General features: G+C 71.4%; 40 protein-coding genes and 1 pseudogene. 18 read left to right on the top strand and 23 right to left on the bottom strand.

Going from position 1 to position 46,623, the window contains the following annotated elements:
• Window positions 1-389 (bottom strand): YbaK/EbsC family protein (locus AB0F81_RS28210; RefSeq protein ID WP_360201995.1); only part of this gene is annotated, 389 nt, incomplete at its 3' end.
• Window positions 390-436: 47 nt separating this feature from the next.
• Here AB0F81_RS28210 and AB0F81_RS28215 point away from each other — a divergent pair.
• Complete coding sequence (locus tag AB0F81_RS28215; protein ID WP_360201997.1) at window positions 437-811, top strand: DUF427 domain-containing protein; 375 nt, start codon at window positions 437-439, stop codon at window positions 809-811.
• Here the strand turns inward: AB0F81_RS28215 and AB0F81_RS28220 are convergent.
• Window positions 808-1,824, bottom strand: a complete 1,017-nt coding sequence (locus tag AB0F81_RS28220) for a TIGR03617 family F420-dependent LLM class oxidoreductase (RefSeq protein ID WP_360201999.1) — start codon at window positions 1,822-1,824, stop codon at window positions 808-810. The genes AB0F81_RS28215 and AB0F81_RS28220 overlap by 4 nt on opposite strands.
• Window positions 1,825-1,848: 24 nt before the next feature.
• Window positions 1,849-2,700, bottom strand: a complete 852-nt coding sequence (locus AB0F81_RS28225) for a P1 family peptidase (protein ID WP_360202000.1) — start codon at window positions 2,698-2,700, stop codon at window positions 1,849-1,851.
• Window positions 2,701-2,793: 93 nt separating this feature from the next.
• On the opposite strand from AB0F81_RS28225, the gene AB0F81_RS28230 reads away from it, so the two are divergent.
• Window positions 2,794-4,914, top strand: a complete 2,121-nt coding sequence (locus AB0F81_RS28230; protein ID WP_360202001.1) for a catalase — start codon at window positions 2,794-2,796, stop codon at window positions 4,912-4,914.
• 57 nt (window positions 4,915-4,971) lie between these two features.
• On the opposite strand, the gene AB0F81_RS28235 is transcribed toward AB0F81_RS28230, so the two are convergent.
• The 3 genes from AB0F81_RS28235 to AB0F81_RS28245 form a co-directional block, all read right to left on the bottom strand.
• Complete coding sequence (locus AB0F81_RS28235; protein WP_360202003.1) at window positions 4,972-5,502, bottom strand: MCP four helix bundle domain-containing protein; 531 nt, start codon at window positions 5,500-5,502, stop codon at window positions 4,972-4,974.
• 146 nt (window positions 5,503-5,648) lie between these two features.
• A complete protein-coding gene (locus AB0F81_RS28240) occupies window positions 5,649-6,110 on the bottom strand; it encodes an Hsp20/alpha crystallin family protein (protein ID WP_360202005.1) in 462 nt (153 codons plus the stop codon).
• Window positions 6,111-6,259: 149 nt separating this feature from the next.
• On the bottom strand, window positions 6,260-7,177 hold the full coding sequence (locus tag AB0F81_RS28245) for a formylglycine-generating enzyme family protein (RefSeq protein ID WP_360202007.1): 918 nt from the start codon (window positions 7,175-7,177) through the stop codon (window positions 6,260-6,262).
• A 428-nt stretch (window positions 7,178-7,605) separates the two neighbouring features.
• Here AB0F81_RS28245 and AB0F81_RS28250 point away from each other — a divergent pair, with 428 nt between their 5' ends.
• Both AB0F81_RS28250 and AB0F81_RS28255 read left to right on the top strand, forming a co-directional pair.
• Entirely contained in the window at window positions 7,606-8,487 is an 882-nt protein-coding gene (locus AB0F81_RS28250) for an LLM class F420-dependent oxidoreductase (RefSeq protein WP_360202009.1), read from the top strand.
• Between the two features lie 79 nt (window positions 8,488-8,566).
• On the top strand, window positions 8,567-9,598 hold the full coding sequence (locus AB0F81_RS28255; protein ID WP_360202011.1) for a LacI family DNA-binding transcriptional regulator: 1,032 nt from the start codon (window positions 8,567-8,569) through the stop codon (window positions 9,596-9,598).
• A gap of 77 nt (window positions 9,599-9,675) precedes the next feature.
• Here the strand turns inward: AB0F81_RS28255 and AB0F81_RS28260 are convergent, their stop codons facing one another.
• The 3 genes from AB0F81_RS28260 to AB0F81_RS28270 all read right to left on the bottom strand — a co-directional run bounded on the left by AB0F81_RS28260 (window position 9,676) and on the right by AB0F81_RS28270 (window position 12,825).
• A complete protein-coding gene (locus AB0F81_RS28260; protein WP_360202060.1) occupies window positions 9,676-10,572 on the bottom strand; it encodes a carbohydrate ABC transporter permease in 897 nt (298 codons plus the stop codon).
• Window positions 10,573-10,582: 10 nt separating this feature from the next.
• Window positions 10,583-11,428 carry a sugar ABC transporter permease gene (locus AB0F81_RS28265; RefSeq protein ID WP_360202013.1) on the bottom strand — a complete coding sequence of 282 codons (846 nt, stop codon included), beginning with the start codon at window positions 11,426-11,428 and terminating at the stop codon, window positions 10,583-10,585.
• Between the two features lie 77 nt (window positions 11,429-11,505).
• On the bottom strand, window positions 11,506-12,825 hold the full coding sequence (locus AB0F81_RS28270; RefSeq protein ID WP_360202015.1) for an extracellular solute-binding protein: 1,320 nt from the start codon (window positions 12,823-12,825) through the stop codon (window positions 11,506-11,508).
• Window positions 12,826-13,109: 284 nt separating this feature from the next.
• On the opposite strand from AB0F81_RS28270, the gene AB0F81_RS28275 reads away from it, so the two are divergent.
• The 6 genes from AB0F81_RS28275 to AB0F81_RS28300 all read left to right on the top strand — a co-directional run bounded on the left by AB0F81_RS28275 (window position 13,110) and on the right by AB0F81_RS28300 (window position 21,291).
• A complete protein-coding gene (locus AB0F81_RS28275) occupies window positions 13,110-15,476 on the top strand; it encodes a glycoside hydrolase family 3 N-terminal domain-containing protein (RefSeq protein WP_360202016.1) in 2,367 nt (788 codons plus the stop codon).
• 45 nt (window positions 15,477-15,521) lie between these two features.
• Window positions 15,522-16,727 carry a GAF domain-containing SpoIIE family protein phosphatase gene (locus AB0F81_RS28280; RefSeq protein WP_360202018.1) on the top strand — a complete coding sequence of 402 codons (1,206 nt, stop codon included), beginning with the start codon at window positions 15,522-15,524 and terminating at the stop codon, window positions 16,725-16,727.
• A gap of 91 nt (window positions 16,728-16,818) precedes the next feature.
• Window positions 16,819-18,255: a gamma-aminobutyraldehyde dehydrogenase gene (locus AB0F81_RS28285; protein WP_360202019.1), complete on the top strand. Its 1,437-nt coding sequence runs from the start codon at window positions 16,819-16,821 to the stop codon at window positions 18,253-18,255.
• Window positions 18,255-19,541, top strand: coding sequence for a 4-aminobutyrate--2-oxoglutarate transaminase (gene gabT, locus AB0F81_RS28290; RefSeq protein ID WP_360202021.1), 1,287 nt, complete (start codon window positions 18,255-18,257; stop codon window positions 19,539-19,541). Before AB0F81_RS28285 ends, gabT begins: the two co-directional genes overlap by 1 nt.
• 22 nt (window positions 19,542-19,563) lie before the next feature.
• Complete coding sequence (locus AB0F81_RS28295) at window positions 19,564-20,019, top strand: Lrp/AsnC family transcriptional regulator (RefSeq protein ID WP_360202023.1); 456 nt, start codon at window positions 19,564-19,566, stop codon at window positions 20,017-20,019.
• Window positions 20,020-21,291, top strand: a complete 1,272-nt coding sequence (locus AB0F81_RS28300) for an FAD-binding oxidoreductase (protein WP_360202025.1) — start codon at window positions 20,020-20,022, stop codon at window positions 21,289-21,291. It begins immediately after the preceding gene.
• A 4-nt stretch (window positions 21,292-21,295) separates the two neighbouring features.
• Here the strand turns inward: AB0F81_RS28300 and AB0F81_RS28305 are convergent, their stop codons facing one another.
• Window positions 21,296-21,670 carry a VOC family protein gene (locus tag AB0F81_RS28305; protein ID WP_360202027.1) on the bottom strand — a complete coding sequence of 125 codons (375 nt, stop codon included), beginning with the start codon at window positions 21,668-21,670 and terminating at the stop codon, window positions 21,296-21,298.
• Between the two features lie 27 nt (window positions 21,671-21,697).
• On the bottom strand, window positions 21,698-22,120 hold the full coding sequence (locus AB0F81_RS28310) for a response regulator (protein ID WP_360202029.1): 423 nt from the start codon (window positions 22,118-22,120) through the stop codon (window positions 21,698-21,700).
• A 60-nt stretch (window positions 22,121-22,180) separates the two neighbouring features.
• Here AB0F81_RS28310 and AB0F81_RS28315 point away from each other — a divergent pair, with 60 nt between their 5' ends.
• Window positions 22,181-24,262 (top strand): glycoside hydrolase family 3 protein, encoded by a 2,082-nt coding sequence (locus tag AB0F81_RS28315; protein WP_360202031.1) that lies wholly within the window; start codon window positions 22,181-22,183, stop codon window positions 24,260-24,262.
• Between the two features lie 50 nt (window positions 24,263-24,312).
• On the opposite strand, the gene AB0F81_RS28320 is transcribed toward AB0F81_RS28315, so the two are convergent.
• The 9 genes from AB0F81_RS28320 to AB0F81_RS28360 all read right to left on the bottom strand — a co-directional run bounded on the left by AB0F81_RS28320 (window position 24,313) and on the right by AB0F81_RS28360 (window position 35,897).
• Entirely contained in the window at window positions 24,313-25,695 is a 1,383-nt protein-coding gene (locus tag AB0F81_RS28320) for an aspartate aminotransferase family protein (protein ID WP_360202032.1), read from the bottom strand.
• A gap of 186 nt (window positions 25,696-25,881) precedes the next feature.
• Complete coding sequence (locus AB0F81_RS28325) at window positions 25,882-27,267, bottom strand: FAD-dependent oxidoreductase (RefSeq protein ID WP_360202034.1); 1,386 nt, start codon at window positions 27,265-27,267, stop codon at window positions 25,882-25,884.
• Between the two features lie 33 nt (window positions 27,268-27,300).
• Window positions 27,301-28,143 carry an ABC transporter permease gene (locus AB0F81_RS28330; RefSeq protein WP_360202036.1) on the bottom strand — a complete coding sequence of 281 codons (843 nt, stop codon included), beginning with the start codon at window positions 28,141-28,143 and terminating at the stop codon, window positions 27,301-27,303.
• Window positions 28,140-29,003 (bottom strand): ABC transporter permease, encoded by an 864-nt coding sequence (locus AB0F81_RS28335; protein WP_360202038.1) that lies wholly within the window; start codon window positions 29,001-29,003, stop codon window positions 28,140-28,142. Before AB0F81_RS28335 ends, AB0F81_RS28330 begins: the two co-directional genes overlap by 4 nt.
• 5 nt (window positions 29,004-29,008) lie before the next feature.
• Complete coding sequence (locus AB0F81_RS28340; RefSeq protein ID WP_360202040.1) at window positions 29,009-30,217, bottom strand: spermidine/putrescine ABC transporter substrate-binding protein; 1,209 nt, start codon at window positions 30,215-30,217, stop codon at window positions 29,009-29,011.
• Window positions 30,218-30,261: 44 nt separating this feature from the next.
• Window positions 30,262-31,419: an ABC transporter ATP-binding protein gene (locus AB0F81_RS28345; protein ID WP_360202041.1), complete on the bottom strand. Its 1,158-nt coding sequence runs from the start codon at window positions 31,417-31,419 to the stop codon at window positions 30,262-30,264.
• 51 nt (window positions 31,420-31,470) lie between these two features.
• Window positions 31,471-32,907 carry an aminobutyraldehyde dehydrogenase gene (locus AB0F81_RS28350; protein ID WP_360202042.1) on the bottom strand — a complete coding sequence of 479 codons (1,437 nt, stop codon included), beginning with the start codon at window positions 32,905-32,907 and terminating at the stop codon, window positions 31,471-31,473.
• 156 nt (window positions 32,908-33,063) lie between these two features.
• Window positions 33,064-34,401 (bottom strand): aspartate aminotransferase family protein, encoded by a 1,338-nt coding sequence (locus AB0F81_RS28355; protein WP_360202044.1) that lies wholly within the window; start codon window positions 34,399-34,401, stop codon window positions 33,064-33,066.
• Between the two features lie 11 nt (window positions 34,402-34,412).
• Complete coding sequence (locus AB0F81_RS28360) at window positions 34,413-35,897, bottom strand: CoA-acylating methylmalonate-semialdehyde dehydrogenase (protein WP_360202046.1); 1,485 nt, start codon at window positions 35,895-35,897, stop codon at window positions 34,413-34,415.
• Between the two features lie 59 nt (window positions 35,898-35,956).
• On the opposite strand from AB0F81_RS28360, the gene AB0F81_RS28365 reads away from it, so the two are divergent.
• A complete protein-coding gene (locus AB0F81_RS28365) occupies window positions 35,957-37,288 on the top strand; it encodes an aminotransferase class I/II-fold pyridoxal phosphate-dependent enzyme (RefSeq protein ID WP_360202047.1) in 1,332 nt (443 codons plus the stop codon).
• A gap of 208 nt (window positions 37,289-37,496) precedes the next feature.
• Window positions 37,497-37,742, top strand: coding sequence for a Uma2 family endonuclease (locus AB0F81_RS28370; protein ID WP_360202063.1), 246 nt, complete (start codon window positions 37,497-37,499; stop codon window positions 37,740-37,742).
• A 1-nt stretch (window position 37,743) separates the two neighbouring features.
• Here AB0F81_RS28370 and AB0F81_RS28375 read toward each other — a convergent pair whose 3' ends face one another.
• The 3 genes from AB0F81_RS28375 to AB0F81_RS28385 form a co-directional block, all read right to left on the bottom strand.
• A complete protein-coding gene (locus tag AB0F81_RS28375; RefSeq protein WP_360202049.1) occupies window positions 37,744-39,648 on the bottom strand; it encodes a protein kinase in 1,905 nt (634 codons plus the stop codon).
• Window positions 39,649-40,047: 399 nt separating this feature from the next.
• Window positions 40,048-42,378 (bottom strand): ABC transporter permease, encoded by a 2,331-nt coding sequence (locus tag AB0F81_RS28380; protein ID WP_360202051.1) that lies wholly within the window; start codon window positions 42,376-42,378, stop codon window positions 40,048-40,050.
• Complete coding sequence (locus AB0F81_RS28385; protein WP_360202053.1) at window positions 42,372-43,025, bottom strand: ABC transporter ATP-binding protein; 654 nt, start codon at window positions 43,023-43,025, stop codon at window positions 42,372-42,374. Before AB0F81_RS28385 ends, AB0F81_RS28380 begins: the two co-directional genes overlap by 7 nt.
• 204 nt (window positions 43,026-43,229) lie before the next feature.
• On the opposite strand from AB0F81_RS28385, the gene AB0F81_RS28390 reads away from it, so the two are divergent.
• The 5 genes and pseudogenes from AB0F81_RS28390 to AB0F81_RS28410 all read left to right on the top strand — a co-directional run.
• Window positions 43,230-44,363, top strand: a complete 1,134-nt coding sequence (locus AB0F81_RS28390) for a sensor histidine kinase (RefSeq protein ID WP_360202054.1) — start codon at window positions 43,230-43,232, stop codon at window positions 44,361-44,363.
• Window positions 44,360-45,022 (top strand): response regulator transcription factor, encoded by a 663-nt coding sequence (locus tag AB0F81_RS28395; RefSeq protein ID WP_360202056.1) that lies wholly within the window; start codon window positions 44,360-44,362, stop codon window positions 45,020-45,022. Before AB0F81_RS28390 ends, AB0F81_RS28395 begins: the two co-directional genes overlap by 4 nt.
• A gap of 67 nt (window positions 45,023-45,089) precedes the next feature.
• A complete protein-coding gene (locus AB0F81_RS28400; RefSeq protein WP_360202057.1) occupies window positions 45,090-45,857 on the top strand; it encodes an inositol monophosphatase family protein in 768 nt (255 codons plus the stop codon).
• Window positions 45,858-45,950: 93 nt separating this feature from the next.
• Entirely contained in the window at window positions 45,951-46,370 is a 420-nt protein-coding gene (locus AB0F81_RS28405) for a phage holin family protein (RefSeq protein WP_360202059.1), read from the top strand.
• A pseudogene (locus AB0F81_RS28410) lies at window positions 46,367-46,623 on the top strand (hypothetical protein); the annotation flags it as partial. The gene AB0F81_RS28405 and the pseudogene AB0F81_RS28410, both read left to right, overlap by 4 nt.

Here is a 46,623-nt window from a genome sequence, read left to right on the forward strand (position 1 = left end):
GCGACGCCGCGCTCGCCGGCGCCCAGGCTGATGGTCCGGCCGCGGGCGCGCTCGTCGGCGATCACCGGCCACGGGCGCGCCGAGCCGAACGGTGTGATGGTGCCCCGCTCGTAGCCGGTGGCCTCCTTCGCGGCGGCCGCGTCCGGCATGGACAGCCGGTTCACCCCGAGCAGGGCGCGCAGCTTCGGCCAGGAGATCACCCGGTCGCCGGGCACCAGCACGAACAGGAACTCGCCCTCGGCGCGGCGCACGACCAGCGTCTTGACCAGGTCGCGCACCTCCACCCGCTGGGCGGCGGCCGCTTCGGCGACGCTGTTCACCGGACCGTGGCGGACCACGTCGTGCTCGATCCCGGAAGCCGTCACGGCGTCGATGGCAGAGGTCGTCACGCGCTCACCCTAGTAGTGTCGAAGCAGCGATCAAGGAGGGAAACCCGATGGCTATGAAGCCGCGGCTGCACCCCGGGCCGGACCATCCGATCACCGTCACCCCGACCGGCAAACACGTCGTCGTCACCGTCGGCGGCCGGGTGGTGGCCGACACCCACGACGCACTGACGCTGCAGGAGGCGAGTTACCCGCCGGTGCAGTACGTTCCGCTCGCCGACGTCGACCGCAGCTTGCTGGAGCCCACCGAGTCGGCGTCCTACTGTCCGTACAAGGGGGACGCCAGCTACTACTCGGTCACGGCCGGCGGCGAGCGGTCGGTCGACGCCATCTGGGAGTACCGCGAGCCCTACGACGCGGTCGCCGCGATCAAGGACCACGTCGCCTTCTACCCGAACCGGGTCGACGCCATCGAGATCAGCTAGTCGCTGACCGGCTCGGAGCGCAGTGCGGTGCGGACCGCTGCCAGCTGGTAGCGGTCCGCCTCGTACGGCGTGTAGAGCGAGATCCGGTCGATCACCCGGCCGAACCGGGCACGCAGCCCGGCCGCCACGGTCGCCGGGTCGCCCGTGACGGCGAACGCGTTCAGCACGTCGTCGGTGATCTCGGCGGCCATCTCGGTCCAGGCCTGCCGCCGCGACAGCAGGTTCAGCCGGTCCGCCAGCTCGCCCCACCCGTGCAGCTCCAGCACCGGGCGGTAGGCGGGGGTGGAAGCGTAGAAGGCGATCTGCCCGCGCACCGCCTCCTCGGCCCGGGCCCGCTGCTGCGCGTCGGCGCCTAGCACCACCATCGCGCTCATCTCCAGCCGGAACCCGGCCAGGTTGCCGCGGGCCGACTTGAGCACCGGCAGGATCCGCTCCCCCAGGTACTCCGCGCTGGTCAGCGGGTGCACCAGCATCCCGTCCGCGACCCGGCCGGCCGCGGTGATCATCCGTTCGCCGACGGCGGCCAGGGCGACGGGCGGATTACCGTACGGATTGGGGCCGGGGTTGAAGAAGTCGGTCATCAGCGTGTGCCGGTAGAACTCGCCGCGGAAGGCGAGCCGCTCCCCCGTCGCCCACGCCGCCCAGATCGCCCGCAGCGCCGCCACGAACTCCTCCATGCGCGCGGCCGGCCGGCTCCACGGCATCGCGAACCGCCGCTCGATGTGCGGGCGCACCTGCGAGCCGAGCCCGAGCCGGAACCGCCCCTCGGAGATCAGCTGCAGGTCGTTGGCGAGCACCGCGACGTTCATCGGGTTGCGGGCGAACGCCACCGCGATCGCCGACTGCAGCGCTATCCGCGAGGTCGCGCGGGCCACCAGGGCCAGGGTGGTGAAGACGTCGTGCCTGGTCTCGGCCGCTGCGAAGCCGTCGTAACCGACCTGCTCCGCCGACACGGCCGCGGCTTCCGCCTCAGCCGGTGAGGCCGCGACCGGCGCGGCGTAGTCAACCAACATCCCACAGTGATACACCAAAGATCGTCACGAGGTGACGGCGGAGCGGATCGCGTCGGCGGTCACCTCCGTCACGACGGCCCGCAGCAGCTCCAGATCCGCCTCACCGGCCTCCCCGGAGGCGAGCGCGACCACCGCGTCCCCGTCGAACCGGGAATGCGCCGGGTGCAGCGCCCGCGCGAACCCGGTGTGGCCGCTCTGCGCCAGCAGATAGCAGTCGGTCTTACTGAGCCGGGCGTCGGTGAGCACCACCGCGACCGTGGTGTTCTGCATCCCGAACGGCGTGTCGACGCTGGTCACCGGGACCCCGCCGAACAGCGGCCGGCCGTCGCCGGTGAGCACGTCACCCCACGCGTTGACCACGGCGACCACCACGACCCGGGCGGCTCCCGCGTACCCCTCGGCCTGGCCGATCCCACCCGGGGCGATGGTGCCGCGCCACTTGCCGGTGGTCGCGCCGGTGCCCGCGCCGACCGTACCCCGGCCGAAGTGATCTCCGCGCAGGGCCGCGAGTGCCGCCGCGCGCCCGGCGGCGGCGCCCGGCGGCGCCGTGGCGACCGAGCCGTCGAAGACCGACATGCCGACGACGATCGGCACCGGGCCGGCCGGGGTCGGGAAACCCTGCTCGCGTTCCCGCAGCAGGCCCATCACCCCGTCGCCGGCGGCGAGGCCGAAGGCGGAGCCGCCGGAGAGCACCACCGCGTCCACCCGGGCGACCAGCCGGACCGGGTCGAGCAGGGCGAACTCGCGGGTGGCCGGGGCGCCGCCGCGGACCTCACCGGAGCCGACCGTGCCGGGCGGAGGGAGGATCACGGTCACCCCGGTGCCGTCCCCGGTCCAATGCCCGGCGTACGCGGAGAGCAGCTGCGGCGAACTCATGCGCGGAACGGTACCGCCGCCGACGTTCTGACGCGCGATGTCGGGGTATGCAGCCAGACGTTCCCGTCGTCCAGTAGATCGGAAGTTACAGAGATGGCATCGTCGCGCAAGCCGGAGCCCACCGTTCCCACCCCGGCGGCGCTGGATCCGGCGGAGTCCACGCCGTTGACCTCCTCGCTCGCGCCGGAGCGGGGGGCGCAGACCGGTGACTACCTGACCACCGCGCACGGGGTGCGGCTGCCGGACACCGATCACTCGCTGAAGGCCGGGCCGCGGGGCCCGGCGCTGATGGAGGACTTCCACCTCCGCGAGAAGATCACCCACTTCGACCACGAGCGCATCCCGGAGCGGGTGGTGCACGCGCGGGGCACGGGCGCGCACGGCGTGTTCCGGTCCTACGGCACCGCGGCCTCGGTGACCCGCGCCGGGTTCCTCGCCGAGAAGGGCAAGGAGACGCCGGTCTTCGTCCGCTTCTCCACCGTGCTGGGTTCGCGCGGCTCCGCGGACACCGTCCGTGACACCCGCGGTTTCGCCACGAAGTTCTACACCGACGAGGGCAACTTCGACCTGGTGGGCAACAACATGCCGGTCTTCTTCATCCAGGACGGCATCAAGTTCCCGGACATCATCCACGCCGCGAAGTGGCACCCGGACCGGGAGATCCCGCAGGCGCAGACCGCACACGACACGTTCTGGGATTTCGTCTCGCTGCACACCGAGGCCACCCACCACGTGTTCTGGGCCATGTCGGACCGGGCGATCCCGCGCTCGTTCCGCACCATGGAGGGCTTCGGGGTACACACCTTCCGGCTGGTCGACGCCGAGGGCAAGTCGGTGCTGGTGAAGTTCCACTGGAAGCCGGTGGCCGGCGTGCACTCGCAGGTCTGGGAGGAGACCCAGATCACCGCGGGCGTGGACCCCGACTTCCACCGGCGGGACCTGACCGACAGCATCGACGCGGGGCTCTTCCCCGAGTGGGAGCTCGGCATCCAGGTCATGCCGGACACCCCGGACGAGTCGTTCGAGGGGATCGACCTGCTCGACCCGACGAAGATCGTGCCGGAGGAGCTGGCGCCGGTCCAGCCGATCGGCAAGCTGACGCTGACCCGCAACACCGACAACTTCCACGCCGAGACCGAGCAGATCGCCTTCCACATGGGCAACGTGGTCCCCGGCATCGAGGTCACCAACGACCCGCTGTTGCAGGCGCGGCTCTTCTCCTACCTGGACACCCAGCTGTCCCGGCTGGGCGGGCCGAACTTCTACCAGCTGCCGATCAACCGGGCGCACGCGCCGGTCAACGACAACCTCCGCGACGGCATGCACCAGTCGGTGGTGCACCGCGGCATCGCGCCGTACCTGCCGAACAGCCTCAGCCAGGACGGGCCGGTGCCGGCCGGTCCGGAGGTCGGCGGCTATGTGCACCTGCCCAAGCCGGTGCAGGGCGACAAGGTCCGGGCCAACCCGATCTCGTTCGCCGACCACTACTCGCAGGCCGCTCTGTTCTACGCCAGCCTCAGCCCGATCGAGCAGGGCCACATGGTGGAGGCGTTCACCTTCGAGCTGAGCAAGTGCTACGAGCAGAAGATCCGCGAGCGGCAGCTGCAGGTGCTGGCGAACGTGAACACCGAGCTGTGCGAGCGGGTCGCGGCCGGGCTCGGCCTGCCCGCGCCGGAGGGCAAGCCGCCGGTCGAGGTCGTGCCGTCGCCGGCGCTGGCCCAGGTCACCGACCGGGTCTGGCCGATCACCGGCCGGGTGGTCGGCGTGGTCGCCGGGCCGGGCGCCGACCTGTCCGGGATCGCCAAGCTGCGGGAGGTGCTCGAGCCGCAGGGCGTGGTGCTGCGGGTGATCGCCCCGATCGGCGGGCAGCTCGCCGGTGACGGCAACGTGGAGATCGCCGAGCGCACCTTCCAGACCGCCCGGTCGGTGGAGTTCGACGCGGTGGTCATCGCGGACGGCGCCGGCGAACTGCTCGACCTGCAGCTGACCCTGCTGCTGCAGGAGGCGTTCCGGCACGCCAAGCCGATCGGCGCGGTCGGCGACGGCGAGCGCCTGCTGCTCACCGCGGGCATCGACCCGGCTGCGCCGGGCGTGCTGCGGGCCAAGAGCGTGGACGACGGGTACGTCGCCCAGCTCGCCGCCGCCCTCGGCAAGCACCGGGTGTGGGAGCGGATGCCCCTGCTGCGCCCGGTGGTCTCCTCGCCGGGTTCCTGAGATCCGTCACCAGCTTCCGCTACTGACCGTGCAGTCTTCCGCTTCTGACCGCGCAGTTCAGTAGCGGAAGCTGCTGACCAGCGCGGTCAGGTCGGAGGACATCCGGCTCAAGTCGGTGGTGGTGCGCTGCGCGCGCACCACCCCTTCGCTGGTGGACCGGGCCGCCTCGGCCACGCCGGTGATGGTGCGGGCGACGTCCCCGCGTCCAGCGCACGGCCCATCTGTCTTGCGCAGCCCGTTCGGGATCTGGCTGTCCCGGACGATGCCGGCGTAGGCCCGCCAGTTGTCCTCCAACCCGGGGATGACCGACTGCTCGGCCGCCGGACCGGCGGCCCGGTAGGTGGCCAGCTCCTCGTCGAAGGCGGTCAGATTGTCCTCGACGGCTTTCTGATGTTCGGCGTCGTCCGCGGCGGTCCGCGAGATCAGCAGGTTGGCCAGGTCGACGCGGACCTGGACGCTGACCCGCTGCAGCTCGGCGAGGGCCTTCTCGCTCAGCAGATTCTCGTGGTAGAGGTGCTGGGCGGCGGCCGCGGTCCGGCTGAGCGCGCGGCTGGCGAGGACGCCGGAGACGATCACGCCGATCACCACCACGGCGCCCTCAGAGCCGGCACCGCGCGCTGAACCAGCGCGCGGTGGCCGGACCGGAATCGGCGTCCCGCGCTGAACCAGCGCGGGGCCGTGCGCCGGCGCGGCAGCAGTGGCCACCGCCGCGCCGGCCGCGGGTGGGAGGAGTGTCAGCTGGTGAGGGCCTTGTCCTTGGAGGTTCCCTCGATGACCTGGTGGTTGCCGGTGTTGATCTCGATGCGGCGCGGCTTCGCGGCCTCCGCCACCGGAATGGTCACGGTGAGCACGCCGTCCTGCCAGGTGGCAGCGATCTTGTCGAGGTCGAGCCCGTCACCGATGGTGAGACGCCGCTCGAAGGTGCCGGTCACCCGCTCGCGCCGCACCCACTGCACGTCGGCGTCGGTCCGCGAGGAACGCTCCGCCCGGATGATCAGGACCCGGCCGTCGACGTCCACCTGCACCGAACCCGGGTCGATGCCCGCGAGGTCGCAGTGCAGCACGAAGTGGTCACCTGATCGGTACAGGTCCATCGGCATCGCCGCGACGGCGGGGCCGCCCGCGACGGCGGGGGTGCCCAGCATCTGCCCGGCCAGGCGGTCGAACTCGCGGAAAGGATCGAAAGTCAGCACCACGGATCCACCTCCTCGAACCAGCCACCGGCCTCTCCGGCGGCTCGTGGCGCTCGGCTCACAATCATCGCCGAGGTCGGCTCCCAGATCTCTCTGACCTGCGCCGACAAGACATTTTTTAGCACTGTCGACGAGCGAGTGCCAGTCTCTTTTCAAGATTTTTTGGCAACCGTACGGAAGCCCGTGTTGCCGGTCGACGAGTCCGGCGTGTTCGACGAGCGGGCGGCGTTGCGGTAGCGGTTGCAGTACGAGTCGTGGCACAGGTACGACCCGCCGCGGATCACCTTCGCCTCACCCTCGGCCGGCCCGCGCGGGTCGTCCACCGGCGAGCTCGCGTAGTACGTGGGCGAGAACCAGTCCGCGCACCACTCCCACACGTTGCCGACCGGCTGCCACAGCCCGTACGCGTTGGGCTGGAACGACCGCACCGGCGCGGTGGTGACGAAGCCGTCCTCGGCGGTGTTGCGGCCCGGGAACTCGCCCTGCCAGATGTTGACCGCGTGCCCCGCGGCCGGCAGGTCGTCGCCCCACGGGTAGCGCAGCGACGGCAGGCCACCGCGGGCCGCGCACTCCCACTGCGCCTCCGACGGCAGGGCGCGCCCGGCCCAGGCGCAGTAGGCCTGCGCGTCGTTCCAGCTCACGTGCACCACCGGGTGGTCGTCGGCGGCGGTGTCGGACGGCCCGCCCGGGTGCGCCCAGTCGGCGCCCTCCACGCCCAGCCACCACGGTGTGCCGTGCATCCGGCCGGCGACGTGGTCCGGGTCGGTGAGGGCCAGGTGGAAGACGGCCGACCAGCCGTAGCGCTCGGCGTCGGTGCGATATCCGGTCGCGATCGCGAAGGCCCGGAAGTCGGCCACGGTCACCGAGGTCGCGTCGATGCCGAAGGCCGGCAACCGTACGTCGTGCACGGGCTGCTCGCCGTCCGCGCGTACGCCGTCGTCGTGGGCGTCTCCCATCGCGAAGGTCTGGAAAGGCACCCGGATCTGCTCGATCCGGTGGTTTCCGGCGCCGCTCTGCGGCGCCGCAACCGCGGTGGCCGGCCGTCCGCCCGACGGCGTGCAACAACTCATGATCGATAGGATAGATAGGATTAGTGGCCGGGCAAGCTCCGGGTCGGACGTTGACCGATCGACGCGCTGCACCAGGCGCGCGGGAGGATCCCCGATGAAGATCCCTTCGTCGCCGCGACACCTGGCGCTGCCCGGCTGTCGAAACCATCGCCGCTCGACCGGCGCCACCCTTCGCGATCGCAGCCATGAACGCGATGAACAGCCCGGCGCCGCACGCGCCGCAACGCAACGCCTCCGCTAGTGACGGAACGAGCAGCCCTCAGACAGCGAGCTGAGGGCTGCTCGTGTTCGCGAAGACCTGCTCGTGAGCATCGAGCACCTCACGCCTGGCAGGGTTTCTTCGAGGATGTCGCGTCGCGCCGGAATTGACCGGCTGGAATGCGGCCCGGCGGCCCGGGCGGGCGCGCCGGGTCGGTAGGTTGAGGGCCATGAGCATGCGTTTCGGGGTTTTCGTGCCCCAGGGCTGGCGGATGGACCTGACCGAGATCGCCGACCCGGTCGAGCAGTACGAGGCGATGACCGCGGTGGCGAAGCTGGCCGACGCCGGCCCCTGGGACAGCGTGTGGGTGTACGACCATTTCCACACCACGCCGGAGCCGACCGTCAACACCGTCTTCGAGGCCTGGACCGTCACGTCCACGCTGGCGCGGGACACCAGCCGGGTCAACATCGGGCAGATGGTGGGCTGCAACGGCTATCGCCACCCGGCCCTCTACGCCAAGATCGCGTCGACGGTGGACGTCGCGAGTCACGGGCGGCTTTTCGCGGGGCTCGGCGCCGGGTGGTACGAGCACGAGTGGAAGGCGTACGGCTACGAGTGGGCCGAGGTGCCCGAGCGGATGGCCGCGTTCCGCGAGGGCGTCCAGATCGTGCACAAGATGTGGACCGAGGAGCGCCCGGTCTTCACCGGCAAGCACTACCACATCGACCAGCCGATCAACGAGCCGAAGGGTGTCCGCAAGCCGCACCCGTCGTTCTGGATCGGCGGCGGCGGGGAGAAGGTGACCCTGAAGCTGGTCGCGCAGTACGCGAACGGCGCCAACTTCGCCAACGGCGACCCGCAGATGTTCCGGGAGAAGGCGGCCGTCCTGCGACGGCACTGCGAGCAGCTGGGCCGCGACTACGACAAGATCATCAAGTCCACGAGTTACAACGTCGACCTGGCCGACTCCAGCGCGGACAACGTCGCCAAGCTGGAGCGGCTCGTCGAGGCGGGCGCCGACTACGCGATCGTCTACCTGCCGCGGGTGGCCTACGACCACGAGCCGCTGCTGCGCTTCCAGGAAGAGGTGATTCCCCACTTTTCCTGATGGCGAAGGGACGTGGCATGATTTCGATGCCGGGTCCGAAAGTTCCAGCCGAGGCGGTCCGGCGGTAAGGAGCGCTCCCATGGCCATGGCCCGGCAACGCGTGACGATCGCGGCCATCGCGCAAGCCGCCGGCGTCTCGGTTCCGACGGTGTCCCGCGTGCTCAACGGACGCTCCGACGTCTCGCCGCAGACCCGCGAGCTGATCGAGCGCCTTCTTCGCGAGCACGATTACCGGCCCCGCAACTCTCGGCATTCGGGGCGGGCCCGCCTGGTGGACCTGGTCTTCAACGATCTGGACAGCCCGTGGGCGCTCGAGCTGATCCGCGGCGTCGAGGACGTCGCGCACGCCGGCGGGGTCGGCACCGTGGTCTCCCAGGTGCATCACCGCACCACGGCGACCCGGCAGTGGCTGCAGAATCTGCGGGCCCGGGCCTCCGACGGCGTCATCTTCGTGACGTCGGACGTGGCCGAGCCGGTGCACAACGAGCTGCACCGGCTCAAGGTCCCGGTGGTGATCATCGACCCGGCCGGCGGGGCCGCCTCCGACGTGCCGACGATCGGCGCCACGAACTGGTCGGGCGGCCGCACCGCCACCGACCATCTGCTGTCGCTGGGTCACCGGCGGATCGGTTTCGTCGCCGGGCCCAAGGATCTGCTGTGCAGCCGGGCCCGGCTGGACGGTTACCGGGCGGCGCTGGAGGCGGCCGGCCTGCACGCCGACGACGCGCTGATCGAGGAGGGCGACTTCCGCAACGAGTCCGGGTTCGTCGCCGGCTGCCGGCTGCTCGACCTGCCCGACCCGCCGACGGCGATCTTCGCCTCCAGCGACCTGATGGCGCTGGGGGTGTGCGAGGCGGCCCGCCGGCGTGGGATGCGGGTGCCGGAGCAGCTGAGCGTGATCGGTTTCGACGATCTGCCGGAGTCGCGCTGGGCGTCGCCGCCGCTGACCACGGTGCGTCAGCCGCTGGCCGAGATGGGGGCGCTCGCCGCGCGTACCGTGTTGCGGTTGTCACGCGGCGAGACCATCGAGACCCCTCGGGTGGAGCTGGTCACGAAGCTGATGGTCCGGGAGAGCACCGCTCCCCCGGCCGCCAACGCTGACGCGAGCTGATGGCCCGGGGAGCAGCGCTCCCCGGGCTCACTGAGGCAAGCTGATGCCCGGGGAAGCACCGCTCCCCCGGGCTGAGCTCACTTACCGAAGCCGGCGGTCAGACCGCTGACCAGCTGGCGCCGCCCGATCGCGTAGAGCAGCACGATCGGGATCGTGGTGAGCGTGACCGACGCGGCGACCGCCGGGACGTTCACGCCGAACTGGGTCTGGAACGTGGCTAGCGCGAGCGGGATGGTGGCCTGCTCGGGGCTCTGGGTGAGGATCAGGGGCAGCAGGAAGCCGTTCCAGATCCCCACCGCGTTGTAGATCATCACGGTGACCAGCGCGGGCCGGGTGAGCGGGAAGGCCAGCCGCCACATGGTTCCCCACTCGGTGGCGCCGTCCATCCGCATCGACTCGAAGAGCTCCTTCGGGACGTCGCGGATGAAGTTGGCGAGCACCAGCACCGACAGCGGGATGGCGAACGCGATCGACGGCAGGATGATCGCCTGGAGCGTGTCGTACAGCTCCATCCTGATGATGATCAGGTAGACCGGGATGACCACGGCCTGGAGCGGGATGGCCAGGCCCATCAGGAAGATCCCGTTGACCGTCTTGAGGAAGCGGTTGCCCGCGCCCCGGACGATCGCGTACGCCGCCATGAACGAGATCAGCGTGGCCGGCAGGATCGCCCCGGCCGTGACGATGACGCTGTTCGTGAAGTAGCGGACGAAGTCGCTCTCGATCACCAACTGGTAGTTCTCGAAGGTGAACTCGCTCGGCGGCTTCAGCGGGTTGGTGAAGAAGTAGTTCCCCTGGGTCTTGAAGCTCGTGATGACCAGCCAGTAGAGCGGCAGCATCACGATGAGCAGCCAGATCCAGCCGAAACCGCCGCCGATCCAGTTGTACTCCCGCAGCCGGCGCCGGTTCGACTTACGCGGGGCGTGAGCTCCCGGCGACTTGGTGGCCCGGGTACCGACCGGGGTGGGGGTCATGGTCGCCACCTCAGGCTCCTTCCAGCTGGCTCTCGTCGGCCCGGCCGCCCAGCCGCCGCAGCAGCAGCGAGAGGCCGAGGCCGGTCAGGACCAGGATGACGGCGATCGCGCTGGCCGGACCCATCAGGCTGGCCTGGAAGCCTTGCTGGTACATCTGCACCGCGAGGGCGCGGGTGGCGTCGCCGGGGCCGCCGGCGGTGAGCACCCAGATCAGGTCGAAGAAGGTCAGCGAGCCCACCACCATCAGCGTCGACGACGTGATGATCGTGTACTTCAGCTGCGGCAGCGTGATGCCGAAGAACTGGCGGATCCGCCCGGCGCCGTCGATCTGCGCCGCCTCGTACATCGAGTGTGGAATCTGCCGGACCGCGCCCTGGTAGATCAGCGAGTGGAACGGGATGAACTGCCAGGAGACGACGAAGATCAGCGTGCCGATCGCCAGCTTGGCCTCGCCGAGCCAGTTCTGGTTGAGCCACTCGATCCCGAGGCCGGCGCCGAGCCCGAAGCTGGGGTCCAGCAGCGACTTGTAGGTGATCGCGATGGCCGCCGAGCTGAGCAGCAGCGGGATGAAGTAGAGCACCGAGAGGAAACCGCGGTACCGGCTCCTGGTCGCCATGAAGACGCCGAGCAGGATCGAGATCGGGGTCTGCACCAGCCAGGACAGCGCCATGATCAGGAAGGTGACCCAGATGGCGTTCGGCAGGCTCGGGTTGCTGAGGGCCGCGCGCCAGCTGGTCAGGCCGGTCAGCTCGATGGTCGGCGAGATGCCGTTCCACGTCGCGAAGCTGAGCACGATCACGCCGAGCAGCGGGATGATCCCGAAGAACACGAACATCACGAACGCGGGCAGGGCCATCCACACGACGGAGCCGCTCCGCCCGCCGCTGGATCTGGTGGGCTCCTGACCTCGTACGACGGGCGGAGCGAGCGTGGTCACTTTCCGATGACCCCGTTCATGTTGTCGACCCACTGCTGCGGGCTGACCTGCAGCTGGAACAGCTTGGCGATGTTGTCCAGCAGCACCTCGGCGGCGGTCGGGCTCAGCGCCTGGTCCCACGACTGCGCGAAGGTCTTGGCGTTGGAGGCGATCGTCGACATGTCCTTGAGGAACTGCGCGTCGTCGCCGGTGAACAGGCTGTCAGCGCCCTTGAGCACCGGCACACCACCGGACTTGACCCAGCCGGCCTTCTCCTCCTCGTCGACCAGCGTGGTGGAGAAGAACTTCTTGGCGGTCTCCTTGGCCTCGGCGGTCGCCTTGGAGGAGATCGACAGGTACTGGCCGGGGTTGCCGACGGTGTTGCTCGGGTCGCCCTTGCCGCCGTCGATCGGCGGGAAGTTCATCCAGCCCAGGCCGCCGTCGGCGACGAACTTGCCGCCGTTGGCCTTCTGGATGCCGTAGGACCAGGAGCCGTGCACCATCATCGCGGCCTTGCCGGTGTAGAGCAGGGCCTGGTCGGCGTTGGTGTCGGCGACGGTCGAGGCGAAGCCCTTCTGGAACGCGTTCTGCTTCACCAGGTCCTGGACCTTGGTCAGCATGTCCAGCACGGCCGGGTCGGACCAGGCGCCCTGCTTGCCGGCGAAGACGTTGTCGAACACCTCGGAGCCGGCCTGGCGGTCGAGCATGAACTCGAGCCACATCATGTTCGTCCACCGGGACTGGCCGGCGAGCGAGAACGGCGCGATGCCCTTGGCGTTGAACTTCGGGATCAGGGCGAGGATGTCGCCGTAGGTCTGCGGGGGCTGCACGCCGACCTGCTCGAAGACCTTCTTGTTGTAGTAGAGGACGATCGGCTGGACCGTCTCGACCGGCAGGGCGTAGATCTTGCCGTTGACGGTGGCCGCGCCGAACGAGGACGGCAGGATCTTGTCCTTGACGGCGGCGTTCTGGCTCAGCCAGTCGGTCAGGTCCTCGACCTGGCCGGCGTCGACGTAGCTCTTCAGGCCGCCGCCGCCCCAGCCCCAGATCATGGTGGGAGCCTGGTTCGCGCCGAGCGCCGTCTTGATCTTCTGCTTGTAGGCGTCGTTCTGGAAGAACGTGGGGGTGATCTTGGCGTCCGGGTTGGCCTTGTTCCACCGGTCGGCAGCCGCCTGACGGTACGGCTGGCCCGGCTCACCGCTGAGCGACCAGTAGGTCGCCTCGCCACCGCCGCCGCCGTCGCTGGTGCCGCCCCCGGGGCCTTCGTTGCCACAGGCGGCGAGCGCTGCGCCCGCGGCGGCACCGGCGGAGAGGGTCAAGAAATTCCTGCGTTTCACGCTGATCTCCGAACTCGAAGCCGCGGGGGTGCGGCTGGTGATATGGCGATGGCCGGCGCTTGATCTCCGAACCGGTTAAGTTTCGGAAGTTTCGAGCGACAGCCGCAAATTAACGCGAGGTTTCGTAAACGTAGGGTTTCCCTGTGACGAGTGTCAAGGCCCTTGCCGTAACAGTGCTCAGAGCGCGAGAGTAGGCGACACCGAGACTCCCTGTCGCGCCTGGCGCGGCCCCGCCGCCGAGGTCCGGCGGCACCCGAAAGTTTCGGAAACTATCGGAGGTACCGTTGACGACAGAACAAGCGCCGCCCGCCTGGCGCGACCCGAAGCTTCCGGTTGCTGAACGGGTTGAGGCGCTGCTCGCCGAGATGACTCTCGAGGAGAAGGTGGCCCAGCTCGGCAGCCGCTGGCTCGGTAAGGACAAGGGTGCCACTGGAGCAGCCGGTCCGGAGCCCGAAGAGGGTCACAACGTGGCACCGATGGAGGACGAGTTCGGCGCCGGCGCCGCGCTGGAGGACGCCAGCAGGCACGGCCTGGGCCATCTGACCCGGGTGTACGGCAGCTACCCCATCTCTGTCGCCGAGGGCACCGCCGAGCTGGTCCGTCAGCAGCGGATCGTGATGGGCTCCTCCCGGCTGGGCATCCCGGCCCTGGTGCACGAGGAGTGCCTGACCGGTTTCACCGCGCACGGCGCCACCGTCTATCCGGCCGCGATCGCCTGGGGCGCGACGTTCGACCCGGAGCTGATCGAGCGGATGGCCGGCGCGATCGGGCGCGACATGGCGGCGCTCGGCGTGCACCAGGGGCTCTCCCCGGTGCTGGACGTGGTCCGCGACTACCGGTGGGGCCGGGTCGAGGAGGCGATCGGCGAGGACCCGTACCTGGTGTCACGGATCGCCGCGGCCTATGTGCGCGGCCTGCAGAGCGCCGGGGTGATCGCCACGCTGAAGCACTTCGCTGGTTACTCGGCGTCGCGCGGCGCCCGTAACCACGGCCCGGTCCCGATGGGCCGCCGCGAGCTGCTCGACGTGATCCTGCCGCCGTTCGAGACCGCGATCGTCGAGGCCGGCGCCGGTTCGGTGATGAACTCCTACGCCGACGTGGACGGGGTGCCGGCCGGGGCGGACCCGTGGCTGCTCACCGATCTGCTGCGCGACGAGTGGGGCTTCACCGGCACGGTGGTCTCCGACTACTGGTCGGTGCCTTTCCTGGCGAGCATGCACGGCATGGCCGCCGACGCGGGCGGCGCCGGGGCCAAGGCCCTCGAGGCCGGCATCGACGTGGAGCTGCCGGACACCATCGGGTACGGCGAGAACCTGGTCGCCCGGGTCCGCACCGGCGAGGTCACCGAGGAGCTGGTCGACCGGGCGGCCCGCCGGGCGCTGGTCCAGAAGGCCGAGCTCGGGCTGCTCGACGCGGACTGGAGGCCGGAGCAGTCGGTGGCCGGCTCGGACGGCGTCGACCTCGACTCGGCGGCCAACCGGCAGCTCGCCCGCGAGCTGGCCGAGCGCTCGATCGTGCTGCTCGACCCCGGTTCGGCGCTGCCGCTGGCCGCCCCGGGCCGGATCGCCGTGGTCGGCCCGTGCGCCGACGACGCGCGGACGTTCCTCGGCTGTTACGCCTTCCCCAACCACGTGCTGCCGCGCTACCCCGGCGTGGACGCCGGGATCGCGCTGCCCAGTGCCCTGGAGGCGCTGCGGGCGGAGTTCGGCGGCAGCGAGATCGCGTACGCGGCCGGCTGCGCCGTCGACGGCGACGACCGTTCCGGGTTCGCCGAGGCGGTCGCCGCCGCGGAGGCCGCCGACGTGGCGCTGGCCTTCGTCGGCGACCTGGCCGGGCTGTTCGGCGCGGGCACCTCCGGCGAGGGCTGCGACGCCGAGGACCTGCGGCTGCCCGGCGTGCAGGCCGACCTGCTCGACGCGCTGGTGGCCACCGGCACCCCGGTCGTCGTGGTGGTCGTCTCCGGCCGGCCGTACGCGCTGGGTGGCCTGGAAGGCCGGGCCGCCGGCCTGGTGCAGGCCTTCATGCCGGGCGAGGAGGGCGGCGCCGCGATCGCCGGTGTGCTCTCCGGCCGGGTGCAGCCGAGCGGCAAGCTGCCGGTGCAGATCCCCCGGCACCCGGGCGGACAGCCCGGCACCTATCTGCAGCCGCGGCTGGGCGCCGTGCACACCGGCGTCAGCAACCTCGACCCCACCCCGCTGTACGCGTTCGGGCACGGCCGCTCCTACACCACCTTCACGGTGGACGATCTGCGGATCAGCGAGACCCGGGTGCCCACCGACGGGGAATTCTCGGTCACCGTCCGGGTGCGCAACACCGGCGAGCGCGACGGCGCGGAAGTGGTGCAGCTCTATCTCGCCGACCCGGTCGCGGAGGTCACCCGTCCGGTGCACCAACTGACCGGGTTCCAGCGCGTGGAGCTGGCCGCCGGCGGTGCCGCCGAGGTGACGTTCCGTGTGCACACCGACCGCGCCGCTTTCACCGGTCTGCGGATGCGGCGCATCGTCGAGCCGGGTGAGCTGCGGATTCAGGTCGGCACCTCGGCCTCCGACCTGCCCTGCTGCGGCTCCGTCCAGCTGACCGGCGCGGTGCGCACGGTGGGCACGCCGCGCCGGCTGACCACCCCGGTGGAGGTGCGGTCCGCCGATTCGTGACACGGGGTGACTACCGCGCCCGGCACCGAACACTAGGCTGCATCTGTGACCCGGAGCATCAATGACGACGAGCGGCTGCGCCGGCTCGAAGCGGTCACGGATGCGACGTTGTCCCGGCTCGACGTCTCCGATCTGCTGGACGAGCTGCTGGACCGGGTGCGGGACCTCCTCGGGGTCGACACCGCGGCGATCCTGCTGTTGGACGGGCACGCCCGGCAGCTGGTGGCGACCGCCGCGAAAGGCCTCGAGGAGGAGGTGCGGGCCGGGTTCCGGGTGCCGGTCGGGCACGGTTTCGCCGGCCGGGTGGCCGCCACCCGCCGCCCGGTGCGGCTGCCCGATGTCACCGCCACCGACGTGGTCAACCCGATCCTGCTGGAGAAGGGCGTCCGGTCGCTGCTGGGCGTCCCGATCGTCGCCGGCCCCGACCTGATCGGGGTGCTGCACGTCGGCACGCTGACCCGGCGCAACTTCGGTGACGACGACGTGCGCCTGCTCGAGCTGGTCGCCGACCGGGCCGGGGTCGCCGGCCGGATCCGCGCCGACAAGCTGGACCTGGCCGCCGCCCTGGCCCTGCAGCGCAGCCTGCTGCCAACGCAGCTGCCCGAGGTGCCCGGTGTCGAGATGGCCGCCCGCTACGTGCCCGGTCACTCGTCCGGCATCGGCGGCGACTGGTACGACGTCTTCACCCTGCCCTCCGGCTGGCTGGGGGTGGTGATCGGGGACGTCTCCGGCCACGGGCTCGCCTCGGCGGTGGTGATGGGCCGGATCCGCAGCGCGCTGCGGGCGTACGCGCTGATCTGCGACACCCCGGCGGAGGCGCTCAGCCTGCTGGACCGCAAGGTCCAGCACTTCGAGGCGGGCAACCTCACCACCGCGCTGTACGCGATGATCAGCCCGGACCGCGGCCGGGTGGTGGTCTCCTCGGCCGGCCACCTGTGCCCGGTGATCGCCGAGCCCGGCCGTCCGGCGGAGCTGACCGAGATCCCGGTCGACCCGCCGCTCGGTGTGGGCCCCCGGATCCGGCCCCGGCGCAACGGCACCATCCTCCTGCCGCCCGGCGGGGTGCTGCTCTGCTACACCGACGGGCTGGTCGAGCGCCGGGACCAGATCATCGACACCGGCCTGAACCGCCTGCTCCAGTTGGTGCGCGCCGCCCCCGCGGAGACCGTTTGCGCTACCGTCATGGCGGACGCGGGCGTGACCCGGCCGACCGACGACGTGGCCGTTCTGGCCGTCCGCCGCCACCGCTGAATCCTGCGGAAAATTCGCTAGAACCTCTTGTTCGCAACTGATTCAGCGGAAAGGATGATCCCAGCGCACTGATACCACAGCTGGAGGCCGGATGTCCGCCAAGTCGACACTGCACAACCTCATCGGTGGCGAGGCCGTCGCGCCCGTCGAGGGGCGGTACGAGGACCTGATCGATCCGTCGACCGGCGAGGTGTTCGCCTCCGCGCCGGTCTCGGGCGCCGAGGACGTCGACCGCGCCATGACGGCCGCGGCGTCCGCGTTCGAGCAGTGGCGGGACACCACCCCCGGCGACCGGCAGCGGGCGCTGCTGAGGTTCGCCGACGCCATCGAGTCCCGCGCCGACGAGCTCGTCGCCGCCGAGTCGAAGAACACCGGCAAGCCGCTCGGCCTGACCGCCAGCGAGGAGCTGCCGCCCGCCGTCGACCACCTGCGGTTCTTCGCCGGCGCCGCGCGCCTGCTGGAGGGCCGCTCCGCGGGTCAGTACATGAACGGCTACGAGAGCTACGTGCGGCGCGAGCCGATCGGCGTCTGCGCCCAGGTCACCCCCTGGAACTACCCGCTGCTGATGGCGATGTGGAAGATCGCGCCGGCACTCGCCGCGGGCAACGCGGTGGTGCTCAAGCCCTCCGACACCACCCCGGTCACCAGCGTGATGCTCGCCGAGATCGCCGCCGAGTTCCTGCCGGCCGGCCTGTTCAACGTGGTCCTCGGCGACCGCGACACCGGCCGCGCCCTGATCACCCACCGGACCCCGCAGATGGTGTCGATCACCGGCTCGGTGCGCGCCGGCATGGAGGTGGCCGGCAGCGCCGCCGCCGACCTCAAGCGCACCCACCTGGAGCTGGGCGGCAAGGCCCCGGTCGTGGTCTTCGACGACGCCGACGTGCAGGCGGCCGCCGCCGCGATCGCCGAGGCCGGCTACTTCAACGCCGGGCAGGACTGCACCGCCGCCACCCGGGTGCTCTGCGCCCCGGGCATCTACGACGACTTCGTCGCGGCGCTGGCCGAGCAGGCCCGCAACACCAAGACCGGTGCGCCGGACGACGAGGACGTGGCCTACGGCCCGGTGAACAACGCCGGCCAGCTGGCCCGGGTCAGCGGCTTCATCGACCGGCTCCCGGACCACGCCCGGCTCGACGCCGGCGGCTCCCGGGTCGGCGAGCGCGGCTACTTCTACTCCCCCACGGTCGTCTCCGGCCTGCGCCAGGACGACGAGATCATCCAGAACGAGGTCTTCGGCCCGGTCATCACCGTGCAGAAGTTCACCGACGAGGACGAGGCCGTCCGCTACGCCAACGGCGTGGAGTACGCGCTGGCCTCCAGCGTCTGGACGAAGGACCACGGCACCGCGATGCGGATGACCCAGCGGCTCGACTTCGGCTGCGTCTGGGTCAACTGCCACATCCCGCTGGTCGCCGAGATGCCGCACGGCGGCTTCAAGCACTCCGGGCACGGCAAGGACCTGTCGGTGTACGGCCTGGAGGACTACACCCGGATCAAGCACGTCATGCACCACGTGGGCGCCTGATGAGCACGTCGGCGGAACTCCACAAGCGTCGCATCGCCGCGGTCGCCCGGGGCGTCGGCTCCACCATCTCGGCCTATGTCGATCACGCGCAGTCCGGCACCCTCACCGACGTCGACGGCCGGGAGTGGATCGACTTCGCCTCCGGCATCGCGGTCACCAACGTCGGCAACGCGGCGCCGCGGGTGGTCGCGGCGGTCCGTGAGCAGGTGGAGAAGTTCACCCACACCTGCTTCATGGTCGCGCCCTACGAGTCCTACGTGTCGGTCTGCGAGCAGCTCATCGACCTCACCCCGGGCACGTTCGAGAAGCGGGCGGCACTGTTCAACTCCGGCGCCGAGGCGGTGGAGAACGCGGTGAAGATCGCCCGGCACGCCACCGGGCGGCAGGCGGTCGTGGTGTTCGACCACGCGTACCACGGCCGGACCAACCTGACCATGGCGCTGACCGCGAAGAACATGCCCTACAAGCACCGGTTCGGGCCGTTCGCGCCGGAGGTCTACCGGGCGCCGATGTCCTATCCGCTGCGCGACGGCAGCCTCGGAGGTAGCGGGCTCAGTGGCGCCGAGGCGGCTCGCCGGGCGATCGACGTGATCGAGAAGCAGGTCGGCGCCGGCAACGTGGCGGCCGTGCTGATCGAGCCGATCCAGGGCGAGGGCGGCTTCGTCGTCCCGGCGCCCGGGTTCCTGCCGGCGATCGCGGCCTGGACCGCCGAGGCCGGGGCGGTCTTCATCGCCGACGAGATCCAGACCGGGTTCTGCCGGACCGGGCAGTGGTTCGCCTCCGAGCACGAGCGGCTGGAACCGGACCTGATCACCACGGCCAAGGGCATGGGCGGCGGGCTGCCGATCGCCGGTGTCGTCGGCCGGGCCGAGCTGATGGACGCGGTGCACGCCGGCGGGCTCGGCGGCACCTACGGCGGGAACCCGGTCGCGTGCGCGGCCGCGCTCGCCGCCATCGAGACCATGCGTGAGCTGGACCTCGCCGCCTCGGCACGGCACATCGAGTCGGTGCTGGTCCCGGCGCTGCGAGAGATCGCGGAGAACGATGCCGGAATCGCCGAGGTGCGCGGCCGGGGCGCGATGATCGCGGTCGAGCTGGTCCGGCCGGGCACCATCGAGCCCGACCCGGTCCGCACGGCCGCGGTGTCGAAGGCCTGCCACGAGGCGGGACTGCTCACGCTGACCTGCGGGACGTACGGCAACGTGCTCCGCTTCCTGCCGCCGCTGGTGATCTCCGACGCGGACCTCGATCGAGGCGTTGCGATCCTCCGTGCTGCCTTCCAGTGAACGTTTAGGGAAGAATCGCGGCGTGACGGACAGCGCTCTGGACGAGATCAACAAGCAGATCATCGAGCACCTGCAACGGGACGGCCGGATGTCGTACGCGACCTTGGCCAAGACCATCGGACTGTCCGAAGCGGCCGTTCGCCAGCGGGTGCAGCGGCTGCTCGACAACGGCCTGATGCAGATCGTCGCGGTGACCGACCCGCTGACCCTGGGGTTCGCCCGGCAGGCCATGGTCGGCCTGCGGGTCAACGGCGACCTGCGGGCGATCGCCGACGAGATCGCGACGATCCCCGAGGTCGACTACGTGGTGATCTGCGCCGGCCGCTACGACCTGCTCGTCGAGCTGGTCTGCACCGACGACGAGCACCTGCTGGACCTGCTCAACGAGAAGGTCCGGGCGGTCCCGGGCGTCACCGCCACCGACACCTTCATGTACCTGAAGCTCGCCAAACAGACCTACGCCTGGGGAACCCGATAGATGCGCAGTCCCTCGTTCTGGCTCGACTCCCTCGGCCCGGTCGGCCGGCGCCCGCCGCTGCCCGGTGACACCATCGCCGACGTGGCGATCGCCGGCGGCGGCTACACCGGGCTGTGGACCGCCTACTACCTGGCGCAGGCCGCGCCGGAGTTGCGCATCGTCGTGCTGGAGGCGGAGTTCTGCGGGTACGGCGCCTCCGGCCGCAACGGCGGCTGGGCCTCCGGGCTGTTCCCGGTCTCCGAGGCGAGACTGGCCCGGCGTCACGGCCCGCAGCGGGCGGCCGCCATGCACCGGGCCCTGGAGGCGTCGGTCGACGAGGTGGGCCGGGCCGCGGCCGCCGAGGGCATCGACTGCGACTACGCCAAGGGCGGCACCATCTCCCTGGTCCGCAGCCCGGCCCAGCTGCGCCGGGCCCACGGCGCACCGGGTTTCCTGGACGCCGCCGAGGCGAGCCGGATCTGCGCGGCCACCGGCGTGCTCGGCGGTGTCTACAGCGAGCACTGCGCGGCGCTGCACCCGGCCAAGCTGGTCCGCGGCCTGGCCGCGGCGGTCGAACGGCTCGGGGTCACCGTGCACGAGGGCACCCGGGTGCGCAGCCTGGAACGCGGCAAGGTGGTCACCGACCACGGCACGGTCCGGGCCACCACGGTGGTCCGGGCGCTGGAGGGCTACACCGCCGACCTGGCCGGGCACCGGCGCAACCTGGCCCCGGTCTACTCGCTGATGGTCGCCACCGAGCCGCTACCCGGTGAGTTCTGGGACCGGGTGGGCCTGGCGAGGCGGGAGACCTTCACCGACGAACGCCGCATGATCATCTACGGGCAGCGGACCGCCGACGACCGGCTCGCCTTCGGCGGGCGGGGCGCGCCGTACCACTTCGGCTCGCGCGTCCGGCCGGAGTACGACCTGGTGCCCGGGGTCTTCGACGCGCTGCGGCGCACGATCACCGAGCTGTTCGGCATCGACGCGCCGATCGCGTACCGCTGGGGTGGCCCGCTCGGCATCCCGCGCGACTGGATGCCGAGCGTCGGCCTGCGCGACGGCGTCGCCTGGGCCGGCGGTTACGTCGGCGACGGCGTCGCCGCGGCCAACCTGGCCGGGCGCACCCTGGCCGACCTGATCCTCGCCGAGCAGACCGAGCTGACCGGCCTGCCCTGGGTCGGCCACCGCTCGCGCCGGTGGGAACCGGAACCGGCCCGCTGGCTCGGCATCAACACCGCCCTGCGGGCCACCGCGCTGCTCGACGCCTGGGACCGCCGCCGGGCCGCGTGAGGTCTCAGCCCGCCGCGGCCAGCAGCGGGAACCGGTTGCCCTCGGTGTCGGTGAGCAGCGCCCACCGGCCGAACGGCATGTCGATCGGCTCCTGGACGAACTCGACGCCGCGGCCGGTCAGCTCCCGCCAGGTCGCGTCCACGTCGTCGCAGGCCAGGAAGACCGCGGTGTTCGGCTGCCCGGGTGCGGCCGTCGGGTCCGGCCCGTCGGACTGCTCCAGGACGAGCACCACACCGTCCGGCAGCCGGACCTCGAGCCAGCGCTCGTCACCGTACGTCTGGTCCTGCACGACGTCGCACCCGAGGGTCTCGCTCCAGAACCGCTTGGCACGCTCCTGGTCGCGGACCCCGATCCGAACCTTGCTGATCCCACGAAGCATCCGGTGATGCTATCGGGAGTCACGGCGTCACGCGGTGACCGGCAGATCGCCGGGACAGCGGGGCGCGGCCGCGTCGTGCTGGTGCGGGCCGGCAGCCAGCAGGTTCTCCACGGTCGCCAGCAGGCGGTCGTTCGGGCAGGGTTTGAGCAGGATCGCGCAGACCTCGGCCGAGCCGGCCCGGGGATCGCCCGGCTGCAGGTGCCCGCTCAGGATGGCGATCGGGGTGTCGCGCACGTCCGGGTGGGCGCGCACCGCCTCGATCAGCTGCCAGCCGTCCATCCGTGGCATGCCCAGGTCGGTCAGCACCATGTCCGGCCGCTCCTCGACGATCAGATCGAGGGCGGCCCGCCCGTCGGGCGCCCGTAACACCGTCATCCCCGCTCGCTTGAACACTCTGACCAGTACCCGGGCGATGTCCTCGTCGTCCTCGGCGATAACCAAAACGGCCATCCTCTCAGCATGGCCCGGTGCGGGACGCGGCGCGCGGTTTTCGTCGGGCAGACTCCAGGGATGCGGCGATACATGATCGGGTTCGGGGCGGCCGCGGCGGTCGCCGTGGTCGCTGCGGCGCTGCTCCCCCTCGTGCGGGACGACGAGCCGGAGCGGCCACCCGCGGACGCGGCGTACCGCGACGCCGCCCTGCCGGTCGAGCAGCGGGTGGACGACCTGCTGGCCCGGATGTCGCTGGCCGACAAGATCGGGCAGATGACCCAGGCGGAGCGCAACGTGGTCGCCGAGGACCCGGAGCTGGTGACGCGCTGGCGGCTCGGTTCGGTGCTCTCCGGCGGCGGGTCGGTGCCCACCCCGAACACGCCCGAGGCCTGGGTGAGCACGGTGAACACGCTGCAGCGGGCGGCCCTGGCGACGCCGCTGGGCATCCCGCTGATCTACGGCATCGACGCGGTGCACGGACACGGCAACGTGCACGGCGCGACGGTCTTCCCGCACAACGTCGGGCTCGGCGCGGCCCGCGACCCGGAGCTGGTCAAGAGGGTCTACCGGGCCACCGGCGAGGAGATGCGGGCGACCGGCATCACCTGGAACTTCGCGCCCTGCCTCTGCGTCGGCCGCGACGAGCGGTGGGGCCGCACCAACGAGAGCTTCGGCGAGGACCCGGCGCTGGTGACCCGGATGGCGACGGCGATCGACGGCCTGCACGACGCGGGGGTGGTCGCCACGGTCAAGCACTTCGCCGGCGACGGCGACACCCGCTACGGCACCGGCGACAGTGAGTACGCGATCGACCAGGGCGTCACCGTCACCAGCCGCGCCGCCTTCGAGCGCATCGATCTGCCGCCGTACGTGGCAGCCGTCCGCAAACACCGGGTGGAGAGCGTGATGCCGTCCTACTCCAGTGTCGACTGGACCGAGGACGGCATCGGCAATCCGGTGAAGATGCACGCCAGCCGGGAGCTGATCACCGGGCGGCTCAAGGGTGAGCTGGGCTTCGACGGGTTCGTGATCAGCGACTTCGAGGCGATCCATCAGCTCCCGGACCCGGACGGCGGTGAGGAGCCGACCGCGGCGCAGGTACGGACCGGGGTGAACGCCGGCACCGACATGTTCATGGAGCCGAAGACCGCCCCGCGGTTCCAGGAGCTGCTCACGGCCGAGGTGAAGGCCGGGCGCGTGCGCATCGAACGGATCGACGACGCGGTGCGGCGGGTCCTGCGGGTGAAGTTCGCGACGGGACTGTTCGACAACCCGTACGCGTCGCTCGATCGCCTGGGTGAGGTGGGCAGCGCCGCGCACCGGGCCATCGGCCGGGAGGCCGTGGCGCGCTCGCAGGTGTTGCTGAAGAACGACGCCGCGGCGCTGCCGCTGCCCGCGACCGGCCGGATCTATGTGGCGGGGCGCAACGCGGACGACATCGGCAACCAGGCCGGCGGCTGGACCATCGACTGGCAGGGCCGCTCCGGCGACATCATCCCGGGCACCACCGTGCTGGAGGGCATCCGCGAGGTCGCGCCCGGCGCGACGGTCACCTTCAGTGCCGACGCTTCCGCGCCGATCGGCGCCGCTGACGTCGGGGTGGTCGTGGTGGGCGAGACGCCCTATGCGGAGGGTTTCGGCGACACCGGCGGCAAGGTCTGCCCGTGGTGCCCGGCCACACAGAAGGAGACCAAGTCGCTGACCCTGCAGCCGGGCGACCGGGCGGTGGTCGAGAAGGTCTGCGACGCGGTCGCCAGGTGCGTGGTGCTGCTGGTCTCCGGGCGCCCGCAGGTGATCACCGACCAGCTCGGCACGATCGATGCCCTGGTCGCGTCGTGGCTGCCGGGCAGCGAGGGCGCCGGGGTCGCCGACGTGCTCTTCGGCAGGCGGCCCTTCACCGGGCGGCTGCCGCTGAGCTGGCCGGCCACGGTCGCCCAGGTCCCGGTCAACGTCGGCGACGCCGACTATCAACCCCTCTATCCGTACGGGTGGGGACTGCGCACGGGACCGGCGGCGGACGACGGGTTCACCGCCGCGAGCAGGCGGGCGGCGGCGGGCAAGGCCGGGGCCGGCTGGCAGAAGCTGTTCGCCGAGGCCGCGTTGGCCGAGGAGGCGGGTAACCCCGATCGGGCCCGCACGCTGCTGAAACAGCTGCGATAGCTGTCAGGGCCGTTCCCCGCCCCCCGCGGAAACGGCCCTGAGAGCACCACTCAGAGGCGGTTCTGCGCCTCCGTCAGCACCGAGCGCAGGATCTGCTCCATCTCGGCGAACTGCGTCTCCGTCGCGGTCAGCGGCGGAGCCAGCTGGATCACCGGGTCGCCCCGGTCGTCGGCACGGCAGTAGAGACCGGCGTCGAAGAGCGCGCTGGAGAGGAAGCCGCGCAGCAGCCGCTCCGACTCCTCCTCGTTGAACGTCTCCTTGGTCGCCTTGTCCTTGACCATCTCGATGCCGAAGAAGTAGCCGTCGCCGCGCACGTCGCCGACGATCGGCAGGTCGAGCAGCTTCTCCAGGTACGACCGGAACAGCGGGCTGTTGTCCTGGACGTGCTTGTTGAGCTGCTCGCGCTCCATGATGTCCAGGTTGGCCAGTGCCACCGCGGCGCCGACCGGGTGGCCGCCGTAGGTGATGCCGTGCGCGAACCAGTTGCTGCCGGTGAGGAACGGCTCGGCCAGGCGCTCGGAGGCGATCATCGCGCCCAGCGGGACGTAACCGGAGGTCAGGCCCTTCGCGACGGTGATGATGTCGGGCTGGTAGCCGTACTTGTCGGCGCCGAAGTACTCACCGAGGCGGCCGAACGCGCAGATCACCTCGTCGGAGACGAGCAGCACGTCGTGGCGGTCGCAGATCTCGCGGACCCGCTGGAAGTAGCCGGGCGGCGGCGGGAAGCAGCCGCCGGCGTTCTGCACCGGCTCCAGGTAGACGGCGGCGACGGTGTCCGCGCCCTCGAACAGGATGGCCTCTTCGATGCGGTCCGCGGCCCAGATCCCGAACTGCTCCGGGGTCATGTTCTCGTCGGGGCGCCGGTAGTAGTTGGTGTTCGGCACCCGCAGCGTGCTCGGCACCAGCGGCTCGAAGTCCTGCTTGAGCGCCGGGATGCCGGTGATCGACAGGGCGCCCATCGAGGTGCCGTGGTAGGCGATCGCGCGGGACAGCACCTTGGTCTTGAGCGGCTTGCCGGTGCGCTTGAAGAAGGAACGGGCGAGCTTCCACGCCGACTCGACGGCCTCGGAGCCGCCGGTGGTGAAGAAGACCCGGTTCAGGTCACCGGGGGCCATCTCGGCGAGCCGGCCGGCCAACTCGATCGCCTTGGGGTGGGCGTACGACCAGATCGGGAAGTAGGCGAGCTCACTCGCCTGCTTGGCGGCGGCCTCGGCCAGCTCCTGGCGGCCGTGCCCGGTCTGTACGACGAACAGCGCGGAGAGCCCGTCGAGGTAGCGGCGGCCGGTCGAGTCCCAGACGTAGCAGCCGTCGCCGCGGGTGATCACGGGCACCGGCGCGTCCTGGTAGGCCGACAGCCGGGTGAAGTGCATCCACAGGTGGTCACGGGCGGTTGCGGAGAGTGCGTCCACATCAGCGGGCTGTTGGTCGGTCACGGATATCTCTCCCACGCTCGGTTCTCTGAACCACTAGTTCCTACGTTGACGTCGATCCTGCCTACGGATTCCGTTGCACACAAGTCTAAGGGCGACTATTTCCGCGCTATTTCCTCGACTGTCTCGCGGGCAACCCGAGCCATACCGACATCACCGACAACTCGGGCATCACACCGAATTCGACGGTCAGGAGTCGAAGCCGAGGCCCAGGGCGTCGAGGAGCTTGAGCCAGAGGTTGCGCTTGCCGCCGTTGGCGTCGGCGCGGGCGATCGACCAGCGGGTCAGCTGGATGACGGCGGAGCGCAGCGGCTCCGGCGGGAACGGGACCGGCTTGCGGCGGACCATCGCCAGGCGGGTCAGCTCGGTGGGCTCGCCGCTGAGCAGGTCCAGCATCACCTGGGCACCGAAGCGGGTGGCGCCCACACCCAGGCCGGTGTAACCCACGGCGTACGCGAGGCGGCCGCGGTAGCCCGTACCGAAGAAGGCGCTGAACCGGCTGCAGGTGTCGATGACACCGCCCCATTTGTGGGTGAAACGCACATCGCGAAGCTGTGGGAACGTGGCGAAGAAGTGCTCGGCCAGCTTGACGAAGGTCTCCTCGCGCAGGTCGCGCGAGGGTTTGATCCGGCCGCCGTTGTAGTAGACGGCGTCGTAGCCGCCCCAGAGGATCCGGTTGTCGGCGGTGAGCCGGTAGTAGTGGAACTGGTTGCCGGCGTCGCCGACACCCTGCCGGTTGCGCCAGCCGATCGCGGCCAGCTGCTCCGCGGTGAGCGGCTCGGTCATCAGCACGTAGTCGTAGACCGGGACGATCCAGTGGTTCAGGCGGCGCAGCAGGGTGCTGTGCGCGCCGGTGGCGAGGGCCACCCGGCGGGCCTCGACGCGGCCGCGCGGGGTGTGCAGGAGCAGCCCACCGCCGGTCTTGGTGATCTTCTCGACCCGGGTGTTCTCGTGGAAGCGGACGCCCAGCTCCAGGCACGCCCGGCGCAGGCCCCAGACCAGCCGGGCCGGGTCCACGGTGGCGGTGTCGCGCGGCTCCCACACCGCGCCCAGGTAGGTGGGCGAGTCGATCTCGGCGCGGACGGCGTCGCGATCGAGGAACCGGACGTCCAGCCCGCGGGCCGTGGCGGACGCGTGGTACTCGACCAGCTCGTCGAGCTGCCACTGTTCGGTGGCCACGTTCATCTCGCCGGTGCGCAGGAAGTCGCAGTCGATGCCGTAGCGGCGGACCGTCTCCTCGATCGCGTCGAGGTTGTCGTTGCCGAGTTTCTCCAGGACGTCCATCTCGTCCGGAAAGCGGCTCATCCCGTTGTCGAATCCGTGGGTGAGGCTGGCGGCGCAGAAGCCGCCGTTGCGGCCGGAGGCGGCCCACCCGGCGGTGCTCGCCTCCAGGACGAGCACGTCGCGGCCGGGGTCGCGTTCCTTGGCGATCAGCGCGGTCCAGAGGCCGCTGTATCCGGCCCCGATCACGGCGAGATCCGCGGACGCGGAGCCGGTCAGCGGGGGTGCCGGCGGTGGGGCGCCGTCCTGGGCGAGCCAGTACGACTCCCCCACCGCACCGGCGAGGGCTTGCACGACGGAAGGCGAAGCAGTATCGCCCATGCGTTATCAGTCCTGTTGTTTACGAGGGCGGGAGCGGAGGTTCGCGATCACCGCGATCAGCACCCCGGCCACGAAGATCAACGTACCCATCACGTTGACCTGCGGCGGCAGGCCGACCCGCGTGGAACCCCAGATCCACAGCGGGAAGGTTTGCACGTTGCCCGCGGTGAAGTTGCTGATCACGAAGTCGTCGATGGAGAGGGCGAACGCGAGCATGACACCGGAGAAGATCGCCGGCAGCAGGATCGGGAAGGTGATCTTCCACCAGGTCGTCCAGGCGGTGGCGCCGAGGTCGGCGGCGGCCTCCTCGATGGACCGGTCCAGGGTGACGACCCGGGCCCGGACCACGGTGGCGACGAAGGCGATGGAGAACATGACGTGCGCGATGGTCAGGGTGATCCCGCCCAGCCCGACGCCCATCGAGACGAAGAGCGTGAGCAGCGAGGAACCCATCACCAGCTCCGGCGAGGAGATGGCGGCGAACATGACCAGGTTGGTGGCGCCGGCGCCGCGGAACCGGTAGCGGCCCAGGGCGTAACCGATGCCGGTGCCGAGCGCGCCGGAGATCAGCGAGCTGAAGACGGCGACCAGCAGCGAGGCGATCAGGGCCTCGGTCAGGTCGGGCAGGGCGAACAGCTCGCCGTACCACTTGAAGGTGAAGCCCTGCCAGGTCTGGTTGTAGCGGCCCGCCGGGTCGTTGAAGCCGAACAGGATCATGACCAGGATCGGCAGCGCCAGCCAGGCGATCAGCACCCACGTGTAGACGTGCATGGCGCGCGCGCCGTTGAACCTCACCGAGCGGCGGGCCGGAGCGGCCTTGGGCGGCGCCGGAGAGAGCGTCTGGGTCATCGGGCCGCCGCCTTCATCACGTCTTCGGTGCCGAGCGCCCGGGCGTAGGAGAACACGCCGATCAGCAGGACCGCCATCAGGACGAAGGCGAGCGCCGAGGCGGTCGGGTAGTCCGAGCTGGCCAGGAACTTGCTCTGGATGACCTGGCCGATCATGGTGGTGCTGGTGCCGCCGAGCAGCTCCGAGTTGACGTAGTCGGAGCTGGCCGGGACGAAGGTCATCAGCACGCCGGCGAAGACGCCGGGCAGCGCGAGCGGGAAGATCACTTTGCGGAACGCGGTGATCGGGGAGGCGTACAGATCACGGGCGGCCTCGACCACCCGCGGATCGATCCGCTCCAGCGCCACGTAGATCGGCAGCACCATGAACGGCAGGAAGTTGTACACCAGCCCGGCGATCACCGCGGTCGGCGTGCCGAGGAGCTGGAAGCTGGACGGGAGCAGCCCAGCCTCCTTCAACGGGTGGAGCAGGACGCCGTCGTCGGTGAGGAGCATCCGCCACGAGATGGTGCGCAGGACGAACGACACGAAGAACGGCAGGAGGATCAGGAACAGATAGGTCGCCTTCTTCCTACCCCCGTAGAAGGCGATCCAGTACGCGACCGGGAACGCCAGCACGACCAGGACCAGGGACGTGATGGCGCCGTACACCAGCGAGCGGATCAACTGGGTCTGATAGTCCGAGATCGCCTCCACGTAGGTCTGCCAGTGACCCGTGAAGACGTACCCGTTGACGATGTCGCCCTCCTGCAGCGACAGCGACAGCATGGTCGCCATCGGCACGACGAAGAACAACAGGAGCCACAGCCCGCCGGGGAGGACGAGCAGGTAGGGCGCGAGTGTACGTTTAACCCGGTTCATTTACCTCAGCCCAGTACGATCGGGTCGAACACCTTGGTGAAGTCCTGCTGCTCCTCGGCGGTGTTGAACCCGACGTAGTAGTGCAGCTTGGCGTAGTCGGCCTCGCCCGGGAAGACCAGCGGGCTCTCCGCGACCGACTCCAGGTACTCCTTGTCCTCGCCGGTCAGCGCGGCGGCGTGCTTGCGCATCGCGGCCTGCGCGGCCGGCACCGGGCACACGTAGTTGATGTACTCGGCGAGGGTGGCGGCGTTCTCCACCTCGTAGAAGAAGTCCATCAACATGATCGCGTCGACCGGGTTGGCGGCGGTGATCGGGATGGTCATGTTGTCGGTCCAGATGGTGCCGCCCTCCTCCGGGATCACGAACTTGAAGTTCGTGCCGTCGGAGACGTTCTTCTGGAAGATGTCACCGGACCAGGCCTGGGTGAGCCAGACCTCGCCCTTGCCGAGCGCGTCGACGTAGCTCTGGTCGTAGTAGTTGCGGACGATGCCGGCGTCCTTCTGCTCCTGCAGCTTGGCCGCCGCCTTCTTCCAGTCCGCCTCCTCCGACTTGGCCGGGTCGAGGCCGGCCGCGAGCAGGCCGAAGTTGCCCAGCTCCTGCAGGTCGCTCATCATGCCGACCTTGCCCTTGAACGCCGGGTCCCAGAGGTCGGCGAGCTTGGTGATCGGGCGCTTCGTCTTCGACTCGTCGTAGGCGATGCCGGTGATGCCGGAGGCCCACGGGATGCTGAACACGTTGCCCGGGTCGTAGGTCGACTGGGCGTAGGACTTGGCGGCGTTCGCGGCGTAGTTCGGCAGCTTGGAGTGGTCCAGCGGCGCCAGGAAGCCGGCGTCGCGGAACTGGCCGAACTGCATGCCGTTGGTGATCACCATGAGGTCGTAGCCGATCGACTGCCCGGCGGACAGCTGCGGCTGGACCTTGGCGAACCACGGCCCCATCTCTTCGATGACCTCGTCGTACTTGACCGCGATGCCGGTCTGCTCGGTGAACTTCTTGAGCTCCGGCTTCTTCGGGTCCATGTAGAGCGGCCATCCGGCGAAGTCCAGCTTGCCGTTCTTGGTCTTGCCGGCCCAGAACTTGGCGACGGCGTCGGGAGCGGTGGAGGCGCTCGGCTTGCCCTTGCCCTCCACGCCGCAGGCGGCGAGGAAGGCACCCATCGCCGAAAGCCCGCCGAGGCGCAGGGCGTCGCGGCGGCCGAGCCGCCGCTGCGTCATGCCCCGGAGGAGGGAGGGGTCCGGCTTAGCGGTGGGGAACAACTTCAGACTCCGATCGGGTACGAGTGCTGCGGGGCCCAACTGAGGAAGACGCGCTCGCCGCGCGAGGCGACGTCCTCGGCATCGTGAGCATTCTGGTCGAACACCACGAAGTCTGATCCAGCGGAGGTCGCCACTGTGTAGTTGGTCGATGTCCCGTGGTACACCACCTCGGTGACCACACCGGACAGGACACTGGCCGCGTTGGTGTGCGGCATCGTCCGGTGCAGGTCGATCTTCTCGGGACGGACCGAGACCTCGATGCTGTGACCGGGCTGCACCGTGCCGGAGACCGGGACGAGCACCCGCTCGCCGGGCGCCACGTCGAGGACCGCCACCCCGCCGTCGACCCAGCTGACCGAGGCGTCGATCAGGTTGGAGGTGCCGATGAAGCCGGCCACGAACCGGGTCGCCGGCCGCTCGTAGATCTCCCGGGGTGAGCCGAGCTGGTCGATCAGGCCGGCGTTCATCACCGCGATCCGGTCCGACATGGTCAGGGCCTCGCCCTGGTCGTGGGTCACGTAGACGAAGGTGATGCCGACCTCGCGCTGGATGCGCTTGAGCTCCACCTGCATCTGCTGGCGCAGCTTGAGGTCGAGGGCGCCGAGCGGCTCGTCGAGCAGCAGCGCCCGCGGGTGGTTGACCAGCGCCCGGGCCAGCGCGACCCGCTGCTGCTGGCCGCCGGACATCTCCTTGGGCTGCCGCTTCTCCATGCCGGTCAGCGAGACGATCTCCAGCATCTCGCCGACGCGGCGCTTGATCTCGCTCTTCGAGATCTTCTTGCGCTCCAGGCCGAACGACACGTTCTGCAGCACGTTCAGGTGCGGGAAGAGCGCGTACGACTGGAACACCATGTTCACGTCACGCTTGTTCGGGGTGACCCCGGTGACGTCCTGGCCGTCGAGGAAGACCTTGCCCGCGGTCGGCTCCTCGAAGCCGGCGATCATCCGCATGGTGGTGGTCTTGCCGCACCCGGAGGGGCCGAGCAGCGAGAAGAACTCCCCCTGCCCGATCGCCAGGTCCAGGCTCTTGACGGCGGGCACCGCCTCACCGTGCGACAGGTAGTCCTTGCGCACGCCGACGAACTCGATCGCCGGGTGCCCGGCGTGCTGCCCGTTTCCGGATCGCACGCTCGCGGCGTGGTGCGGGGGAGAAGTGGTCATCTATCACCTCTGAGGCGGATTCTCTTTTGACAGGGGCCTGGCGCGGGCGGATCAGCCGTTGAAACTCATCACGTGCTTGATCCGGGTGTACTCCTCGAAGCCGTACATCGAAAGGTCCTTGCCGTAGCCGGAGTGACCGTATCCGCCGTGTGGCATCTCCGAGACGAACGGCAGGTGCGTGTTGATCCACACCGCCCCGAAATCGAGGCGGCGGGACACCCGCATGGCCCGGCCGTGGTTCTGGGTCCAGACGCTGGCGCTGAGCCCGTAGCGGACGTCGTTGGCCCAGCGGACCGCGGCGTCCTCGTCGGTGAAACTCTGGACCGTGATGACCGGGCCGAAGATCTCGTCCTGGATCATCTCGTCCTGCTGGCGCAGGCCGGTGACCACGGTCGGTTCGAAGAAGAAGCCCCGGTCGCCGATCCGGTTGCCGCCGGCTGCCACCTCGGCGTGATCCGGCGTACGGGCCAGGAAGCCGGTGACCCGGTCGAGCTGGCTCGCGTTGTTGACCGGGCCGAAGTAGGCGCTCGCGTCGGACGGCGCGCCGACCCGGGTGTTCTTGGCGGCCGCGGCCAGGGCGGCGGTGAAGTCGGCGGCGATCCGTTCGTGCACCAGGACCCGGGTGGCGGCGGTGCAGTCCTGGCCGGCGTTGAAGTAGCCGGCGCCGGCGATCGCGGCCGCGGTGGCCTCGATGTCGACGTCGTCGAAGACCACGACCGGCGCCTTGCCGCCCAGCTCCAGGTGCACCTTCTTCAGGTCGGGGGCGGCGGCCGCGGCCACCTCCATCCCGGCCCGGGTGGAGCCGGTGATCGACACCAGCTGCGGCACCGGGTGCGCGACCAGCGAGCGGCCGGTGTCCCGGTCGCCGCAGACCACGTTGAGCACGCCCGGCGGCAGGAACTCGGCCGCGATCTCGGCCATCAGCAGGCTGCTGACCGGGGTGGTGTCCGACGGCTTGAGCACGACCGAGTTGCCGGCCGCGATGGCGGGCGCGAACTTCCAGACCCCCATCACCATCGGATAGTTCCACGGGGTGATCTGTGCGCACACGCCGATCGGCTCACGACGTACGAAAGAAGTGTGATCCCGCAGGTACTCCCCCGCGGACTTGCCCTCCAGGATGCGTGCCGCGCCGGCGAAGAAGCGCAGCTCGTCGAGGAGCGGGCCGAGCTCCTCGGAGCGGGTGGCCTCGACCGGCTTGCCGGTGTTGCGGCACTCGGCCTCGACCAGCTCCTCGCCGCGCGCCTCGACGGCGTCGGCGATGCGCAGCAGCGCCCGCTGCCGCTCGGCCGGGGTGCTGTCCCGCCAGACCTCGAACCCCTCGGCGGCGGCCGCCACCGCCGCCTCGACGTCCCGCCCCGAGGAGACCGGCGCGTGCGCGTAGGTCTCCCCGGTGCTGGGGTCGACGACCGGCGAGGTGATCCCGTCCTCGGTGTCGGTATACGACCCGTTGACGAAGTTGCGTAGCACGGATGCAGCGGTGCTCACAGGGATTGACCTTCCGATCGTGGTGTCGGGTTTCCACCCGAACTGGGGGGAGGTTGTCACACGAGAGAGCGTGTGGGCAAGGGAATCCGAAGTAATTTCCAAGCCTGAAACGGAATCAGCACATCGAACACCGTCCAGACGACGAAAACCGGGGTTTCAGGCGGTGTAGAAGCGGTCCGCGACGGTCAGCGCCTCGTCCAGGATCGACAGACCTTCCCGGACCTCGTCCGCGGTGGTCGTGCACGGCGGGGCGACGTGGATCCGGTTGAAATGGGTGAACGGCCAGAGGCCCCGTTCCTTGCAGGCCGCGGCCACCTCGTTCATCGGCCCGGCGGCCGCGCCGGCCGCGTTGAACGGCACGAACGGCTCCCGGGTCGACCGGTCGGTGACCAGCTCGACCGCCCAGAAGACACCCAGGCCGCGAACCTCACCCACGCTGGGATGCTTCTCGGCGAGCGCGGTCAGCCCCGGGCCGATCACGTCGTCACCGAGCGCGCGGGCGTGCTCGATGATCCCCTCCTCCTTGAAGATCTGCATCGACGCCACCGCCGACGCGCAGGCGAGCGGGTGACCGGAATAGGTGAGCCCGCCGGGGAACGGCCGCTCCCGGAAGGTCTCGGCGATCTCGTCGGAGATCACCACCCCGCCCAGCGGCAGGTAGCCGGAGTTGACGCCCTTGGCGAAGGTGATCAGGTCGGGGGTGACGCCCCACCGGTCGACCGCGAACCACTCGCCGCACCGGCCGAAACCGGCCATCACCTCGTCGGCGATGAAGACGATGCCGAACTCGTCGCAGATCTCCCGCACCCCGGCCAGGTAGCCCGGCGGCGGCACCAGGATGCCGTTGGTGCCCACCACGGTCTCCAGCAGCACCGCGGCGATCGTGGCCGGGCCCTCGAAGACGATGGTGTCGCGCAGGTGCTGCAGCGCCCGCTGGGTCTCCTGCTCGAGCGTCTCCGAGTGGAACGGCGACCGGTACGGGTACGGCCCCCAGAAGTGCACCACGCCGATCGCCACCGGCTCGTTCGGCCAGCGCCGCGGGTCGCCGGTCGCGGTGATCGCGGTGGCCGTCGAGCCGTGGTAGCTGCGGTAGGTGGAGAGGACCTTGTGCCGGCCGGTGTGCAGCCGGGCCATCCGGATCGCGCTCTCGTTGGCCTCGGCCCCGCCGTTGGTGAAGAACACCTTGTTGAGCGGGCCGGGCGCGATCTCGGCGATCATCCGGGCCGCCTCGCCGCGCTTGTCGTTGGCGAAGGCCGGCTGGATGGTGCAGAGCCTGGCGGCCTGCTCCTGGATCGCCTCGATCATCCGCGGGTGCTGATGGCCGATGTTGATGTTCACCAACTGGGAGGCGAAGTCCAGATATCTCCTGCCTTCGTAGTCCCAGAAATGGCTGCCCTGCGCTTTCTCGATGGGCAGCGGGTTGATCAGGCCCTGGGCGGACCAGGAGTGGAAGACGTGGGCGCGGTCGTCGGCGCGCACTTGCGAGTCGCTCACGGAAGACATCCTCACCGGGTCTGCGGGAAGCCGAGGTCGATCGCCGAGGTTCCCGGGTCGGGCCAGCGGGAGGTGACCACCTTGCTGCGGGTGAAGAAGTGGATGCCGTCCGGGCCGTACATGTGGGTGTCGCCGAAGAGCGAGGCCTTCCAGCCGCCGAACGAGTAGTAGGCGACCGGGACCGGGATCGGCACGTTCACCCCGACCATGCCGGCGTTCACGTCGAACTGGAACTGGCGGGCGGCGCCGCCGTCGCGGGTGAAGATGGCGGTGCCGTTGCCGTACTCGTTGTTGTTGACCAGCTCGACGGCCTCGGCGTAGGTGCCGACACGGACGATGCTCAGCACCGGGCCGAAGATCTCGTCGGTGTACACCGTCATCGACGGGGTCACGTTGTCGAGCAGGGTGGCGCCGAGGAAGAAGCCCGGCTTCTCGGAGATATCACGGCCATCCGCGATGATCTTGGCGCCTTCGGACGCGCCGGCCTCGATGTAACCGGCGACCTTGTCCCGGTGCTGGGCGCTGATCAGCGGTCCCATCTCGGAGTCCGGGTCGGCGCCGTCACCGATCTTGATCTTCGGGAGCCGCGCCGCGATCGCCTCGACCAGCGGGTCGGCGATGTCACCGACGGCCACCACCACGGAGATCGCCATGCAGCGCTCGCCGGCCGCGCCGTACCCCGCGCTGATCGCCGCGTCGGCGGCCGCGTCGAGCTCGGCGTCCGGAAGGACGATCATGTGGTTCTTCGCGCCGCCGAGCGCCTGCACGCGCTTGCCGTGCGCCGTGCCGGTCTCGTAGATGTACTTGGCGATCGGGGTGGAGCCGACGAAGCTGACCGCCGCGATGTCCGGGTGGGTGAGGAGCGCGTCGACCGCCTCCTTGTCACCATGGACGACGGTGAAGACGCCGTCCGGCAGGCCCGCCTCCTTCCACAGCCGCGCCAGGAAGAGCGAGGCGGACGGGTCCTTCTCGCTGGGCTTGAGCACGAACGCGTTGCCCGCGGCGATCGCGGTGGCGCACATCCAGAGCGGCACCATCGCCGGGAAGTTGAACGGGGTGATGCCGGCGACCACGCCGAGCGGCTGGCGGATCGAGTAGACGTCGACGCCGGTGGCGGCCTGCTCGGAGAAGGAACCCTTCATCAGGTGCGGGATGCCGGTGGCGAACTCGACGTTCTCCAGGCCCCGGGCGACCTCGCCGGCCGCGTCGGCGAGCACCTTGCCGTGCTCGGTGGTGACGATCTTCGCCAGCTCGCCGGCGTTGGCGGCGAGCAGCTCGCGGAACTTGAAGAGGACGGCGGACCGCTTCGACAGCGACGCCTCGCGCCAGTGCTTCGCCGCTTCCTTGGCGACGGCCACCGCGGCCGCGACCTCGTCGGCCGAGGCCAGATCGACCGAAGCGATCTGGGAACCGGTGGCGGGGTTGAAGACCGGGCCGACCCGGCCGGACTCGCCGGCGCGCTCCGCGCCGCCGATCCAGTGCGCGATGTGATTCATGAGCGGAGATTATGTGACGACCATGGACCGAACAATGCTCTACTTGTACTGTCACAAAAATGTTCGAGGTGCTCAGGGAACGGCTCGCCGACCCCAGCGCGCGCGGGCTCGCCGAGGCGGTCAGCCGGGCGGTCGGCGACGGCGCCCTCCCCGGCGGCAGCAAGCTGCCACCGGTCCGCGCGGTCGCGGCCGAACTGCACCTCTCGCCCAGCACGGTCAACGCAGCCTGGCAGTTGCTGCGGCGGGCCGGGACCATCCGTACGGACGGCCGGCGCGGCACCGTCGTCGCCACCCCGGGCCTGGGCGGGCCGGGCCGCTACCGGGCGGCCCTGCGGCAGACGTCCGGATACGGGCTCGACCTGTCCACCGGCGTCCCGGACCCGAGACTGCTGCCGCCCATCCCCGCGTTGCACGGCCTCTCCCCCGCCCCGAGCAGCTACCTCGACGAGCCGGTCCTGCCCGAGTTGGGAGCGCTCCTGCGCGAGCAGTGGCCCTGTCCCGCGGAGCGGCTGGCGATCTTCGACGGTGCGATGGACGCGATCGACCAGGTGGCGTCGGCGCTGCTGCGCCTCGGCGACCGGGCGGTCGTGGAGAACCCGTGCTTCCCGCCCCTGCTGGACCTGCTGGAAGTGCTCGGCGTCCAGGTCATCGGAGTGGAGACCGACGCGCTCGGCATGCTCCCCGGCGCGCTGGCCGCCGCGCTCGCACGGCAGCCGGCGGCCGTCTTCCTGCAGCCGCGCGCCCACAACCCCACCGGCGCGTCGTGGTCGGCCTCGCGCGCCGGCTCACTCGCCGCGGTGCTCGCGCAACACCCCTCGGCGTACGTCGTGGAGGACGACTCCGCGGGTGATCTCGCATCGGGGCCGCTCTGTTCCCTGGGCACGCATCTGCCCCGGCAGGTGGTGCACGTGCGCAGCTTCTCCAAGTCGCACGGGCCGGACCTGCGGCTGGCCGCGGTCAGCGGGCCGGCCACCGTCCTCGACCCGATCCTGGAGCGGCGGCTGCTCGGCCAGGGCTGGACCAGCCGGCTGCTGCAGCACCTGCTGCTCAGCCTGCTCACCGACCCGGCATCGATCAAGGCGGTGCGCGCGGCCCGCGACGAGTACGCCCGCCGGCGTCATCTGATCACGTCCGGGCTGGCGTCGGCGGGCATCCCCCTGCCGCCCGGCGAGGGTCTCAACCTCTGGCTGCCGGTGGCCGACGAACAGGCGGCGTTACTGAGCCTGGCCAGCGCGGGCATCGGCGCGGCAGCCGGCACGGCCTTCACGGTGGGCCCGGCCGCGACGCCACACCTGAGGGTGACGGTGGGCCTGGTAGCCGAGGACCACGCGGAGGTGTCTGCGCAGCTGGCACGGGCCGCGCGTGCGGCAATGCCCGGAATTCCACGTTGACCGCGACCCAATGGACCACACCAGGACATCAGCGCTGAACTTCTGATGCTGCTGCGCCCAGCCGCACGTCCCTTCTTCCTTCGAGTCAGACAGGAGATGCGCGTCCGGGTCAGAGCCGGAACGATCGTGCAGCCGGATCTCATCATCGCCCGAGGGCCCCGCGTCGTCACCGTGACAGACGCGGCCGACGTGCTTCCTCGCCGTCGAGATCACATCCCCCAGCAACGCCACTACGGACCGCGTTCTCCAGAAGCACCTGTTCGCCGAGGCGAAGATCGAGTGGTATCTGCTGGTCGAACCGGACATGACTGACTACGAGTCGCTCACCCTTCGGCTCTTCCACCTGGAGGCCGGCAAATATGCGGCTCATGCGGTGGCCGAGGACGGCCAGACGCTGATCCTGGACGAACCGTTCCCGATCTCGATCAACGCCCGGGCTCTCCTCGGGCTCTGAATCACGCCGCCGGGCGGAAGCTGTCGAAGACCAGCTGGAGGTCGTCGCGGGCGGCGGACCACTCCGCGTCACGGGTCTGCCAGTAGAAGCCGTAGGCCTTGTTGTCGGAGACCACCACACCCCGGTTGTTGACGTGCTGCCGCACCCCGCCACGGGTGAAGGTGAACTCCCAGTCGGCCGCCGTGCGGAAGTACCGCACCGACTCGATCTTGATCTCCCGGTAGTTCGGGAAGTCACCCCGCGACCGGCGGTAGTCCGCCTGGCCGCGCCAGTCCGCCACCGGATCCGGCTTCGGGTCGTCGGTCTGATCGATCCCGAGGACCCGGCCGTCGCCGCGGAAGTAGACGATCGAACCCTCCTTCGAGCGGGTCCAGCCGGTCGGCACGTACACCTGGAAGCCGGTCGCGTCCCGGTAGTCGCGCCACCCGGCCGGCAGTGGCGGCCGGCCGCCGGCCGCTCCCCCGCTCGGCGCCGCCGCCGGAGCTGACGAGACCGCCGCGGACGACGCCGGCGGCGTGGTCGTCGCCGCCGCCCCCGCGTTCGGGGGCTGCTGCGTCCCGGTGGTCGGCGTCCCCTCCGGGCGCACCGCGTTCTGCGGGCCGGCCGACCCGGTGGCCGCGGGCCGGTCACGCTGCGCCTCGGGTTCGTCGCGCCACGGCGCCACCACCAGCAGCGCGGCCGCCGCGGCGATCGACGCCGCCAGCGCGCCCACCCCGGCGATCACCCCCCGCCTGGTCCGGCTCGGCTCGTCCGGCGCCGGCTCGTTGCCGGCCTTCGACGGTACGGCGACCGGCGCCGATCGCTGCCGCGGAACCCGCGGGGTGACCGGGGCCGCTCCGGGCTCCGGCCGCTGCCGCGGATCCCGTCGGTCGTCCAGGGCTGTCTCGGGCTCCGACCGCTCCCGCGGATCCCGTGAGCCGTCCATTGCTGCTTCGGACTCCGACCGCTGCCGCGGTGCGTCCGGGACTGTTTCGGGCTCCGATCGCTGCCACGGATCCCGTGGCGCGTCCACTGCTGCCGCGGACTCCGACCGCTGCCGCGGAGCGTCCGGGACTGTCTCGGGCGCCGACCGCTGCTGCGGAATCTGCGGGGTGTCCAGGGCCGCGATGATGCCGCGCAGCATGCTCTCGGCGTCCTCGGCGGTGAGCCTGGCCGCCGGGTCCTTGCGCAGCAGCCCGTCGAGCAGCGGCCGGAGCTCGTCGGCGTTGCGCGGCGGGTCCGGCTCCTCGGTGGCGAGCGCCGCCAGCGTCGCCATGGTCGACGCCCGCTGGAACGGCGGCCGCCCCTCCACCGCCGCGTAGAGAGTGGCGCCCAGCGACCACAGGTCGGCCTCCGGCCCACCGCCGCCGGTCCGCGCCCGCTCCGGGGCCATGAACTGCGGCGACCCGACCACCACGTCGGCTCGGCTGATCACCGCGTCGTCGTCGACCGCGGCGATACCGAAGTCGCTGAGCAGCACCCGCCCGTCGTCGGCGAGCAGCACGTTGGCCGGTTTCACGTCCCGGTGCTGCACACCGACCCGGTGGGCGGCCCGCAGCGCAGCGAGCAGGTCGAGGCCGAGCCGCGCCGCCCGGTACTCGTCCAGCGGCCCGTCCTCATCGATCACCTGCCGCAGCGAGCGGGACTGCACGTACTCCATGACGATCCAGGTGCGGCCCTCGAGTTGCAGCACGTCGTACACCTGCACCACGCCGGGATGGCTGAGCCGCGCCGCAGCCCGCGCCTCCCGCAGCGTGCGCCGCACAGCGGCGCCGGTGTCCTCGGCGATCGGCTGGTCGATCTCCTTGACCGCGACGTCACGTTCCAGCACTTCATCGCGGGCCAGCCGCACCTCACCCATGCCGCCGCGGCCCAGCAGCGTGCCCAGCCGGTACCTTCCGGCTAGCAACACGGTCGCATCGGGCATGGGCACCGTTATACCCGCCCGCCCGTCGCGTAACGCGCACCACGAGCCACCGGTCACGGGTCGCAGGCCGCAAGCCGCTTATCGCAGGCCGCAACCGCCAGCCGCTCATTGCAGGCCGCGGGTCGCTCATCGCAAGCCGGGGCCGCCAGCCACTGATCGCAGGCTGCGGGCCGCCACACCGGACTGCGCAACCAGCCACTGTGGTCAGCGCGAGCACTCCGCGAGCCGGTGAGGACGGGCCGCGCAAGCAGCCCGGACTTGCGACTTTCGGCCTCTCGGTAACCGTGATCAACCGGCCCGCGAGTCTGCAGAAGGTTTGTCGTGCCGCCCTCGATCGACGGCTTGCAACCCGCTCGCTGCCGCGGACCCGGCCGGACTCGAGGTCTGAGCGCGGCGGACCTACTTCGCGGCTGGTGGCAGGGCCGCGCCGAGCGCGAGAGCCAGGCAGGCGAGCACGGTCGCGGCGGCGACCGGCCAGGAGATCAGCACCGGCACCGCCTGGCCGACCTGGGCGGCCAGCGAGCGGGCGGAGCCGGCGATCGCGAGCAGCCCCGCGCCCCCGCCGAGCAGCGATCCGATCGCCACGGCGAGGGTGGTCTCCAGGGAAACCGCCTGCAGCACCTGCCGCCGGGTCGCGCCGGCCCGGCGCAGCACCCGGTAGTCGGGGCGGCGATACCGGGTGGTCATCAGCAGCGTGTTCGCCACCGCCAACCCACCTGCCCCGGCCGAGACGGCCAACAGCAGCATCGTGAACGTCGCGATGAGCCGGTCGTCGTCGGCGTCGGCCTGCCGGGCCATGTCCGCAGGCGTGGCATGGCGCGCGCCAAGACCAGCCGGGCCAGGCTGCGCCGGATACGCACCGGCCGGGCCGGGCGGCGTCAGGTAGGCACCGGCGGGACTGGACGGCGTCAGATGGGCACCGACAGGGCTGGACGGCGCCGGGGAGGTACCGGCGGGGGCGGGCGGCGCTGGGTAGGCCGCGGGTGCCAGGGCGGAGGGATCATGGCCGCGCACGGTGTCGCGGGAGAGCACCAGGTCGGCTGCGAACGGGCCGGGCGGCGCGATGCCGGTGACGCGCAGGCTGCTGGTCGTGCCGTCCGCGAACGTCACGGTGACCGCCGGGCCATAGCGGGCGGCGGCCTGCTCGGACGCCAGCGCGGTGCCGGCCGGCACCTCATCGGCGCCGATCGCCATGACGGCGCTGCCCGCTACGTAGACGGTGGTGTCCAGCGGCGCCCGCCCGGCGACGGCGTCGTGCAGGCCGGGCGTTCCGTCCGGCACCAGGACCGTCTCGGCCGGCACGGCGGCGCTGCGGCGGGCGTCGTAGGCGGCGGCCGAGGTCTGCACCGTGCCGGTCACGAACACCGCGAACGCCACGGTGAACAGCACCGGCGCGGCGGTGGCGGCGGTGCGGCGCACCGCGGTGCGCGCGCTCTCCCGGGCCAGCGTGGCGATGATCCCGGAGAACGGGGCCAGGAAGATCCGGACCAGGGCGGGCACCACGGCGGGCGCGAGCAGGGCGGCGGCGGCGATCAGTGCCATCGCACCGAACAGCGCATACGTACCCAGGTCGGACAGGTCGGTGGAGGCCGCGGCGGCCACGCCGGCGGCGACCGCGAGGGCGGCGGCGAGCAGGCCCGCGGCCCAGCGGGCGCGGCTCATCGCGGTTTGTTCCATCTCGGCGACGCGCAGCGCTTCCAGGGCGCCGATCCGGGACACCCGGCGGGCCGCCACGGCGGTGCCGGCGAGCGCCACCAGCGGGCCCGCGGCGAAGGCGGCGGCGAGCACCCACGGCTGCCAGCGCACGGCATACCCGGCCGGTTCCAGACCGGCGCGCACCAGCCGGGGCGCGAGCAGCAGCGCCGACAGCGACCCGAGGAGTACGCCGGCAACCGCCGCCTGCACCCCGAGCAGCAGCGCCGACCGGTGCAGCATGGACCGCACCTGACGCGGGGTCGCCCCGATCGCGCGCAGCATGCCGATCTCCCGCCGCCGCTGGTTGACCTGGTGGGCCGAGGCCGAGGCGACCAGGAACACGCACGCGAACCCGGCGACCGCCGCGGTGGCGCTGAGCACCTGCATGCCGATCCAGCGGACCCGGGCGTCGGCGCGCGGCTCGGCCCGGCCGCGTTCGTCGCCGGTCAGCACGGTCCCGGCGGTGCCGACGGCCGCGGCCAGCGCGGCCGGCTCCGGGTCGCCGGAGATCCCGAGAGCGCGTACGCCGGGCGCCAGCCCCGCCGCCACCCGCTCGGACACGTGCAGACCCGGCAGATCGGTGTGCCCGGTGACCCGCCACTGCACCGGCCCCGCGCCGGTCAGCACGGTGATCGACGCGCCGGCCGGGAAGCCGAGTTCACGGGCGGTCACCACCTCCCCCGGGCCGGGCGGGTTCGTCCCGTGCCAGGCGTACCCACGGATGCTGCCGGCCACCGGCCGGCCGTCGCGGACCGGCTGGGCATAGAACTCCCGGTCGACCGCCACACCGCTGACTCCGGGGACCGCGCGGATCCGCGCGGTCAGCGTCCGCACCGCCTCGGCGGACCACGGCACCGGTTCGGCGAACTCGTCCGGCCGGTTCTCCGCCGCCGGCGCGGCCACCACCGCGGCGAAACCCTCGAACCGGTCCGGCACCCGCGGCCGGCCCGACGTCAACAGCAGCAGGAACGTCGTGACCAGCACCGTGCCGAGCAGCACCGCGACGAACTGGCCGATCCGGTCGCGGCTCAGCATGCGCGCTCCAGCGAGGTCATCCGGTCGGCGACGCCGGCCGCGTCCACCCCGGTCAGCTCGTCGGTGATCCGCCCGTCGACCAGCAGCACCACCCGGTCGGCGACGGCGGCGGCCACCGGGTCGTGGGTCACCATCACCACGGTGCGGCCGTGCCGGTCGACCAGGGCGCGCAGCAGGGTGAGGATCTGGTGGGATGTGCCGCGGTCCAGTGCCCCGGTCGGCTCGTCGGCGAAGAGCACGTCCGGCCGGCTGAACAGGGCGCGGGCGATCGCCACCCGCTGCTGCTGGCCGCCGGAGAGCTCGCGGGGGCGGTGGCCGGCCCGGTCCGCCAGGCCGACCTCGGTCAGCGCGGCCACCACCCGCTCCTGGTCGGCGCGGCGTCCCGCGAGCCGGGCCGGCAGGGCCACGTTCTGCGCGGCGGTCAGCGACGACACCAGGTTGAAGTCCTGGAAGACGAAGCCGACGCGGTCGCGGCGCAGGCGGGTCAGGGCGGTCTCGTCCAGGTCGCCGAGCCGGGTGCCGGCGATGGTCACGCTGCCGGTGGTGACCGGTTCCAGCCCGGCGGCGCAGTGCAGCAGCGTCGACTTCCCGGAGCCGGAGGGGCCCATCACCGCGGTGAAGGTGCCCTCGGCGAACCGGGTGCTCACGCCGTTCAGGGCGGCCACCGGCCCGGCGCCCCCCGTCGTAGGTTTTCGCGATCTCGTCCAGCACGACTGTCATGCGTCGAGATTCGCGAAACGCCGCCGCGATGTCGTCGCGCTCCGGGCGGGTTCGGTACGCGGCGCGTCAGCCCCTGGTCTGACGGCCCGTGGGTGGAGGTGCACGGGAGTGTTCGTCGATACGCTCGGCCGGTGCCCGTACCCTCGCTGCTGGTCCAGCGTCTCGGCCCGGCGCCGCGGCGGGCGATCGATCTGATCGTGGCCGCGTCCGCCGGTCTGCTGTCCTGGTTCGCGGCCGTCGACACCGGCGGCCCGGGCCGCCGGGCGGTGCTGGTCGCCCTGGCGCTCGGCGTGCCGCTGGTGGTCCGGCGCCGCTGGCCGGGGGCGACCGCGCTGGTCGTCGGGGCCGCCGCGGGCGCCGTGCTGCTCGCCGGGATCGTTCCGGACTTCGCGTCGCCCGCCCTGATGCTCTCCGTCGGCGTCGCGCTCCACACCGTCGGCCGGCAGGTTCCCGGCCGCCGTGGCGCGGCGTTCGCGCTGGTGGCGTCGGTGCCGCTGGTGATCGGCCTGTCGTTCGGCGGTGGCACGGCCGACGCGCCCGGCCCGGCCGGGGTGGCGTTCGGCGCGCTGGTGTGCGGGGCGAGCTGGGCGATCGGCTGGACGCTGCGGGAGCGGCGCCGGCACGCCGAGCAGACCGCGGCGCAGAGCACGGCGCGGGCGGTGGCCGAGGAGCGGCTGCGGATCGCCCGGGAGATGCACGACGCGGTCGGGCACAGCCTCAGCCTGATCGCGGTGAAGGCGGCGGTCGCCAACCACGTCGCCCGGCAGCGGCCGGAGGAGGCGACCGCGGCCCTCGAGGTGATCGAGTCGGAGAGCCGCAGCGCCCTGGCCGAGCTGCGCCGCACGGTCGGCGCGCTGCGCACCGAGCCCGACTACGGGGTGCCGCCGACGTTGAGCGACCTGAGCGGGCTCGCCGACCGGGCCGAGTCCGCCGGGGTGCGCGTGCGCCTCGACGTGCGCGGCGGCACCGACCTGCCGGAGCCGGTGGCGCTGGCGGCGTACCGGATCGTGCAGGAATCGTTGACCAACGTGGTGCGGCACGCCGCGCCGGCCGCGTGCCGGGTGGAGGTGGAGAGCAGCGGCGACCGGCTGCGCATCGAGGTCACCGACGACGGCACCCGGCGGCCGCCGCCGTCCGCCGACGGGACGGGGCTGGCCGGGATGCGCGAGCGGGTGGCGGCGCACGGTGGCACGTTCAGCGCGGGGCCGCGCTCCGGTGGGGGCTTCGCGGTGGTCGCCGTCCTGCCGTACGGTCCGGTGTCATGATCCGGGTGCTGATCGCCGACGACCAGGCGCTGCTGCGGGCCAGCTTCCGGCTGCTCATCGAGACCACCCCGGGTCTGCAGGTGGTCGGCGAGGCGGGCGACGGCGCCGAGGCGGTCGCCCTGACCGGGCGGGAGCAGCCGGACGTGGTGCTGATGGACATCCGCATGCCCGGCATGGACGGCATCGAGGCGACCCGCCGGATCTGCGGTTCCGACCGGGCGTCGCCGGCCCGGGTGCTGATCCTGACCACCTTCGACTACGACGAATATGTGTTCGCCGCCCTGCGGGCGGGCGCCAGCGGTTTCCTGCTCAAGGACGTGGTCCCGGCCGACCTGGTCACGGCCGTGCGGGTGGTGGCCGGCGGCGAGGCCCTGCTCGCGCCGGGCATCACCCGCCGGCTGATCACGCATTTCGCCGCGCTGCCCGAGCCGGGCGAGCGGCCGGCGACCGGGTTGGAGCACGTCACCGAGCGGGAGCGGGAGGTGCTGACGCTGGTCGCCGGTGGCCTGTCCAACACGGAGATCGCCGAGCACCTGCACCTGAGCCTGGCCACGGTGAAGACGCACATCGGCCGCCTGCTCGCCAAGTTGCAGGCTCGGGATCGGGCTCAGCTGGTGATCGCCGCCTACGAGAGCGGCCTGGTCACACCGGCCCGGTGAGCGCTCTTTTTGCCTGCGGGTCGGGCGTGAGCCGCGCGGCTCGACCGCGGCCGCTAGCGTGCCGGACATGCAAGATCACCAGGTTGCGATCAAAGCCGCGGCGGCAGGCGCCGCGGCCGTTCAGCAGAGGTACGGATCAGAGCTGGCCCGATTCGACAAGGGTGGCGGCGACTTCGCCACCGAGGCGGACCTGGCCGCGGAGCAGGCGGTCCTCGCGGTGTTGCGCGAGCACCGGCCGCAGGATGCGGTCACCGGCGAGGAGAGCGGTGCGCAGGGCGCCGCCGGTTCCGCGCGGCGCTGGCTGGTGGATCCGCTCTGCGGCACCCTGAACTTCGCCGTGCGCACCCCGCTGGTCGCCGTCAACGTCGCCCTGAAAGACGGTGACGACGTCACGGTTGCCGCGTCGGCGGACCCGTTCGCCGGCGAGATCTACTGGACCGACGGCGTCGCCGCCCGGGTGCGGCGCGACGGCGTGGACCTCCCGGCACTGCCGTCGGCCGCGTCGGCGCTGGTCGACGTGAACCTGGACCCGCCGTTCCCCCGCCATCCGGCGCTGCTGCTGGCCTCGCCGGCCTTCACCGAGCGCTTCCGGCCGCGGGTGCTCTCCACGACGCTCGCCCTGCTCTGGGTGGCGGACGGGCGGCGGGCCGCCTACGTCACGTACGGCGATCTGCGGGACAGCGTGCACTTCTCGAGCGGGATCGCGGTGTGCCGGGCGGCCGGCTGCGTGGTGACCGGGATCGAGGGCCAGCCGCTGCACACCGGGGCCGGCGGGCTGCTGGTCGCCGCCGACGAGCAGACCCACGCCGCCCTGCGGGCGATCGTGACCGCCTGAACGACCGCGCCCCCAAGCGCGGGGCATTCGCGCGATTAGTCAGGTTTAGCAGGGGTACCTCGTCTGCGGACAACCGTGCAGGACGGAGGGACGATGACCCACACAGACGCACGAACCGACCAGGACTCCACCGCGCAGCTGGTGACCCGGCTCAGCGAACAGGTGAGCACGCTCGTTCGCGACGAACTGGCCCTGGCCCGGATCGAGATGACGGAGAAGGGCAAGAAGGCCGGCAAGGGCGCAGGGCTGCTCGGCGGGGCAGGCGTGATCGCCATGTACGGGCTGGGCGCCCTGTTCGTGACCATCGGCGCCGCTCTCGCGCTGGTCATGCCGGTGTGGGCGGCCGCGCTCATCGTGACGGCGCTGCTGTTCGCCGCCGCCGGCATCGCCGCCGTGATCGGCAAGAAGGAGGTGCAGCAGGCGGTCCCGCCGGCGCCGGAGGCCGCGATGGCCAGCGGCCGCCGTGACGTGGACGCCCTGATGACCGCGGCCCGCCACGGGAGGCACTCGTGAGCGCCTCGCCGAAGAGCAACACCGGCACACCGAAGCCCGGCCCGGCGCCGCAGCACCGGGAACGCGCGGGTGCGGCCCAGGGCCGCACCGAGGCGAAACCGGCACCACCGGGCCGCAACCGCAGCGACGCCCGTCCCGGGCCCGGCGGCCAGACCAAGTCGGGTCCCGCGCCGGCGAAGCCCAACCGCGACCAGGCGGCCGGGCCGGCCACGGCGCACGAGCCGGCGAAGAGCACGCCCGCCAAGCCGGGACC

Source organism: Actinoplanes sp. NPDC024001, from assembly GCF_040638955.1.
Classification (GTDB): Bacteria; Actinomycetota; Actinomycetes; order Mycobacteriales; family Micromonosporaceae; genus Actinoplanes.

Excerpts from the sequence above, each read along its gene's own strand:
- AB0F81_RS28215 (WP_360201997.1), top strand. The coding sequence starts at position 437 with ATGGCTATGAAGCCGCGGCTGCACCCCGGGCCGGACCATCCGATCACC.
- AB0F81_RS28220 (WP_360201999.1), bottom strand. The coding sequence starts at position 1,824 with ATGTTGGTTGACTACGCCGCGCCGGTCGCGGCCTCACCGGCTGAGGCG.
- AB0F81_RS28225 (WP_360202000.1), bottom strand. The coding sequence starts at position 2,700 with ATGAGTTCGCCGCAGCTGCTCTCCGCGTACGCCGGGCATTGGACCGGG.
- AB0F81_RS28230 (WP_360202001.1), top strand. The coding sequence starts at position 2,794 with ATGGCATCGTCGCGCAAGCCGGAGCCCACCGTTCCCACCCCGGCGGCG.
- AB0F81_RS28245 (WP_360202007.1), bottom strand. The coding sequence starts at position 7,177 with ATGAGTTGTTGCACGCCGTCGGGCGGACGGCCGGCCACCGCGGTTGCG.
- AB0F81_RS28250 (WP_360202009.1), top strand. The coding sequence starts at position 7,606 with ATGAGCATGCGTTTCGGGGTTTTCGTGCCCCAGGGCTGGCGGATGGAC.
- AB0F81_RS28255 (WP_360202011.1), top strand. The coding sequence starts at position 8,567 with ATGGCCATGGCCCGGCAACGCGTGACGATCGCGGCCATCGCGCAAGCC.
- AB0F81_RS28260 (WP_360202060.1), bottom strand. The coding sequence starts at position 10,572 with ATGACCCCCACCCCGGTCGGTACCCGGGCCACCAAGTCGCCGGGAGCT.
- AB0F81_RS28265 (WP_360202013.1), bottom strand. The coding sequence starts at position 11,428 with ATGGCCCTGCCCGCGTTCGTGATGTTCGTGTTCTTCGGGATCATCCCG.
- AB0F81_RS28285 (WP_360202019.1), top strand. The coding sequence starts at position 16,819 with ATGTCCGCCAAGTCGACACTGCACAACCTCATCGGTGGCGAGGCCGTC.
- gabT (WP_360202021.1), top strand. The coding sequence starts at position 18,255 with ATGAGCACGTCGGCGGAACTCCACAAGCGTCGCATCGCCGCGGTCGCC.
- AB0F81_RS28300 (WP_360202025.1), top strand. The coding sequence starts at position 20,020 with ATGCGCAGTCCCTCGTTCTGGCTCGACTCCCTCGGCCCGGTCGGCCGG.
- AB0F81_RS28305 (WP_360202027.1), bottom strand. The coding sequence starts at position 21,670 with ATGCTTCGTGGGATCAGCAAGGTTCGGATCGGGGTCCGCGACCAGGAG.
- AB0F81_RS28310 (WP_360202029.1), bottom strand. The coding sequence starts at position 22,120 with ATGGCCGTTTTGGTTATCGCCGAGGACGACGAGGACATCGCCCGGGTA.
- AB0F81_RS28315 (WP_360202031.1), top strand. The coding sequence starts at position 22,181 with ATGCGGCGATACATGATCGGGTTCGGGGCGGCCGCGGCGGTCGCCGTG.
- AB0F81_RS28330 (WP_360202036.1), bottom strand. The coding sequence starts at position 28,143 with ATGACCCAGACGCTCTCTCCGGCGCCGCCCAAGGCCGCTCCGGCCCGC.
- AB0F81_RS28335 (WP_360202038.1), bottom strand. The coding sequence starts at position 29,003 with ATGAACCGGGTTAAACGTACACTCGCGCCCTACCTGCTCGTCCTCCCC.
- AB0F81_RS28340 (WP_360202040.1), bottom strand. The coding sequence starts at position 30,217 with ATGACGCAGCGGCGGCTCGGCCGCCGCGACGCCCTGCGCCTCGGCGGG.
- AB0F81_RS28345 (WP_360202041.1), bottom strand. The coding sequence starts at position 31,419 with ATGACCACTTCTCCCCCGCACCACGCCGCGAGCGTGCGATCCGGAAAC.
- AB0F81_RS28360 (WP_360202046.1), bottom strand. The coding sequence starts at position 35,897 with ATGAATCACATCGCGCACTGGATCGGCGGCGCGGAGCGCGCCGGCGAG.
- AB0F81_RS28365 (WP_360202047.1), top strand. The coding sequence starts at position 35,957 with ATGTTCGAGGTGCTCAGGGAACGGCTCGCCGACCCCAGCGCGCGCGGG.
- AB0F81_RS28375 (WP_360202049.1), bottom strand. The coding sequence starts at position 39,648 with ATGCCCGATGCGACCGTGTTGCTAGCCGGAAGGTACCGGCTGGGCACG.
- AB0F81_RS28380 (WP_360202051.1), bottom strand. The coding sequence starts at position 42,378 with ATGCTGAGCCGCGACCGGATCGGCCAGTTCGTCGCGGTGCTGCTCGGC.
- AB0F81_RS28395 (WP_360202056.1), top strand. The coding sequence starts at position 44,360 with ATGATCCGGGTGCTGATCGCCGACGACCAGGCGCTGCTGCGGGCCAGC.
- AB0F81_RS28400 (WP_360202057.1), top strand. The coding sequence starts at position 45,090 with ATGCAAGATCACCAGGTTGCGATCAAAGCCGCGGCGGCAGGCGCCGCG.
- AB0F81_RS28405 (WP_360202059.1), top strand. The coding sequence starts at position 45,951 with ATGACCCACACAGACGCACGAACCGACCAGGACTCCACCGCGCAGCTG.